We start from the raw sequence: 57671 nt of genomic DNA on the forward strand, positions 1-57671 counted from the left end.
AATTACCGTAGTCTTGTTCATGGTCTCCTCCTCATCCCGTGCAGATAGGATGTACATCTCTATCTTGGCGCATCGCGACGCCGTTGGAGAGGGGAGGAGACCATCTCATCGACCAAAAAGCGGCGGAATGAATTCCGCCCTACAAGGACAAGCAGCCCCCCTGTAGGGTCGAATTTATTCGACCAAAAAGCGGCGGAATGAATTCCGCCCTACAAGGACAGGCAGCCCCCCTGTAGGGTCGAATTCATTCGACCAAAAAAGCGGCGGAATGAATTCCGCCCTACAAGGACAGGCAGCCCCCCTGTAGGGTCGAATTTATTCGAACAAAAAAACGGCGGAATGAATTCCGCCCTACAAGGACAGGCAGCCCCCCTGTAGGGTCGAATTCATTCGACCAACCCCAGGCCGGACAATTGCACCCTCACCCACCGATTGGCACCCCGCGTTGATCCGGGGTAGGTCAGGTCTTTTTGGCCCGGCGCGCAGGGGTCGGTGCGAACTCCGCATCCACTTATTGGCAGCAAACCCGCAGCCCACTCGCCCGGACACCCCCCAAACAACCTCACCCAGCCATCAGTATCGCCCGGGTCGACCAACAGAGCCCCGAGGCAACGCCCCCCGCAAGAAGCAACAAGGCAGACGCACCGCATGCCCCGGAGCAGAGGGCCAAAAAGCACCTGGCCTGCGCCGGAGCGACGCAGCGGCCGCCAGGCCGCCTCCGAAATTCCACGCTCCCAAGCCCACTAGGCTTCTAGGTTCCAAGGTTCCAAGGTTCCAAAGCTCCAAAGCTCCAAAGCTCCAAGGCTTCAAGGCTTCAAGGCTCCGAGGCTCCGAGGCTCCAAGGCTCCAAGGCTCCGAGGCTCCGAGGCTCCGAGGCTCCGAGGCTCCGAGGCTCCGAGGCTCCAAGGTTCCAAGGTTCCAAGGTTCCAAGGTTCCAAGGTTCCAAGGCTCCGAGGTTCCGAGGCTCCGAGGTTCCAAGGTTCCAAGGTTCCAAACTTCCAGCCCTGCCCCAGCCCACATAGCTTCAACAACCCAGACAACCCCAGGCCCCGGAAAACCGCCCAAGCCCAAGCCCAAGCCCATAAGATGCAACCACCGCAAGCAAGACCGCCGCCCAACCACCGGGCCAGATACAAAAAGGCCGCCCCATCCAACAATGGGGCGGCCTGCACGGTCGTGAAAAGAACCTACTGGTAGGCCGGCGACATCCGCCCCGGCCGCGCCCGGGAGCCGCCATCGCGCCCCGAGAGTGCCGCCTTGGCCGCTTCCAGGGCTTCCAGGCGCGTGGCGAAAGCGTCATCCCCCGGCGTGCCGCCGTTCAGGCCGTGCAGCACATCCTTCACCTCCGCGCTCATGCCCGCCAGGTACAGCGCCTTGCCGCTCGCCCTCGCGTCCGTCGCAATGGTCTCGATCGCCAGCGCCGCCGACAGGTCCAGGAAAGGCACCCGGGTGAAATCCAGGATCAGGATCCGCGTACCCGGCTCACTGTACTCCCGCACATGGTGCCCCAGGTCCGCCGCCGCGCCGAAGCTCAGCGGGCCGCCGAAATCAAACAGCGACACCTTGTCCTGGGTGGCCTCCAGCAACGCCTTCTCCTCCGGCGAATCCAGGTGCTCCGGCAGGTTCTTCAGCGACTGCACCTGGGTGTTGGCCACCTGGCGCACAAAGGCCAGGGCCGCCAGCACCACGCCGGCCGCCACCGCCGTGATCAGGTCCACGAACACCGTCAGGCCCAGCACCAGCACCATCAACGCCAGGTCCCAGCGCGGTCCCTTGTGGGCGCGCTTCAGGTAGCTCCAGTCGATGATATCCAGGCCCACCTTCACCAGAATGCCCGCCAGCACCGCATGGGGAATATTCGCGGCCAGCGGCCCCAAACCCAGCACGATGGCCAGCAGCACCAGGGCGTGGGTCATGCCCGAAATGCGGCCGCGGCCGCCGGAACGGACATTGACCACCGTGCGCATGGTGGCGCCGGCGCCGGCGATACCGCCCAGCAGGCCGGCCAGGCCGTTGCCGATGCCCTGCCCCACCAGTTCGCGGTTGCTGTCGTGGCGGGTGCGGGTGATATTGTCCGCCACCAGCGACGTCAGCAGGCTGTCGATGGCCCCCAGAATGGCGAGGATCACCGCCGCCTCCGCCACCAGGAACAGGCTGTCGCGATCGAAGGTCGGCAGGTGCAGGCTCGGCAGGCCGCTCGGGATCGCCCCCAGCACCGGCACGTCGAAGGCGGCCAGCGCCAGCAGCGTGCCGAGGATCAGAGCCGCCAGCGGCGCCGGCAGGTAGCGTCCCCAGCTCGAGGGCCAGAGGTAGGTCACCGCCAGCGTGCCCAGGCCCAGGGCCAGGGCCGCGAAATTGATATCTGCCAGGGCCGTGGGCAGGTAGGTGATGGCGCCGATCGGCTCGCCGGGCGGGGCGTGGCCCAGCAGGCGTCCGAGCTGCAGGATGATAATGATCGCGCCGATACCCGACATGAAGCCGGAAATCACCGGGTAAGGCACCAGGCGGATGTATTCACCGATACCCAGCAGGCCAAAAACGATCTGCAGCACACCGGCCAGCATCACCGCGGTGAATACCAGCTCCACATCACCGGAAAGACTGGCGAACAGCCCCGCCAGCACCACCACCATGGGGCCGGTGGGACCGGAAATTTGCGAGGGCGTGCCGCCGGCCAGGGCGGCGAAGAAGCCGAGAACGATGGCGCCGTAGAGGCCGGCCATGGCGCCCAGGCCCGAGGCCACGCCGAGGGCGATGGCCAGCGGCAGGGCCACTACGCCGGCGGTGATACCGCCGGCGATATCCCCGCGCAGGTTGCTGGTATCAAGCTTGAGCACGGCTGCCCCCTTGGCTGCGACCCGAGGGGAGGTCCACTTCGGACAGGGGCACCATGGCGCGGCTCTCGGCGTCGTAACGCAGCACCTCGCCGGTGCCGATGTTGTACAGCCAGCCGTGAAGCGTCACCTTGCCGGCGGCCAGCTTGGCGGCCACTGTGGGGTGGGTGCGCAGATGCTGCATCTGCAGGGCGATATTTTCCATGGTCACGCAGTCCAGGTGCTCCGCCCCCAGCTCCCCGCGCTGCTCCCGCACCACCTCCACCGCGGCGCGGCAGTGGCCCAGCCATTCGCGCACGTGTGGCAGGGATTCCAGGGACTGCGGATTGAGCGCGCCCTTCATGGCGCCGCAATCGGTATGCCCGCAGACGATGATGTGCTCGACACCCAACACCGCCACGGCGTACTCGATGGAAGCGGTCATGCCGCCGGTCTGGTTGCTGTGGGGCGGCACCACGTTGCCGGCGTTGCGGCAGATGAACAATTCACCGGGTTCGGTCTGGGTGATGAGGTTGGGGTCGATGCGCGAATCCGCGCAGGTGATAAACAACACTTCCGGCTGCTGACCGGTGGCGAGCTCGCGAAAGCTGTCGGCCTTGTCGGGGAAAACTTCCCGCTGGAATTTGGCGACGCCTGATACAACGTGATCCATCGTAGCTCCTTGTCGTGAACAGTGAAATATGGACTGGCTTGCTTGGAAAATACGTTACCCTGATAATTTCATAGTTGTATCTGCTATTTCTTGATAAGTTTTAACTATCACAGCCCCGACGAGACAGTTCCCATGCGCGATCCCAACCCCCCGACAATCCGCCAGCTACAGTACTTCGACGCCGTCGCCAGACACCTGAATTACCGCAGCGCGGCGGAGGAACTCGCGATCAGTCAACCCGCCCTGACCGCGCAGATTTCCGCGCTAGAGAACGGTCTCAAGGTGGCCCTGCTTGAGCGCTCCCGCAGCGGCACCCACCTCACCCCGGAAGGCCGGGAATTACTGCCCCACGCGCGGGAAGTCATCGCCGCCATGCGCACCCTGCGCGAACACGCAGCGGTCGCCAGCGAGGGCCACCAGGCCACCTACCGACTGGGAGTGCCGCCCACCCTGGGCCCCTATCTGCTGCCCCATGTCATGCCCGAGTTGCACCAGCGCCACAGCGGCCTGAAACTTTACGTCCGCGAGCAACCGCACCAGATCCTGCTGCAGGAACTGCGCAGCGGCGCCCTGGACCTGGCCATCCTGCCCCTGCCCCTGGACGCGCGGGGCCTGGTCGTCCAGGCCATGTTCACCGAACCCCTGCGCTACGTGATTCCCGCCGACCACCCGCTGGCCGGGCGATCCGTGGTACGCCCCCGGCAACTGCGCGGCGAGAAAGTGCTGACCCTCGAGGCCCAGCACCACATCCACAGCCTGGTCAAGGAGGCCTGCGCCAACCTCGGCGCGGTCATCCAGCGCGACTACGAGGGCACCAGCCTGGACACCCTGCGGCAAATGGTGGTGATGGGCCTGGGCACGGCCTTCCTGCCGGCGCTGTACATCCACTCCGAGATGCACCGGCCGGAAGCCCTGCACGTGTGCGATCTGCAAGGCATGACACTGACGCGTGAACACGGCCTGGCCTGGCGCGCGGGAGCGCCCAGCCGCCACTTCTACCGCCGCCTGTCGTCGGACATCATCGACATCGTCGGCCTGCGGCTGGGCAAGGCGATCAGCCTGGCCGGCAAGTACAAATCCCGCGGCGCGCGCCGCTAAATTTTTGCGTTTTCGAACGGCCATGCCGGGGGATTCGCGGTAAACTACGCGTTTATCTACCGACAGGAGCACCAGGCATGACAGAGATTGTCATCAGCGGCACGGGGCTGTACACGCCGCCGCAATCGATCAGCAATGCCGAGCTGGTCGCCGCGTTCAACCAGTACGTCGACGACTTCAACCGCGACCATGCCGCCGCCATCGAGGCGGGTGAGGTGACGGCGCTGCAGCACTCCTCGGAGGAATTCATCGTCAAGGCCTCCGGCATCCGCTCGCGCTACGTAGTGGACAAATCCGGTATTCTCGACCCGCGGCGCATGGTGCCGCGCATCCCGGAACGCGGTAACGACGAGCCCTCGGTACAGTGCGAAATGGCCGTGGCCGCCGCCCGCGAGGCGATGGCGCAGGCGGGCAAAAGCGCGGCCGACATCGACGCCGTTATCGTCGCCGCCTCCAACATGCAGCGCCCCTACCCCGCCATGGCGGTCGAAATCCAGGCCGCGCTCGGCATCGAGGGCTTCGGCTTCGACATGAACGTGGCCTGCTCGTCCGCCACCTTCGGCATCCAGCAGGCGCGGGACGCGGTGGCCAACGGCAGTGCCCGATGCGTGCTGATGGTCAATCCGGAAATTTGCAGCGGCCACCTCAATTTCCGCGACCGCGACTCCCATTTCATCTTCGGCGACGTGTGCACGGCGGTCATCGTGGAGCGCGGCAACAGCGCCACCAGCGGCGACACCTATCGTATCCTGGATAGCAAGCTGCAAACCATCTATTCCAACAACATCCGCAACAATTTCGGCTTTCTCAACCGCGGTGACGAGAGCGGCATCGGCCAGCCCGACAAGCTGTTCGTACAAGAGGGGCGCAAGGTCTTCAAGGAAGTGTGCCCGACGGTGGCGCGGCAGATGTCGGCACAACTGGAATCCCTCGACATCGCGCCCACGCAGCTGCGCCGCATGTGGCTGCACCAGGCCAACCTGAGCATGAACCAGCTGATCGCCAGGAAAGTCCTGGGCCGCGAGGCCACCGCCGAAGAGGCGCCCACTATCCTCGACGAATACGCCAACACCAGCTCCGCCGGCTCGGTGATCGCCTTTCACAAGCACCGCGCCGACCTGGCCCCGGGCGATATCGGTGTGCTGTGCTCCTTCGGCGCCGGCTACAGCATCGGCAGCGTGGTGCTGGAGAAGCGCTAGAGCATGGCCTCCAGGGCTGCCAGCAACGCCTGGCAGTCCTCCCGCGTACCGATGCTGATCCGCAGGTGCTGGTCGATGCGCGGCTTGTTGAAATAGCGCACGATGATGCCCTGCTCCCGCAGCGCCGAAAACAAGGCTCCCGCCTCCCTCTCGGGGTGACTCGCGAACAGGAAGTTGGCCGCCGAGGGCAGAACCTCGAAACCCAGCTGTTCCAGCCCCTCGCGCAGGAATTCCCGGCTGTCGATCACCTGCGCGCAACAGTCGCGAAACCAGGCTTCGTCTTCCAGCGACGCCAGGGCGGCGCGCTGGGCCAGCACGTCCAGGGGGTAGGAATTGAAGGAGTTCTTGATCCGTCCCAAACCCTCGATCAGGGGCTCCTGACCAAGGGCATAGCCCACCCGCAGCCCGGCCAGGGCCCGCGACTTGGACAAGGTGTGCACCACCAGCAGGTTATCGAATTCCGGCACCAACGCCGCCGCGGATTCTCCACCGAAGTCCACATAGGCCTCGTCGATGACCACCACGCTGTCGCGGTTGCCCTCCAGCAGGCGGCGCACCTCGGCCAGGGCCAGTGGCACCCCGGTGGGCGCGTTGGGGTTGGGCAAAATAATGCCGCCGTTGTCGCGGCGGTAATCCGCAACGTCTACGCTGAAGTCAGCGCGCAGCGGCACGGTCTTGAATTCGACGCCGTAGAGTTGCGCCCAGACCGGGTAAAAACTGTAGGTGATGTCCGGAAACAGAATGGGCGCGGCGTGCTTTAACAGGCCCTGGAAAGCATGCGCCAGGACTTCGTCCGAGCCGTTGCCCACAAACACCTGCTCCGCCCGCAGATCAAAACGGTCCGCTATCGCCTCGCGCAGGGCGACGGATTCCGGGTCCGGATAGCGGCGCAACATGTCGCCGGTCGTCGTGGCGATGGCCCGCATTACCGCGGGCGAGGGATCGAAGGGCGACTCGTTGGTGTTGAGCTTCACCAGCCGCTGGTGGCGCGGCTGCTCACCGGGCACATAGGGTGTCAGTTGCTGCGTGATTGCGCTCCAGAAACGGCTCATATGTACTCCCCCGGCCCCAACAGAGTGGTGAAAAAGTTACGCACAGCTTGAATAACAAACACAAAAAAGCCCGGCATTGCCGGGCTTTTTTGTGTACCGCTCCCGGTGCGGGCGCGCGGTGCGAAGTGGCGTCCCCTAGGGGGTTCGAACCCCTGTTCCCGCCGTGAAAGGGCGGTGTCCTAGACCACTAGACGAAGGGGACGCAGTTCCCGATCACGCTGGATCGGAAGCGCGCTATTGTACTCAGCGCGCCGCGCATTGCAAGCGCGCAACGTACATTAATACTTGAAGCGCGCGTCCAGGATCACACGGTCGTAGGTCAGGGCGCGGGGCTGGCGATCGGCGCCAAATTCATTGTTGATAAACCAGGTCAAGCCGAGCTTCACGCCGCGCTCAAGCGCATACATGCCGTAGAGCTTGTGGCCCCTGCCATCGGTGCCGCCGGCGGCGAAATTGGAGTCGGTGACCAGGCCCAAAGCCGCATCGGCCTCGAGGTCTTCGTACTGGTAGCCCAGCTCCCAGGTGCCGCGCGCCCCGGCCTCACCCAGACGCAAGCCCACCAGCCAACCCCGGTCGAAGTCGTCCGCGGCCAGGTTCTGGACCGCATCGGCATACAGCACCGCCGGCAGCGAAAAGGCGCTGAAATCGAGTGCGGCAAACCACTCCAGCTCCTCGTAGTCATAGCGATAGCGGCACTGCTCGCGCACATCGGGGTCGACGCAACTGAAGGAGTTGCCAAAAAATACGTCCGGACCGCCGAAGAACGGGGCCTCCCCCGCCACCGGGATGTCAAAGTATCCCAGCCCGGTGGTGAGCCGGGCATCGCCCAGGGCGAGCTTGATCCCGCCCTGCAGGCCCGAGGTCGCCTGCTTGTTGTCGGCGACGCTGTCGCTTTCGAGCCAGCTGACCAGCCCGTGGACGAACCAGCGATCCCCCGCCCAACCGGCGCCAATGCCCTCGGGGTTGTAGTCATCGTCCCACAACATCCCGGTATCGCCGGGGCGGTAGAAAGGGTTTTTCATCTTGCCGGCGGTCAGGTAGGCGCCCTCCACCGGCCGCCAGCGCGCGTAGGCCAGGTTCAGGCCCAGGTCCTTGCGCGTGGCACCGCCACCCAGGGTCTGGTTGGCGGATAGCGGGTTGTCGCCGCCGGTGGCGATTTCCGTTGCGACCTCCACATTGCCGGGCAGGCGCGCGGTGATCCGGGCCCGGGCGCGTATGCGATTGCGATCGCGGGTGGCCAGGTCCTCCACGTCGATCTCTTCGTAGCGATAGCGGAAATCCCCGGATAGCTTTATACGCTCGCTCCAGTCCAAAGGCCGCTCACGCGCCGGAGCCACCACCACCGCGGCGCCCTCGACACCGCCCTCGTCCGCCACCAGCTCGCGAAGGTGGGCGTTTTCCCGTTCCAGAGCCTCGACCCGGTCGACAAGCGCCCCCATCTCGGCGCGCAATTGGGCGAAATCGCGCTCGCTGACCGCCGCGGTTGCGGGCGCCGCGGCCAGCGTGCCAGCGATGCACAAACCCATCAGCTGCTTCCTCATGGACCTTTCCCCGTGCTGAAATCATTGATGACGAATTTGCGACAATTTTATGTCATTTTTGTTAAAGCAATGTTACAGACAAATTATTTTTTCAACATGACCCCACACCGGGGCCAGTATCGACGGTGTCCGACAACAATCGGGGAAAAAAGAAGTGGGCGAAACGCCCGAAATAGCGGGAGTCGCGGGGCGCCCTAGGCGCCCCGCTCGGCTTCCTCGACCTGGGCCACCAGCTCGTCCGGCTCGATATGCCGCACATCGAGCCCGCGAACCAGGTAGACGACGTGTTCGGAAATATTGCTCGCGTGGTCCCCCACGCGCTCCAGGCTGCGCAGGGCCCACATCTCATTGAGTACCGGGCCGATGGTGCGCGGGTCCTCCATCATGAAGGTCACCAGGCTGCGCATGGCGCTGGCGTACTCGGTATCCACCGAACCGTCCTGCACGATGGTTTCGACCGCCATGTCGACATCCAGCCGCGCAAAGGCGTCCAGCGACTTGCGCAACATGGACGCCACATGGTTGCCGATGTGGCGGATCTCGACGAAATTGCTCGGCGAGACCCCCTCCTCCGACGCCCGCACCGCCTGCCGGGCGATCTTGGCGGCCTCGTCGCCGATGCGCTCCAGGTCGGTGGTCACCTTGGCGATGGCGAACACCAGGCGCAGGTCGCTGGCGGCGGGCTGGCGGCGGGCGAGGATGCGCGAGCACTCCTCGTCGATACTCACTTCCAGCTGGTTGACCTGCTGGTCGTCCTCGATGATCTGCTCGGCATCGCCGCTGTCGCGGGCCAGCAGGGCCTCCACCGCCCGGCCGATCTGTTGCTCGACCAGGCCACCCATTTCCAGCAGGTGGTTCTTGACCGCTTCCAGTTCGGCGTTGAACTGGGCTGAAATATGTTGCTTGTAGCTATCCTGTTGCAACATCCGGAACACTCCTCACAGGCTGCGTCGCGCAGGCTGCTGGCCGAAGCCTAACCGTAACGACCAGTGATGTAGTCCTCGGTTTGCTTCTGGGCCGGGTTGGTAAAAATGGCATCGGTGGAGTCGAACTCCACCAGCTTGCCCATGTACATAAAGGCCGTCATGTCCGACACACGCGCGGCCTGTTGCATGTTATGCGTAACAATAACAATAGTGTAGCGGGATTTCAGTTCGTAAATCAGCTCTTCGATCTTGAGCGTGGAAATCGGGTCCAGGGCCGAGGCCGGCTCGTCCAGCAGCAATACCTCCGGCTCCACGGCGATGGTGCGCGCGATCACCAGGCGCTGCTGCTGGCCGCCGGACATGCCCAGCGCACTCTCGTGCAGGCGATCCTTCACCTCTTCCCACAGCGCCGCGGCGCGCAGGGACTTCTCCACTACCTCGTCGAGGATGCGCTTCTTGTTGATGCCCTGGATACGCAGCCCGTAGGCGACGTTTTCGTAAACCGACTTGGGAAAGGGGTTGGGCTTCTGGAACACCATGCCGATGCGCCGGCGCAGGTTGGCGACATCGACGCGACGATCGTAAATGTCCTCGCCGTCGAGCAGGATCTGCCCCCGCACCCGGCAACCGTCCACCAGGTCATTCATGCGGTTGATGCAGCGCAGCAAACTGGACTTGCCGCAGCCGCTGGGGCCAATGAACGCGGTCACCCGCTGCTTGGGAATTTCCAGGTTGATATCGTACAGCGCCTGGGCGTCCTGGTTGTAGAACAGGCTGAGCTGGTTCACCGCCAGGCTGGTGACCGGCGGCGCCGCGTCCTCATCCTGCAGCGGGCCGCGACGCAGCGCCTGGATGTCGATGGCGTGGTTTTGCATCCTAGTGTCCTGTCCTAGTTTTCCAGTGATTTGTAGCGTTCGCGCAGGCGATTGCGCAGGTGGACCGCGGTAAAGTTCAGCAGCGCGATCAGAATCACCAACAGCAAGGCGGTAGCATAGACCAGTGGCCGCGCCGCCTCCACGTTGGGGCTTTGGAAACCCACATCGTAGATATGGAAGCCCAGGTGCATGAATTTCTGGTCCAGGTGCAGGTAGGGGTAGTTGCCGTCCAGCGGCAGGGTCGGCGCCAGTTTCACCACCCCGACCAGCATCAGCGGCGCCACTTCCCCGGCGGCCCGCGCCACCGCCAGGATCAGGCCGGTCATCATCGCCGGGCTGGCCATCGGCAACACCACCCGCCACAGGGTCTCGGCGCGCGTGGCCCCCAGGGCGAGGCTGCCCTCGCGAATGGACTTGGGAATACGCGCCAGGCCCTCCTCGGTGGCCACGATTACCACCGGCAGGGTCAGCAGCGCCAGGGTCAACGAGGCCCACATCAGGCCGGGCGTGCCGAAGGTCGGGCTCGGCAGCGCCTCGCGGAACAACAGCTGGTCGATCTCGCCGCCCACAAAATAGACGAAGAAACCCAGGCCAAATACCCCGTAAACAATGGAGGGCACCCCGGCCAGGTTGTTCACCGCCACCCGGATGGTGCGGGTGACGAAGCCCTGGCGGGCGTATTCGCGCAGGTACACCGCCGCCACTACCCCGAAGGGGGTCACCATGATCGACATCAGGATGACCATCAGTACCGTGCCGAACATGGCCGGGAACACCCCGCCCTCGGTATTGGCCTCGCGGGGTTCCGCGCTGAGGAACTCCCAGAGTTTCTTGAGGTACATCCAGGCCTTGTCGGCGGTATCCATGGCGTTGGGCCGGAACGCCCGCACCACCTTGGAGACCGGCAGTTCCACCTCGCGCCCGTCCGCCAGGCGGGCGCCGTAGGTAAAGCCGTCGACGCTGTCATAAAGGGCGTACAACGCTTCCTGCAGCGCCGCGTAGCGCACGTCCAGGGCCGCCCGCTCCGCCGCCAGCTCCGCCTGGGCCGCCGTGTCGAGCGCGCCCTCCAGCTCCAGGGAGCGTTCGCGCAGGCGCAGGCGCTCCATCTGGTAGTTGTTGGCGCCGATCTCGCCGCGCTCGATATCCCCGATCTGTTCACGTACCGCCAGGGTCTCGTCGATCAAGTCCTGGAATGCCCGCCACAGCGCCGCCGGCTCGCCGCTGGCGTCGGCGAGCAATTCGCCGTCGCGGCTGACCGAGATCAGGGTGCCGTAGAAGTTGCCCCACTCCAGGCGCTCTACCACCATGACATGAGCGGGGTAGCGACGCTCACCGAGCTGCTCGTCCAGCACCCACACGAAATCACTGGGGAAAAAATCGCGGTTGCCCTGCTTGATCAGCGAGCGGCCATAGAAGGGCCCCGCCCCCGCGAGTTCGAAGCCGGCTTCGCGCAACTGCTCGCCGGACACCTGGACTTGCTCGACCACCTCACCCAGCAGCACACGCTCCTGCCCCTGGTAGGTGGCGTTCACCAGCATCACGTCCCGCGGCCAGAAGTGGCTGAAGCCGCGCACCGCCAGCAAAAACAACAGGCCGAGCACGGCGACCACGCTGAGGCTCACCGCCGCGGCGTTGAGCCAGATCATGGGCTCGCCGCTCTTGATCCAGGGCAGCAGGCCCCGGCCGCCGCGCTCGTGAATATCCGCAATCGCCATTACAGGGAACCGTATTTGACCCGCAGCCGCTGGCGCACCAGCTCCGCGATGGTGTTGAACACGAAGGTAAACAGGAGCAGCACGAAGGCCGCCAGGAACAGCACCCGGTAGTGCGTGCTATCCACCTCGGCCTCGGGCACCTCCACCGCGATATTGGCCGACAGGGTGCGCATGCCCTCGAAAATATTCGCGTCCATGATCGGGGTGTTGCCGGTGGCCATCAGCACGATCATGGTTTCGCCGACCGCCCGCCCGAGCCCGATCATCAAACCGGAGAAAATGCCCGGACTGGCGGTGGGCAACACCACCCCGACCAGGGTCTGCCAGGGCGTCGCCCCCAGGGCCAGGCTGCCGTCGCTCAGGTGCCGGGGCACGGAGAAAATCGCGTCCTCGGCGATGGAGAAGATGGTGGGAATCACCGCCATGCCCATGGCGATACCCACCACCAACGAATTGCGCTGGTCGAAGGAGATACCCAGCTCCCGGGTGATCCACAGGCGCATGTCGCCGCCGAACAGGGCCAGCTCCAGGGGATCATTGGCGGCGAAACTCAGGTAGCCGATCAGCACCACCACCGGCAGCAAGATCGCCGCGTCCCAGCCCTCGGGCACGCGCCGGCGCAGCATTACCGGCAGGCGGGAGAAGGCGAAGGCGAACGACAATATGCCCAACGGCATGAATACCAGAAGGGCGAATACGCCGGTGAGCTTGTCCTCGATAAAGGGTGCCAGCCACAGGCCGGCGAGGAAGCCCAGGATAACGGTCGGCAGCGCCTCCATCAGCTCGATCATCGGCTTGATCTTGCGACGCAGCGCCGGCGCCATGAAATAGGCGGTGTAGATGGCGCCGCAGATCGCCAGCGGCGCCGCGATCAGCATGGTGTAGAACGCGGCCTTGAGCGTGCCGAAAGCCAGCGGGGCAAAACTGTACTTGGGCTCGAAGTCGTTGTTGGACGCCGAGGACTGCCAGATATGGGCCGGTTCGTCGTAACTCTCGTACCAGACCTCATCCCAAAGCGCCGACCAGGACACGTCCGGGTGCTCGTTGTCCACCGCCCAGTGGGCCAGTTGACCATCGCCGCCGATGTAAATCAGGGCGTCGCCCCGGGGGGCAATGGCCGCGGCGCCCTCCCGCCCGGGCGCGCCCACTTCCCGCGAATACAGGCGACGGTGGGCGGTGGTGTGATAGATCTGCAGCTCGCCGTCGCGGCCCAGGGCCAGGAAGCCCTTGCGCCGGTGCTCGGGAAGGATCCGCGCCACCACCACGCCGCGGGTATCGAAGTCGCGCACGCGGTGGAAGCGGTGCCCGGACTGCTCGTCGCGGACCATGAAGTACTGCACCAGTTCGCCGCGGTCGGAGGCCGCCAGCAGGGAGATGCCGCCCAGCAGCATGGCACTGGTCGACAGCCCCCCGCCGCCCTCGAACAGCTTGCCGGTGGCCGCGATCGCCAGGGCGCCGGCGGCGCCGCTGCGCTGCAGGTCGACCACGGTGAAATCCCCCGCGCTGTCGATGCGGTACAACCAGCGCTGCCCGGAACCGATGAAGAGCGCCGCGGTATCGCCGGCCAGCGTCGGCAGTACCAGGGCCTCCTCCTCCAGCGTGGTTTCACCGGTGAGAAAGCTCTCCTGACGCCGGAAACGGGTGCCGCGCAGGCCCTCGCCAGCCACCTCGCCGACCACGACCAGGGCATCCTCGGTATCGCTGACCGCCAGCGCGGTCACCGCGCCCCGCCCCAGCGACAGGGCCTGGTCGGCATAGGGCCGGGAGAGCTCCGGCGTGATTTCGCGCTCGCCCCCGGGATAGCTGAGCTTGTAATCGTGCCGCGCCAGACTGACCCCGCCATCGGCGTGGCCGAGGGCCAGCAGGCGACTCTGGGGGGCCTCCGCCGCGACCACGGTGACCGCCGCGCGGTCGCCGGCCAGGTCGAGGGTCTCGATCACCGCCCCGGAGGCAATGTCAAAAAAGCGGGCGGCGCCATCGGGAGCCACGGCGAAGCCCACCTCGCCCTGCTCTTCCACCGCGAGATAGGCCGGCACCGGACCGTTCCAGGGCGTGCGCTCCCCGGCCTCAATCCCGGCACCGCTAAACAGGGGCACCACCTCGTACAGCAAATAGAAAAAGATCAGCAGGATGGCCAGCAGTACGCCGGCGCCCCCCGCGGTAATGCCCGCCGTCGCCAGGCGATCCTTGGTGTGCCGCAACCGGGCCCGATGGGCCGGTGCGTATTCGCTGAGCTTGCTCATCTACTCTCTACATCCTGTAGACAATGAAAAAGGGCCGCTGCGGAAGCGGCCCCGCGCGCCGGCCCCGCTTCACAGGTCCAGTTGGGCCTTGACCCGATCCACCACGGCCGGGGGCAGCGGAATGTAGCCATCCTTCAGCACGACCTCCTGGCCCTGCCGCGAATAGACCATCCTGATGAACTCACTCAGCAGCGGCGACAAGGCCTGGTTCGGCGCCTTGTTGATATAAACATAGAGAAAGCGCGCCAGGGGGTAACTGCCATTGACCGCGTTTTCCGGCGTGGCCGCGACGGTGCCGCCGCCCGCCTTTCTGCTCAGGGGCACGGCGCGCACACTGGAAGTCTGGTAGCCGATGCCGGAATAGCCGATACCGTTGATGGAGGTGGATACCGACTGCACAACAGAGGCGGAACCGGGCTGCTCGTTGACGGTGTTTTTAAAATCGCCCTTGCACAGGGCCTCTTCCTTGAAATAACCGTAGGTACCGGATACCGAGTTGCGGCCGAAAAGCTGGATATCCCGCGCCGCCCAGGCGCCCTCCATGCCGAGATCGCCCCAGGTGCCGGCATCGCGCGGCGCCCCGCAGCGGCGGGTGGAGGAAAATACCGCGTCCACCTCGGGGATGGTCAGTCCGGCAATGGGGTTGTCCTTGTGTACATAGACCGCCAGCGCGTCGATCGCCACCGGCACCGCGGTGGGCTTGTAGCCATAGCGGGTTTCGAAGGCTTCGATTTCCTTGTCTTTCATCTTGCGGCTCATGGGCCCGATATTGGCGGTGCCCTCGGTGAGCGCGGGCGGCGCGGTGGACGAGCCGGCGGCCTGGATCTGGATATTGACGTTGGGATAGGCCCGCTTGAATTCCTCCGCCCACAGGGTCATGAGGTTGGCCAGGGTGTCCGAGCCGATGCTGGACAGGTTGCCGGATACCCCGCTGGCTACCCGGTAGTCGGGCAGCTCCCCTGCCCCACCAGCGGCCCAGCCAGCACTTGCGACAAACAGGCCGGCGGCGAGGAACGCCGATTTGACCTGGGCGGTAATTTTGCTCATAACGACTCCGTCCAGCGAAGTGGGTGGCGAGTGGCGCCTACATTAACCGCAATATATGACACTTTTGTGACATTTTTATGCAGAGCGCCGTGAATCGGGGCGGGATTCCATGCCGGAGGCCGGAAACGCCAGGGAAAAGGTACTCCCCACCCCCGGTTTGCTATCCACGCTGAGCTCCGCCCGGTGGGCCGCGGCGACGTGCTTGACGATCGCCAGCCCCAGCCCGGTACCGCCCGTTTGCGACGACCTGCTGTCATCCACCCGGTAAAATCGCTCGGTAATCCGGGGAATGTGGTTCTCGGCGATGCCGATGCCCCGATCCTGCACGCTCAGCAGGCAGTGCTCGCCCCGGCGACGCCACGAAACCGTCACCAAACTGTCATCGTCGCTGTATTTGAACGCGTTGAGGACCAGGTTGGAGATCGCGCTGTGCAGTTCCCGATAATCACCCTTGATGCGATCCCGGGTCTCCAGCTGGATTTCCAGGCGGCGCCCCGGATGGGAGGTCTGCAATTCGTCGGCGAGCTCCTCCAGCAGCGCCACCATATCCACCATTTCATACTTGTCCTGGCTGCGCACGCTCTCGATGCGGGACAGCCACAGCAGATCCTTGAGCAGGTTCTCCATGCGCCCGGCCTGCTGCTCCATCTGCTGGAGGGGGCGCACAAAGCGCCGGTCCAGCTGATCGCTGTTGGCCAGAATGGTATCCAGGTAGCCCTTGATCACCGTCAGCGGCGTCCGCAGTTCGTGGGACACATTGCCGACGAAGTCGCGACGCATCTGCTCCAGTCGCGCCATCTTGGTAATGTCGCGCACGAACACCAGGCGATCGCCGGCCCCGAAGGGTGTCACCTCACACTGCAACACCTGCTGCGTTTCGCCGCTCAGGCGCAACTGCAGGGGTTCCGCGTACTGCCCCGCGAGGAAATACTTGTGGAATTCGGGAATGCGCACCAGATTCAGCAGCGACTGCCCCCGGTCGCGCGGGTATTGCAGCCCCAGCAAGTGCTGGGCCGCGGCGTTGCTCCACTCAATGGCGCCACCCTCGTCCACCATGACCACGCCATCGCGCATGGCGGCGAAGGAGTCCTGCAGGTAATCCACCATGGACTGCAGCCGGGCGTAGCCCTCACGATTGCGCCGCTGCAGGTGGTAAATCTGGTCGTAGACCTCGCCCCAGATACCCAGGCCCTCGGGGGGGGACTGCTCCGGGTCCTCCAGCCAGCGGCGAATGCGCAGCAGCTGGTGGAGCCAGTGGGCAGCGTAGACCACCGTCACCAGGGCGACACCGACAAAGGGCCGGTCGAACAGCCAGCCGATAGCGGCGCCGGCCAGGATCAAGAGGCCGAGCCGCTGGACCTCCAGCAGCCAGCTTCCGGGCAATCTCACCGCGCCGGAACTCCCCTGCTCGAAAAGCGGTAGCCGGTACCGCGAACCGTCTGGATCAGGTTGCTGTAGTCGGCGGTGGCGGTTTGCAGGGCCTTGCGCAGGCGCCGGATATGCACGTCGACCGTGCGCTCCTCGACATAGACATTGGCGCCCCAGACCTGGTCCAGCAACTGGTTGCGGGTGTAGGCCCGCTCGGGGTGCGACATGAAGAACTGCAACAGATTGAACTCGGTGGGCCCCATGTCCACCGGCTCGTCGGCCAGGAAGATGCGGCGGCTCTCGCCGTCCAGCACCAGGTCGGCAACCTGGATACGGTCGGTCTGGTCGCCGCCGGACACCCGCCGCAGCAGCGCCTTGATGCGGGCAATCAACTCCCGCGGGGCGAAGGGCTTGGTGATGTAGTCATCGGCCCCCACGTCCAGACCCTGGATCACATTGTCCTCCGCGGTTTTGGCGGTGAGCATGACCACCGGGATATCGCGGGTGGTATCGTTGCGCTTGAGGCGGCGCAGCATCTCCAGGCCACTGCCCCCAGGCAGCATCCAGTCCAGCAGAATGATGTCGGGGCGCTCGTCCACTACCAGGGTAAAAGCCTCGTGGATATTCTCGGCCTCCAGACAGCGGAACTCGGCGATTTCCAGCGCCATCCGCAGCATGTCACGAATGGCGAATTCGTCGTCGACGATCAGCACCTTGCGTTCATTCATCGGTCATTCATCCCTAACGCTCCGTTGATAGTGCGCAGGCTGTTTCGCAACAGCCCGTCAGGGAGCCTATTAGATGATGAAATTATGACATTCTCGTGACAAACGCGAGATATTCCTGTTTCGGATTGCCGCAGCCCCCGCTACCGCAGGCTGTGATTGATATTCTGCAGCACCTTGTTGCCCGGGCAGAGATCCTCCTCCCCCAGGCCGTTCAGGGGCCGCCGGCTGGTATCGAGCACCTCGTGCAGGTCCCGCGAATCCTTGTCCATGTAGATCAGGCCGGTGAGGATGCTGCCCGCGGCGCGGTGACGCTCCAGCGCCAGCATGGCGGAGGCGCGATCGAAGGGGTCCAGGTCCTCGGCCAGCTTGTGCAGGTGCAGCACCGAACCGTCGTGCATGGTCACTTCCTGGCTGTGGCCGGGCTCGTAGCTGGTGGTGATCTCCTCGCGCATGGGCACGAAGTCCACGGTTCCGGTGGCCTCGGCGTGTTCGCGCACGAACTCGTAGCTCTTGGTGGAGGCGTCGTTGTTGTTGAAGGTCACGCAGGGCGACACCACGTCGATCAGGGCAAAGCCGCGGTGGGTCATGCCCGCCTTGATCAGCGGCACCAGCTGGCCCTTGTCGCCGGAGAAGCTGCGCGCCACGAAGGTGGCGCCAAGCTGCAGCGCCAGGCCGGGCAGGTCAATGGCGCCGAAGGGGTTGGGATCGCCCTTCTTGCTCGCCGAACCCTCGTCGGCGGTGGCCGAGTCCTGCCCCTTGGTCAGGCCGTAGCAGCCGTTGTTCATGACGATATAGACCATGTTCAGGTTGCGCCGGATGGCGTGGGTGAACTGGCCCATGCCGATGGAGGCCGTGTCGCCGTCGCCGGACACCCCGAGGTAGAGCAGGTCGCGATTGGCCATCGCCGCGCCGGTGGCCACCGAGGGCATGCGCCCGTGCACCGAGTTGAAGCCGTGGGACTTGCCCAGGAAATAGGTCGGCGCCTTGGAGGAACAACCGATCCCCGAGAGCTTGGCGATCTTGTGGGGCTCGATGGACAGCTCGTGGCAGGCGCGCACGATGGAGCCGGAAATGGAGTCGTGGCCACAGCCGGCGCAGAGGGTGGATATGGCCCCCTCGTAGTCCGCGCGGGTGTAGCCCAGCTCGTTGACCGGCAGCTCGGGATGGCGAAACTTCGGTACCTGGTAACTCATGCTCTGTTCTCCCCCTGCCCGGTGCCGCCCACGATGCGCTCGCGGCGCAGCGGGGTCACGTTGTGCCCCGGCATTTGCATCAGGATCTGTTTGCGGATGTTGCGCGCGCTGATCGGCGTGCCGTCGAAACACAGCACCGATTTCAGCTTGTCCGGCCCCAGTTCGAACTCGGCCATCAACAGGGTGCGCAACTGGGCGTCCCGGTTCTGCTCGATCACGAAAACCCGCTCGTGTTCGTGCAGGAAGGCTTCCACCTCGTCGCTGAAGGGGAAGGCGCGCACGCGCATGGCGTTGAGGTGGATACCCTCTTCGGCCAGGTAGTCCAGGGCCTCGCGCGAGGACTCCTCGCTGGTGCCGTAGTACAGCACCGCGGCGTCGGTGGCCTGTTCGCAGCGCACGGTCTCCGGCGCCGGCACGTGCTGCTTGATGGTCTCCCACTTGGCCATCAGGCGGTGCATGTTCTTCTCGTACTCCTCGCCGCGCTCGGTGTATATCGCATACTCGTCCCGTGACGTGCCGCGGGTGAAGAAGGCGCCCTTGTCCGGGTGGGTGCCGGGATAGGTGCGATAGCAGATGCCGTCGCCGTCCACGTCGAGGTAGCGGCCGAAGCGCTCGAGTTTGTCGAGATCCTCCGCGCCCAGCACCTTGCCGCGATCGTACTTGCGCTCGTCGTCCCACTCCAGGGGCTCGGACATGTTGTCGTTCATGCCCAGGTCGAGATCGGTCATCAGGATGATCGGTGTCTGCAGGCGCTCCGCCAGGTCGAAGGACAACGCGCCGAAATCGAAACACTCCCTTGGCGTGGCGGGAAACAGCAGCACCTGTTTGGTGTCGCCGTGGGAGGCATAGGCCGCCGACAACACGTCCGACTGCTGGGTGCGGGTGGGCATGCCGGTGGAGGGCCCCGCGCGCTGCACATCGTACAGCACGGTGGGAATCTCGGCGAAATAGGCCAGCCCCAGGAACTCGCTCATCAACGACAGGCCCGGACCGCTGGTCGCGGTGAAGGCCCGGGCGCCGTTCCAGCTGGCGCCGATCACCATGCCCATCGCGGCCAGTTCATCCTCCGCCTGCAGGATGGCGTAGTTTTTCTTGCCGGTGCCCGGGTCGATGCGCAGGCGCTTGGCATAGCGCTCATAGGCGTCCACCACCGAGGTGGAGGGCGTGATCGGGTACCAGGCCGCGACCGTGGCGCCGCCGTAGATGGCGCCGAGGCCGAGGGCGGTGTTGCCATCGAGCAGGATTTTGTCGCCCACCTGGTCGCTCTTGCGCACGCGAATGCCGATCGGGCACTCGAGGTTGGCCTTCACGTACTGGTGCCCGAGCTCCAGGGCATGGATGTTGGGCAGCACCAGCTTTTCCTTGCCCTTGAACTGGTCGCCGACCAGCTCGGTAATCACCGCAAAGTCCATGTCCAGCAGCGCCGCCAGGGCACCGACATAGATCACGTTCTTGAACAGCTGGCGCTGGCGCGGGTCCTTGTACTGCTCGTTGCAGATCCGGGTCAGCGGCAGGCCGATAATATTGACGTCATTGCGGATCAGGCGCAGGTCCAGGGGCTTGGTGTTGTCGTAGATGAAATAGCCGCCCGGCTCCACTTCCTTGATATCCTGGGGCATGCTCTGGGGATTCACCGAGAGCATGATGTCCACCCCGCCGCGGCGCCCCAGGTAGCCCTTCTCGCTGACCCGCACCTCGTACCAGGTGGGCAGGCCCTGGATGTTGGAGGGGAAGATGTTCTTGGGACTGACCGGCAGCCCCATGCGGAACAGCGCCTTGGCGAACAGGTTATTGGCACTGGCGGAGCCGGTGCCGTTCACATTGGCGAATTTGATGACGAATTCGTTGACCGCTTCCAGGGACTTCATGCTGACACTCCCCCTGCCTGCTGGGCTTGCCCCGCCTTGGTCACATTGTAGAGAAACTTCTGCATGTCCCAGGCGGTGGTGGGACAGCGCTCCGCGCACAGGCCGCAGTGCAGGCAGACGTTCTCGTCCTTGACCATCACCCGGGTGGTGGGCAGCACCTCGGAGACATAGAGATCCTGCGCCAGGTTGCCGGCGGGGGCGCTGAGCCGGGCGCGCAGTTCACTCTCCTCGGCGTTGTCGACGAAACTGATGCAATCGGTCGGGCAGATGTCCACGCAGGCGTCGCACTCGATGCAGCGCGACTCCTCGAACACAGTCTGCACGTCGCAGTTGAGGCAGCGCTCGGCTTCCTTGAAACCGGTATCCTGGTCAAAGCCCAGCTCCACTTCCACCCGGCGGTCGCCCAGGGCCTTGTCCAGCGGCGCCAGGGGCACGATATAGCGCTGGTCGGCCTCCACGGCGTTGTCGTAGCTCCACTCGTGAATGCCCATTTTCTGGCTCAGCAGGTTGGTGCGCGGCGGCGGCCGGTCGGCCACCGACTCGCCGCGGCAGAACAGGTCGATACTGATCGCGGCCTGGTGGCCGTGGGCCACCGCGGTAATGACGTTCTCCGGACCGAAGGCTGCGTCGCCACCGAAAAACACCTTGTCGTTGCTGGACTGGAAGGTAGTGGTATCGACCACCGGCATGTCCCACTTGTCGAACTCGATACCCAGGTCGCGCTCGATCCAGGGGAAGGCGTTCTCCTGGCCGATGGCCATCAGCACGTCATCCGCCTCCATGAACACCCAGTCCTCGCCGGTGGGCACCAGGCTGCGCTTGCCATTCTCGTCGTAACGGGCCTCGACCTTCTCGAAATACATGCCCTTGAGCACACCGTCCTCCACCACGAATTCCTTCGGGGTGTGGTTGTCGTAGATGGGAATGCCCTCGTGCATGGCGTCTTCTTTTTCCCAGGGGGAGGCCTTCATGTCGGCGAAGGGACTGCGCACCACCACCCGCACGTCGTCACCACCGAGCCGCTTGGAAGTCCGGCAGCAATCCATGGCGGTATTGCCCCCGCCCAGCACCAGCACTTTCCTGCCGACACTGTCGACGTGATCGAAGGCCACGTTGGCCAACCAGTCGATGCCAATGTGCACGGCGTCGCCGGCCTCCTCCAGGCCCGGCAGGTTGAGGCACTTGCCCCGGGGAGCGCCAGTGCCGACGAACACCGCGTCGTACTGCTTGTCGAGGATGTCGCGCAAGCTGGTGACCTCGAGGTCGAAGAACGTGGTCACTCCCATGTCGAGGATGTAGTTCACTTCCTCGTCGAGCACCTCGATGGGCAGGCGGAAGGACGGGATCTGGCTGCGCATCATGCCGCCGCCGGCCACCTGGTTGTCGTAGATATCGATGTCATAACCCAGCGGCATCAGGTCACGGGCCACGGTCAGCGACGCCGGACCGGCGCCGATACAGGCGATGCGCTTGCCGTTTTTCTCCGCCGGGACCTGGGGCAGGCGATCGGCGATGCTGCCCTTGTTGTCCGCCGCCACCCGCTTGAGGCGGCAAATCGCCACCGGCTCCTCTTCCACCCGGCCGCGGCGGCAGGCGGGCTCGCAGGGGCGGTCGCAGGTACGGCCGAGCACGCCGGGAAACACGTTGGATTCCCAGTTGACCATGTAGGCGTCGGTGTACCGCTGGGCGGCGATCAGGCGAATGTACTCTGGTACCGGCGTGTGGGCGGGACAGGCGAACTGGCAGTCCACCACCTTGTGAAAGTACTCGGGATTGGTGACGTCGGTTGGTTCCACGGCAGCGCTCTACTCCTGCGCGGTGACACTACCCCGCGCATCGTTATAGGCCCGTGACGGGCCGTTTTAAAAATATTCTGTTAACAAGTTTGTCATAGCTGCTTACGCATTTCACCCGCGAGTGGACGTAATTACTATGCAATACAACAGCTAAGGAGTATTTGTACCGCGGCGCGCGGCATATTAAACCGGGCCGCCGTGAAGCCGGGAAGCGAAAAGCGGGGGCTAGAACAAGCCGAAGAACCAACCGTCGTCCTGCAGCTCCTCCTCGCAGGCGGCGAGTTGGGTGGTGTAGCGCGACGCGCGCGTTTTGACCTTGCCGGCGACCTTGCGCAGCCAGGCCTTGCTGCGGTAGCTGCCACGGTTATAACCGCCGTGGCCCTCGTGGTAGGCGAGGTAAAGGTGGTAGGCGTCGTTGCGGGCAATGCCGCTGCGCTTCCATGACTGGTGGTTGTACCAGCCGATGAAATCGATGGCGTCGCCAAAGTCGTCGCGGTCCGCGCCGTAGCGCCCGGCGTCGCGCTTGTAGCCTTTCCAGGTGGATTTCAGGGCCTGGCTGTAGCCGTAGGAATCCGACGGGCGCGGCCCGGGAATGAATCCGAGGATTTTCTTGCGCGGCGGCTTGGCCTTGGCCACGAATCGCGACTCCTGGTGCATGATCGCCATCATCACCGGAATGGGACTGCCCCACTCGTCGCGGGCGTCGGCGGCCTCGTCGTACCAGTCGCCCTTTTCGAAGAAGATACTGCAGATGTTGTCGACATTGCGCGGCGTGGACGTGGTGCAACCTCCCAGAGCCACCAGCATCAGGATCAGGCAGAGTCTCACGGCACTATCCCGTGTTCGCGCAGCACCTCGAGCAGGGTCGCCTCGTCGATGACCTCGATGTCCAGCTCGCGCGCCTTGCCCAACTTGGAGCCGGCTCCCGGCCCCGCAACCACGCGGGTGGTCTTCGACGACACGCTGCCCGCCACTTTGGCGCCCAGGGCCTGCAGGTGGGCCTTGGCCTCGCTGCGCCCCAGGGCTTCGAGGCTGCCGGTCACCACCCAGGTCTGCCCCGCCAGGGGCAACTCCTGCTGGGGAACCACCTCGATGTCGCGCCAGTGCACGCCGCGCTCGCGCAGCTGCCCGACCACCGCCATCAGGTCGGCGTTGTCGAAAAACTGCCGCAGGTGATCGGCCACCACCGGGCCGACATCGGCCACTTCCAGCAACTTGTCCTCGGGCGCCGCCGCCAGCGCTTCCCAGCTGCCGAAGTGATGAGCCAGGTTGCGGGCGGTGGCCTCCCCCACCTCGCGAATGCCCAGGGCGTAGATAAAGCGCTCCAGCGTGGTCTCCTTACTCTGTTCCAGTGCCGCCAGCAGGTTGTCGGCGGACTTCTCCCCCATGCGCTCCAGCCCCACCAGGTCGTCCCGGCCCAGGGCGTAGAGACCCGCGGCGTTGTCCACCAGCCCCCGGTCCACCAGCTGCTCGATCAGCTTGTCGCCCAGGCCGTCGACGTCCATCGCCTTGCGCGAGGCGAAATGGCGGATCGCCGCTTTCTGCTGCGCCGCGCAGACCAGGCCGCCCATGCAGCGCAGCACCGCCTCGTCGGGCTCTCGCTCCACGGCGGATCCGCACACCGGACAGCGCTCCGGAAACGCCACCTCGGCGGCGCCCTCGGGACGTCTATCGGCCACCACCGACACGACTTGAGGGATGACGTCCCCCGCCCGGCGTACCACCACCGTGTCTCCCACCCTCACCCCGAGGCGTTCGATCTCGTCGGCGTTGTGCAGCGTGGCATTGCTCACCGTCACGCCGCCGACAAACACCGGTTCCAAACGCGCCACCGGGGTGATCGCACCGGTGCGACCCACCTGGAATTCCACCGCCAGCAGGCGCGTCATTTCCTCCTGGGCGGGGAATTTGCGGGCGATGGCCCAGCGCGGGGCCCGCGACACGAAGCCGAGCTTTTTCTGCAGGGCGAGGTCGTTGACCTTGTAGACGATGCCGTCGATATCGTAGGGCAGACCGTCGCGCTTTTGCGCCAGCTCGCTGTAGTAGGTGTCACAGGCCTCCACCCCGTTCACGACCCGGGACTCCGGGTTGATGCGCAGCCCCCAGCCGTGCAGCAAATCGAGGATGTCCGAGTGACGCTCCGGCAGCGTGCCGCCCTCGAACAAGCCCACGCTGTAACAGCACATCTGCAAGGGGCGCTGGGCGGTCAGGCGGGCGTCGAGCTGGCGCAAGGTCCCCGCGGCGGCGTTGCGCGGGTTGACGAAGCCTTTGTCGCCGCGCTCGCGGGCGCGCGCGTTCAGGGTCTCGAAACCCTGTTTGGTCATGTAGATTTCGCCGCGCACCTCGAGCAGCGGCGGATAGCCGCTGCCCCGCAGTCGCAGGGGCACGGACTGCACCGTGCGCACATTGTGGGTGATATCCTCGCCGGTGGTGCCGTCTCCGCGGGTGGCGCCGCGTTCCAGCACGCCGTCGCGGTACAGCAGGCTCACCGCGATGCCGTCCAGCTTGGGCTCGCAGGCAAACTCCAGCGCGGTATCCGGCTCCAGTTTCAGGCGCTCCAGCACCCGGCGATTAAAGTCACGCAACTCCTCTTCGCTGAACGCATTGTCCAGCGACAGCATGGGCAACTCGTGCCGGACCTGGGAGAACTGGGATAGCGGCTCGGCGCCGACCCGCTGGCTGGGGGAATCGGCACGCAGTAGTTCGGGGTGCGCGGTTTCCAGCTCCACCAGCCGCCGCATGCTGCGGTCGTACTCGGCGTCGGGCACGCTGGGGTCGTCCAGCACATAGTACCGGTAGTTCCAGTCTTCCAGACGCTCGCGCAGGGAGGCGAGTTCCCCCTCGATCTTGCTTGCCTTGCTCACTGCGGGCGGGTCAGCGGGTCTTGGCCAGGAGGCGGCGCTCCAGGTCCCGAATCTGCTGGCGATTGTGCTCCAGGGTCTGGCGGGTAAGCACGCTGCGGGTTTCGTCCAACACGTCGCCACCGAGATTGCGCGCCACCGCCTGGGCGGTTTCGAGCATGTAGTCGAAGGCTTTCATCATGTCCTCGGGACCGGGCAGGGTCACGAAGAACACCAGGCCAGGCGTACTGAAATCGGCCATGTTGTCGATATCAAACACCCCGGGCTGCATCATGTTGGCCACGCTGAACTGGATCGGCCCGCGACCGGCCTCCTGCTCGTGGCGGTGGAAGAAGTTCATATCGCCGAACCGCAAGTCACAGGCCAGCAGGATGTGCAGGATGTCCTCGCCACGGAAGCCGGCTGGATCGCGCGCCACCACGTTGAGCATGAACGCTTCCGGCTCGACGTCGCGGGGCAACTGCGCGCTGACCCGTGAAGACGGGGCCTGCTTGGCTTTTTTCTGCTCCGCCTCCAGCGCGTCGAGCCAGTCGAGGTTTTCCGGCTCGTCGGCACTGCTCATGCCGGTAAACAGTTCGACGTCGTCCTCGGGAGGCTGCCCGGGGGCGGGCCGGGACCTGGCGGGCCCCTTGTCGCGGGACTGGACCGCCCGGGTATCCGATGGCTGCGTGGCCGCCGGTCGCGACGCATCCACTTGCGACGCCGCTGTCCGCGACCCGGCGTCACGGCCGCCGCGCGCCGGTACCGCGGACTCCTCGCGGGCCACTCGCACGCTCTCAATCTCCCCGCCCCGGGCCTCGAGGGGCCCGCCTTCGAGGGGCTCGCCTTCGAGGGGCTCGCCTTCACGGGACCCGCCATCGAGGGACTCGCCATCGAGAGAAGCGCCTTCGAGTGCCGCGTCAATGCGCTCCTCAATGGCCTCCTCATCGTCCTCCTCGCCGCGCTCCACCACGCGGGCGCCGCCGTTGGGCAGTTCGCGCAGCCAGGCCAGTTCCGCCTCGCGGCTGCGGCCCTCGGTTTCTCCCTCGGCCTCGCCCTTGCCGTTGTCCACCAGTTTCATGCGCACCGCCGAGCGGCGCTCCCGGTAGACCCGTCGCCAGGCATCGAGCAGCACCGCCAGGATCAGCAACGCCCCGATGATGACCATCCAGTCCCGAATCGTTAAATCCGCCATAGCACTTGCGCCCGCTGTCGCTCCACTCCCGCTTCAGGCCATCCACATGGCCTGCGCACACTGTTTTTAATGGCCTAGCTGGCAGCCAGTTCGGCCGCCTCTTCCACGTCCACCGTCACCAGCCGCGATACGCCCGGCTCGTGCATGGTGACGCCCATGAGCTGGTCCGCCAGCTCCATCGAAATCTTGTTGTGGGTGATGTAAATGAACTGCACCTTGTCCGACATTTCCTTCACCATGCGCGCGTAACGACCCACGTTGGCGTCGTCCAGCGGCGCGTCCACCTCGTCCAGCATGCAAAACGGCGCCGGGTTGAGCTGGAAGATGGAAAATACCAGCGCGATCGCGGTGAGCGCCTTCTCGCCGCCCGAAAGCAGGTGAATAGTGCTGTTTTTCTTGCCCGGGGGGCGCGCCATGATGGAAATACCGGTATCGAGCAGATCCTCGCCGGTCATTTCCAGATAGGCGCTGCCTCCGCCGAATACCCGCGGGAACAGCTCCTGCAAGCCGCTGTTGACCTTGTCGAAAGTCTCGCGGAAACGGTTGCGGGTCTCCTTGTCGATCTTGCGGATCGCCGACTCCAGGGTTTCCAGGGCGGTCTCCAGATCCTCGTTTTGTGCGTCCAGGTAGTTCTTGCGCTCGGACTGCAGGCTGTACTCGTCGATCGCCGCCAGGTTGATCGGCCCCAGCCGGGCGATGCGGTTGGCCACACGCTCCAGCGCGCGCTGCCAATCGGGCTCGTTGGCCTCTTCGGGCATGTCCCGCAGCACCTGCTCCAGGTCGTGTTCACCCTCGCTGAGCTGGCGCTGGACGTTTTCCCGCTGTACCTGCAGGCCCTGGTGCTTGAGCCGCAACTGCTCCAGCTCCCCGCGCACGCCCTGGGCGCGCTGCTCGATGGTCCCGCGCTGTTGCTCGGCCTGGCGCAATTCGTGCTCCACCTCGGACACCGCCTGGCGGGCGGCGGTCAGCTCGCCCTCCGCCTCGAGGCGAAGCTCCAGCTGGGCCTCCAGCTCCTGTTGCAGGGCATCCAGCGGGTTGTCGTTTTCCGAAAGGCTCCCCTGCAGCGTCTCCCGGCGCTCCTGCAACTGCGCCACCTGGCCCTGGGTGCGCTCGATGGTCTGGCGCATGGAGGCGACCTGGGTGTCCAGGGACTGGTGGCGCATGGCCGCCTGGTGCGCCGCGTCCTTGTCGTGCCGCGCCTTTTGCCGCGCGCCGTCGAGCGTGCCGCGGGTCTCGTCGCGGGTGGACAGCAAGGCCTCTCGCTCCCGCGAGTCGACCTCCATTCGCTCGATGGCCCCGGACAGGATCTGCCGCGCCTCGGCAATGCCCTCCTGCTCCTGGGCGAACTGGGCCCGGGCCTCCTCGATATCCGCCTCCAGGCGATCGCGGCGGGCGATCAACTGCTCCGCCTTGGCGCGATGGGCGGACAACTGGGCGCTGTAGTCCGCATGCTGACGCGTCGCCGCCTGCAACTCACGCTGCCGCGATTGGCGCTGCTCCTCCAGCTGCCTGCCCCGCTCCTTGGCGAGCTGCAACTCGCGCTCGAGCTGCTCGATGCGCTCCCGCTCGTGTTCGACCTCGACGGTGAGAGTCTCCAACTCCTGCTGGCGCTGGATCACGCTGCCCTGCTGCTCCTGGGAGCGGCTCACCCGCAACCAGTTGCCGCCGAGCCAGATGCCCTCCGGGGTAATGACCGATTCCCCGGGGGCGAGTTCCCCGCGCAGCGCCAGGGCGGCGCCCAGGTCCGCCGCGGTGCGCACACCGGCCAGCAGGTTGCTCGCCAGGCCCTGGTCGCGCACTTTGGCCGACAGGTACTGGTCGCCTTCGACGTGCCCCTGCCCAGCCTGCACCAGCGCCAACTGGCCGCGCTCGAGCGCGGCCAGGCTGTCGCCGAGCCCGGCGATATCGTCCACGCAAACCGCCTGCAGGTAGTCCCCGAGTACCGTTTCCACCGCCAGCTGCCAGCCGTCGTCGACCGTCAGTTGCTCCAGCAGGCGGGGCCGGCTGTCCAGGCCCGCCCCCTGCAGCCACTCGCCCACCGCCTGGTCGCTGTCTTCCAGGGCGGCCTGTTGCAGGGCCTCCAGGGAGGCCAGGCGGCCGCGCTTTTGCTGCAGGGAGGAGCGCAGCTCGTCCAGCTGCGAGGCCAGGCCGTCGGCCTGCTCGCGGCTGGCGCGCAAGTCCTCCGCCAGCACCTCGGCCTGCTGCTCGTGCTCGGCCATCACCATCTCGGTCTCGGCCAACTGCTCGCCCAGGGCTTCGATTTCCTCGTCGGCGGGGCCCGAGGCCAGGCCCTGGCGCTCCTGTTCCAGCTGGTCGAGACGCTTTTGCTGACGCTGCAGCGCCTGCTCCAGGTGCTGGATGCGCGACTGCTGCACCTCGGCCTGCTGGCGCGGCTCGGCCGCGTGCTGGTTGAATTCGTCCCAGCGCTGCTGCCACTCGTGCATGGCCTCCTCGGCGCTGACCAGGGCCTCGGCGGACCCCTCTTCCACCGCCTGCATCATCTCCAGGTCCGGCGCCAGCGATTCCAGCTCCCGCTCCCAGGTTTCGAGCTTGCGGCGGTCTTCTCCCAGGTGGGATTCGGACTCCTGCAGGCTGGCCAGGGTCTGCTGCAGGTCCTCCTGCAACTGGCGGCCACGCTCCTGCTGGTGCTTGATGGTCTGCTCGATGCGCGCCACCTCGGAACCGAGGGCGTAGTAGTGGGCCTGCACCTTGTTGAAGTGGTCGTTGCGGTCGGTATGCTCGACCCGGTGGCGCTCGATGGCGGTGTCCACCTGCTGATGCTCGGCGTGAACCGACTCCAGTTTTACCTCGAGCTCGCCGATGGCCTGGCTCGCGGCGCGCAGCTCGGTGTCCAGCTCGCGCCACTGCAAGGCTTGAAGTTGAGCCTTAAGTGTCCGCTCTTCCTCTTTGAATTCGCTGTATTTTTCCGCCGACTGAGCCTGGCGTTGCAGGTGTTGGAGCTGGCGTTCCAGCTCGTCCCGCAGGTCGGTCAGGCGCTCCAGGTTCTCCAGCGTGCGGCGCATCCGGTTCTCGGTTTCCCGGCGCCGCTCCTTGTACTTGGAGATCCCCGCGGCCTCCTCGATGAACACCCGCAGCTCCTCGGGCTTGGACTCGATCAGGCGCGAAATCATGCCCTGCTCGATGATGGCGTAGCTGCGCGGGCCGAGGCCGGTGCCGAGGAAGATGTCGGTGATGTCGCGACGCCGGCACTTGGTGCCGTTGAGGAAGTACTCGGACTGCCCCTCTCGCGACACCAGGCGCTTGATCGAGATTTCGGCGTAACTGGCGTACTCGCCACCGACCCCGCCGTCGCTGTTGTCGAACACCAGTTCGATGGAGGCCTGGCCGATGGGTTGGCGATTGACCGAGCCGTTGAAGATCACATCGGTCATGGATTCGCCGCGCAGGTTCTTGGCGGAACTCTCGCCCATCACCCAGCGCACGGCGTCGATGACGTTGGATTTTCCGCAGCCGTTGGGGCCGACCACTGCGCACATGTTACTGGGGAAGCTCACCGTGGTCGGGTCGACAAAGGACTTGAACCCGGCCAACTTGATAGACTTTAGTCTCATAGTTCCTTAAGTAACATCAGCACCTTGTTGTTTTTTATCAACTTATCCCAATGGGATGCGGATAAGTCTTCGCCCCCCGAACACTACATCTAGTGTATCCAACTTAGGGAGACAACACTATGCCTGCGGTGGAAAAAGGCGGCTGAGCGCGCCGCCAGCAGCGCGCCGCCAGCCACTCGCCGGCCGACGGCACCGCGGCGGCCCGCTAGCGGGGCGCGAGGGTGATCTCGAGGGGGTCGCCACCGCTGCCCGGCAGCACCGGGCCGGAGCGCCCCAGCCAACTGGCGTTGGCCTCGCCGGGCTGGCCGGAGGGCGACACCTGCACCACCACCACCACCTCGCCGCTGGCGGAGAGTTTCTGCCCGGCCATGGAGTTGCTGTCGTCCAGGCGCAGGGTCAGGGGCAACTGGGCCGCCCGCAGGCGCTGCACCGCGATCGGCATGCGACTGTCGCCCGCGGCGTTGCGGGCCAGCACGTAGACCGTGTCGTCCGGCGACAAATTCGCCCCCTCGGGCAGGGCCACGCGGACGGTGAGGCCGGCTTCCGGGCCCGCCTCCGCGACCGGCCCGGTCGGACCCGCTTCCGGCGACGGCGCGCCCTCGCCCAGGCGCTCCCTGGCCTGGGCAATGACCCCGGCGATCATGCGATCGCTGTCGGAGCCGGCCTGTTCGGTGGCGCGCAGGCGCTCCCAGTACTCGATGGCGGCCCGGTAGCGCTCCTGCTCGAAGGACACCATGCCCAGCAGGCCGAGGGCGGTGCGCTGGTGGGGGTTGATCGCCAGGGCCTGCTCCGCCAGGTGCTGGGATTCACTATCCAGCACCCGGCCCGCGGCCAGGTAGCGGGCCTGAGCGGCGTAGGCCAGGGCGTGGGCGTCGCCGGGCGCGGCCTCCGCCAGCGCGGTGTAGGTCGAGGCCGCCCGCGAATACTCCTCCTGCCCCATGTAGTAGCGCCCCAGCAGGGCCCGGTAGTGCAGATTGTCCGGGCGCTGGCTCGAGCGCCGCTCGATCGCGGACATCAGGGCGTAGACCTCGGTGGCGCCGGCGCTTTCATCCAGTTGCTGCAGCCGCTGGCTCAGCAACACGTCGGGGGCGGCACCGAGTTTGTGGTACAGCAAGCCCGCGCCCAGCGCCACCACCGGCAACAGGAGCCAGGCCGGAAAACGGCCGCTCGCCGGGGGCGGTTCCGGCGCGCCGGACGGCCCCGCCTGGCGGTCCTCCAGCAGCCGCAGCTGGGCGTCGCGCTCGAGGTCCTCGCCCGCCTCCCGCGCCAGCTCCCGCCGGCGCAGGCGATACCACTCCAGATTGGCGTGCTCCAGGTCGGCGTCGCTGCCGCGGCGGCGCGAGGGGAAGAGATAGAACAGCCCGCTCAGCAGGACGAGTCCCGCGCAGGCGAGAAGAAAAGTGATCAAGCGTCCGACTCCCGCTCCAGTAACTCCGCGAGTTGCTTGCGCTCCGCCTCGCTCAGTTGCTCGCCAGCGCCGCGGCGCGTCCGCAACACGACGACGGCGATAGCGACACCCACCAGCAACAGCAGCACCGGCGCCGCCCACAGAATGAGGGTGGGCCCGGCCATCTGCGGCCGATAGCGCACAAACTCACCGTAGCGCGCCACCATGTACTCCAGAATCTCCTCGTCGGAAGCGCCCGCCTCCAGCTGCTGGTACAGCTGCCGGCGCAGGTCCTGGGATATCGGCGCGTTGGAGTCGGCGATGTTCTGGTTCTGGCACTTGGGGCAGCGCAATTCCTGACTCAGCGCGTGATAGCGCGCCTCCAGTGCCGGCGAGCTGAACTCGTAGGTCTCGATCACCGCCGCCGCCCAGGCGCTGCACAGCAGCAGCGCCAGTGAGATGAGCGCCCTCACGGCCCGCCTCCCGGCGCCGCGCCCCACTCGGAGGCCGCCGCCGTACCGCCGACCTCGCGGTACAGCGGCGCCAGCGTGCGTGTCCACACCCGCTCGTCCACCACGCCCACGTGGCGGTAGCGGATCACGCCCTCGGCATCCACCAGGTAGGTCTCCGGCGCGCCGTACACGCCGAGGTCCACCCCCAGGTTGCCGGCGCCGTCGACGATATTGGCGCGATAGGGATCGCCCAGCTCCGCCAGCCAGCGGCGGGCGGCCTCGGGGTCATCCTTGTAATTGACGCCGATAATGCGCACACCGGCGTCGGCCAGTTTCTGCAGGTAGGGGTGCTCCACCCGGCAGGAAATACACCAGGTGGCCCACACGTTGACCAGCGAGACCTCGCCGCTGAACAGGTCGCGGTCGAGATCCTCGCCCCCGGCCAGCGACGGCAGCGAGAAGGCCGGAAAAGGCTTGTCGACCAGCGCCGAGGGCAGCTCCTGCGGGTCCAGCGATAGCCCCCGGAACAACAGCAGCGCCAGCGCCGCGAACAGGATCAGCGGCAGGAACAGTTTAAGCCGAGGCGCCATGGGCCACCTCCGCGCCATCGCTATCCGGGGCCAGCACGCGCTGGCGGCGGTAGCGCTTGTCCGCCACGGTGACAAAGCCGCCCACCGCGACCAGAATGGCGCCCAGCCACATCCAGCGCACCATGGGTTTGTAGTGCAGGCGAATGGCCCAGGCGCCGTTCTCGCCCACCGGCTCGCCCATGGCCACGTACAGGTCGCGGAACAGGCCTGCGTCGATCGCGGCCTCGGTCATGATCGAGCCCTGGGCCAGATAGCGGCGCTTCTGCGGCGCCAGCCGGGCGATTTCCTCGCCGTCGCGGGTAACGGTGAAACGCGCCTCGTCCGCCAGGTAGTTGGGGCCGCGCACGTTCGCCAGCTCGAGAAACTCAAAGCGGTACCCGGCCAGGGTCTGCGCATCGCCCGGGGACATTTTCAGGTCGCGCTCGATACTGTACTGACTGGTGCAGACCACGCCGACCACACAGGCGGCAAAACCGACATGGGCGACAAACATGCCCCAATAGCTGGCGGGTGTCCGCCGCAGGCCGCGCAGCAGGTCCGGCGCCGCGCGCAGGCGCCGCCAGGCGTCACGCAGCATGCCCAGCACCAGCCAGCCGGCGAGCACCAGCGCCAGGGCCACCCAGGCGTTGTAATCACCGCCCTGCAGCAGCGGCAGGGTCAGCCCGCACAACAGCGCGGCAATCGCCGGCAGCAGCAACTCCGCCTTCCAGCGGCTGGCGCTGTCGCGTTTCCAGCGCGCCACCGGCCCCAGGCCCATGACGGGGATGAGCAGCGCCATCAGCGGCACGAACACGGCGTTGAAATACGGCGGCCCCACCGAGTATTTGCCCTGCCCCATGGCGTCCATCAGCAGCGGAAACAGGGTGCCGAAGAGTACGGTGAGGGTGGCGACCAAAAACACCACGTTGTTGACCAGCAGCAGGGTCTCGCGGGACAGCCACTCGAAGCGCAGGCGGCTGTTCACCGCCGGCGCGCGCAGCGCGTACAGGGTCAGCGAACCGCCCACCACCAGGGCCAGGAAGACCAGCACGAACAGGCCCCGCTCCGGGTCGGTGGCGAAGGCATGCACCGAGGTCAGCACCCCGGAGCGCACCAGGAAGGTCCCCAGCAGGCTCAGCGAAAAGGTGAAAATCGCCAGCAGCACGGTCCAGCTCTTGAACAGGCCGCGCTTCTCGGTCACCGCCAGGGAGTGCAGCAGCGCGGTGCCCGCCAGCCAGGGCATGAAGGAGGCGTTTTCCACCGGGTCCCAGAACCACCAGCCGCCCCAGCCCAGTTCGTAGTAGGCCCACCAGCTGCCGAGCATGATGCCCAGGGTGAGGAAGGCCCAGGCGACGTTGGTCCAGGGCCGGGACCAGCGCGCCCAGGCCGCGTCCAGACGCCCGCCCAGCAGGGCGGCGATGGCGAAGGCGAAGGCGACGGAAAAGCCCACGTAGCCCATGTACAGCAGCGGCGGGTGGATGATCAGGCCCGGATCCTGCAGCAGCGGGTTGAGGTCCTGCCCGTCCACCGGCGTTCCCGGCAGCAGGCGGGCGAAGGGATTGGAGGTAAACAGGGAAAACGACAGGAAGCCCACCGCCACGAAGCCCATCACCGCCAACACCCGGGACAGCATCAGCAGCGGCAGTTGGCGGCTGAAGGTCGCTACCGCCGCGGTCCACAAGGCCAGGGTCAGCGCCCACAGCAACAGCGAGCCCTCATGATTGCCCCACACCGCGGAAAACTTGTAGTAGACGGGGAGCAGGCTATTGCTGTTGTTGGCCACCACCTCCACGGAGAAATCGTCCTGCAGGAAGGCGATGGTCAGGCAGGCGAAGCTGATGCCGGTGAACACCAACAGGCCCACGGCCAGCCCGGGGGCCAGGGCCATGGCCGCGGTATTGCGACGCCAGGCGCCCCACAGCGGCACCACGCTCAGCAGCACCGCCAGGCACAGCCCGACAATCAGCGCAAAGTGGCCAAACTCCGGAATCATTCGCCCTGCCCCTTCATGCCCTTGGCTTTCGAGGCCTCCAGCGCCTCGGCTACTTCCGGCGGCATGTAATTTTCGTCGTGCTTGGCCAGGACCTCGGTGGCACGCAGCACACCCTGCTCGTCCAGCACCCCGGACGCCACCGCGCCCTGCCCCTCGTCGAACAGGTCGGGGAGAATCCCCTCGTACACCACCGGCACGGTGGCCTGGTAGTCGGTGACCTCGAAGCGCACCGCGAGGCTGTCGGCGCTGCGCTGCACACTGCCCTCGACCACCATGCCCCCCACGCGGATGGGCTGGCCCAGCGGCGCCTTGCCCGCGGCCACCTCGGCGGGAGGGAAGAACAGATTGATGTTGCCGCGCAGGGCGTAGGCCATCAGGCCCACGGCGGCGCTGGAAAACAGCACCACGCAGAGCACGATAATCAGTCGCTGTTTACGTACCGGATGCATTGCCTACCTCGTTGGCGCCGCCGCCGCGGCCCGCATTGCGTTTGAAATTGCCGGCGAGCTCCCGCCGCAGGCGCCGCGCGCGTCGCGCGGGGGCGGTGAGCATGGCGGCGAGCACCGCCAGCGTGATGACATAGGCCGCCCACACAAAGGGGCCGTGCCCCTCCATCGCCAGCGCGGCGTGCACACTGTCGAAGTACATCAGGCCCCCACCAGCTTGCGCACCCAGTTGGTCCGCGCCTCGCGGCGCAATATCTCGACGCGCATGTTCAACAGCAGGCAGCAGGTGAACAGGGCGTAGAAACTGGCGATCATCAACATCAGGGGGTACAGCATGCTCGGATCGATGGTGGAACCGCCGGTGAACTTAATCGAGGCGGGCTGGTGCAGACTGTACCACCAGTCCACCGACTTGTAGATGATGGGTATGTTCACCGTGCCCACCAGGCTCAGCACGGCGCAGGCCTTGGCCGCCGCCGCCTTGTTGTCGTAGGCCTCGTAGAGGGCGATCACCCCCAGGTAAAGGAACAGCAGGATCAACATGGAGGTGATGCGCGCGTCCCATACCCACCAGGTGCCCCAGGTCGGCTTGCCCCAGATGGCGCCGGTGACCAGGGCGATAAAAGTCAGCGCGGCGCCCACCGGCGCACAGGCCTTCATCGCCACGTCGGCCATTTTCATTTTCCAGATCAGGCTGACCGCCCCCGCCAGGGCCATCACGTAGTAGCCGGCCAGGGCCACCACCGCCGCGGGCACGTGGATGTAGATGATGCGGTAGCTGTTGCCCTGGCGGAAGTCCGGCGGCGTGAACAGCAAGCCCCAGGACGCGCCCGCAATCAACGCCAGCAGGGTTAGCGGCAACAACCAGCGCAGGATGCTGCCGGCGATGCCGTACAGCCAGGGGGGAGAACCCAATTTATGAAAGAAAGACCACATAGCGGCGGCAATTATACTCCGACGGGTTGGACCGACAACCGAAGGGCGATCGGCGGTGAAAACTGCGCCTCAGGCATCGACGCTGATCCGCAGGGCGGCACCGATGGCGAGCGGCGCCAGGGCCAGCGCCAGGCACAGCATGGCGCCCAGTATCGCCAGGTGCGCGCCGGCCGGCGCGCCGATCACCGCCGCCTGCACCGCGGCGCTGCCAAAAATCAGCACCGGCATATAGAACGGCAGGATCAACAGCGCGACCAGCATGCCGCCGCGCCGCAAGCCCACGGTGAGCGCGGCGCCGATGCCACCCACCAGGCTGAGCACGCCACTGCCCAGCAGCAGGCTGCACACCAGCGTGGGGATGGCCCCCGGGGCCAGGTTCAGCATCAGCGCGAACAGCGGCGACAGCAGGGCCAGCAGGGCCCCGGTCACCAGCCACTGGGACAGTACATAGGCCAGCACCGAGGTATATAGAGGCTGGGGCGAGAGCAGCAGCTGTTCCAGGCTGCCGTCGTCGAAGTCGCCGCGGAACAGGTTGTCGGCGGTGAGCAGATTGGCCAGCAGGGCGACAATCCACAGGATACCCGGGGCGAAGGTGGCCAGGGTGCCCGGCGCCGGACCCAGGCCGAGGGGAAACAGGGCCACCACCATGGCGAAGAACAGCAGCGGGTTGCCGATATCCACCGGCCGGCGCAGGGCCAGCACCAACTGCCGGCGCAGCAGCCGGGCGCAAAAAGCCAGGGTGCCGGGCGCCTCCGGGAAAATCGCGACCGGGGCGCTCATGGGCACAACCCTTCGAGCAGGTTCAGGCGATGCAGGGTATAGCTCACGGCCAGCGGCTGATGGGAGGTCAACACCACCGCGTTACCCGCCTCCACGTGGCGCACCATCAGGGCCTCGAGCTCCACCACCCCGTCGCGATCGATGGCGGTGAAGGGTTCGTCCAGCAGCCACAGCGGAGCCCGGGACAGGTACAGACGCGCCAGGTTGACGCGGCGGTGCTGCCCCGCCGAGAGGGCGTGACTGGGCACATCCTCGTAGCCGTGGAGCCCCACCCGGTCGAGGGCATCCTCGATGGCCGCGTCGTCATAGGCGCCCTCCCCGGCGATGTGCCAGGCCAGGTTTTCCCGGGGGGTGAGCAGGCCCTTGACCGCGCTCTGGTGGCCCAGGAAGAGCAGTGGCGCCCGGTGCGTAACGGCGCCGGCGTAACCGTAGCGCGACAGGCCGGCGAGGATGCGCAGCAGGCTGGTCTTGCCGGCGCCGTTGGCGCCCTCGACCTGCACCAGCTGGCCGCGGCGCACACTGAACGACAGGCCCTCGAACAGGACCCGCCCGCCGCGCTCGAGACCCAGGGCCTCGGCTTCCAGCAGGGCGCCGTCGGGAGCGGGCGCCGGCACTAGAGGTTGACGACCCGGATGCCCGGCAGGTGCAGGTCTCGATCGACCTCGGCGCGCAGGTTGCTAAAGTCAAACAGCCCGGTGTCCGCCAGCTGCGAGGGCGCCACGTTCTTGATCGCGCGAAAGATGGTCTCGGTGCGCCCCGGGTACTGCCGCTCCCAGTCGGCGAGCATCTGCTTGACCTGCTGGCGCTGCAGGTTCTCCTGGGAACCGCAGAGGTTGCAGGGGATGATGGGGAAGGCATGGTAGTCGGCGAAGGCCGCCAGGTCCTTTTCCTTGCAATAGGCCAGGGGGCGGATCACCACGTTGTTGCCGTCGTCGCTGAGCAGCTTGGGCGGCATGGCCTTGAGGCTGCCCTGGAAGAACATGTTCAGGAACAGGGTCTCGACGATGTCGTCCCGGTGGTGGCCCAGGGCGATCTTGGTGGCGCCGATATCCCGGGCGAAGCCGTAGAGGCTGCCCCGGCGCAGCCGCGAGCACAGGCCGCAGGTGGTCTTGCCCTCGGGCACCACCTCGCGCACGATGCTGTAGGTGTCCTTCTCGAGGATATAGTAGGGAATGTCGAGCTGCTCGAGGTAGTTGGGCAGTACCTCCTCGGGGAAGCCGGGCTGCTTCTGGTCCAGGTTCACCGCCACCAGCTCGAAGTCCACCGGCGCGCTCTGGCGCAGGTTCATCAGCACCTCGAGCATGCCGTAGGAGTCCTTGCCGCCGGACAGGCACACCATTACCCGGTCGCCGTGCTCGATCATGTTGTAATCGGCGATCGCGTTGCCCACGTTGCGGCGCAGGCGTTTTTGCAGCTTGTTGAACTCGGTTTTTTCCTTGCGGGACAGCTCGCGCATGGTGGCCTGTGTCATGTCATTGATTCGCGGCGCATTTTACAGGGGCCTGCTTGTTTTTTCATCCATTTCCCCGGACAATGTGCGGCCCGATTTCGCCACCCACCTGATTGAGGACACCCCATGAAAGCACCTGTACGAGTGACTGTCACCGGCGCCGCGGGCCAGATCGGCTACGCGCTGCTGTTCCGTATCGCCTCCGGCGCCATGCTCGGCGACGACCAGCCCGTGATCCTGCAGCTGCTGGACATCACCCCCGCCATGGAAGCCCTCGAGGGTGTGCGCATGGAACTGGACGACTGCGCCTTCCCGCTGCTGGCCGGCATCACCTGCTCCGACGACCCGAACGTGGCCTTCAAGGACACCGACTACGCCCTGCTGGTCGGCGCCCGCCCCCGCGGCCCCGGCATGGAGCGCAAGGACCTGCTGGAAGCCAACGCCGCCATCTTCTCGGTGCAGGGCAAGGCCATCAACGACAACGCCAGCAAGAACATCAAGGTGCTGGTAGTGGGCAACCCGGCCAACACCAACGCGCTGATCACCCAGCGCAACGCGCCGGACATCGACCCGCGCAATTTCACCGCCATGACCCGGCTGGACCACAACCGCGCCATGACCCAGATTGCCCAGAAAACCGGCAAGACCGTCAACGACGTCAAGCACATGACCATCTGGGGCAACCACTCCGCCACCCAGTACCCCGACCTGTTCAACGCCGAGGTCGATGGCAAGAAGGCCATCGAGCTGGTGGACCAGGCCTGGTACGAGAGTGACTTCATCCCCACCGTGCAGCAGCGCGGCGCGGCCATCATCAAGGCCCGGGGCGCCTCTTCTGCGGCCTCCGCCGCCAATGCCGCCATCGACCACATGCGCAGCTGGGCGCTGGGCACCGAGGGCGACGACTGGGTCTCCATGGGCGTGTACTCCGACGGTTCCTACGGCATCGCCGAGGGCCTGATCTACTCCTTTCCCTGCCGCTGCAACAACGGCGACTGGGAAATCGTCCAGGGTGTCGAGGTCGGCGAGTTCAGCCAGGCCAAGATGAAGGCCACCGAGGAAGAGCTGGCCGGAGAGCGCGACGCGGTCCAGCACCTGCTGCCGTAAGCCAGCAGCCATGACCGAGGGCGCGGAACAACGCGGCTATCACCACGGCAACCTGCGGGCCGAACTGCTCGACACCGCCGTGGCGCAGCTGCGCGAACAGGGCGCGGAGGCACTGAGCCTGCGCGCCCTGGCCCGCGCCGTCGGCGTGTCCCAGACCGCCCCCTACCGCCACTTCGCCGACAAGGGCGAGCTGTTCGCGGCGATGGCGGCGCGGGGCTACCGCGGCCTGCTCACCGCGCTGAAACAGGCGGGCGAGGCCGCCGGCGACGGTCCCGAGGCGCGACTCATCGCCTTCGCCCACGCCTATGTGGCCTACGCCGCCGACAACCCGCAACTGTTCAAGCTGATGTTCGGCCCGGCCACCCAGCCCGCCGGGCAGTACCCCGAGCTGCGCGAGGCCAGCCGCGCCACCTTCGCGCTGGTGCAGACCATCCTGCGGCACGGCATGGAACGCGGCATTTTCAAGGACCAGGACCTGGCCTACCTGGCCAACGCCGGCTGGGCCGGCATCCACGGCCTGGCCACCCTGCGGGTGGACAATCCCGATTTGTTCGAGCGCCACATCGACCTGCAGCGCCAGGTGGAGTTGAGCGTGAATACCTTTATCGCCGGCATCCGGCGCGAGCCGCCTACAGACTGACCACTCGCGCCGTCACGGCCTGCGGCGGCGTCACCAGCAACAGGTAGCGCCAGTACACCAGCCCCGACACCCGCCCTTCCGTGGCCAGCCAATTGGCATGGCCGGGATCCTCGTGGGCGACATACAGCCGGAAACTGCCGTCGTCTTCGTACTGCAACTGGTTGCGGTTGAAGGACACCTGGCGGCGGGTGTAATCGAAGGTCTGCATGAAGCGGTTCCACAGCACCACGTTGGCGAAGCGGCAGTCCGGAAAGCGGCCGCGGATCTCCAGGGCCTCCCCGGGGCGCAGCACATAGGGCGCCATGGCGTACCAGGCGCTGAGGTTGCCGTAGCCCGATTCGCTGCGCCACTGCCCGGGGGCGGCAAAGCGGTTGGGCGTGGTGGACACCCAGGGAATATCCGGCCGGCTGGCCGGGTCCGGCACCGCCAGGGCCAGATGCTCGCGGACGAAATTCGCCACCCGCCCCAGGCGGCTGGCGATACCCGCGTCACCGCCCCACGGCGCAAGCGGCGGCGGATCGACGGCCTCGATGTCGAGCTCCTGCCCCGCATGCGGGTCCGCCGCGATACAGGCGGGCGTTTCGTAGTAGTGGCGGGTGGTGACCTGCCCCGCCTCCGGCGCCAGCGGCATCCAGTTGCCGGTGGCGGGCCTGTCGCCTCCCAGCAGGATCTCGAAACTGCCGTCCGCGGCCACCTCCAGCCGACTGTCGTCCAGCTCAGCCACCGAGGCGGTGGCGGCACCGCCCTCCCCGCTGCCGGCCTCCACGGTGAAGGAGGTAAAAGTGGCGCCCCCCAGCCGGCCGCGAATGCGGTAGCGCCGGTCGCCGCGAATCGGGGCGAAATAGTACAGGGCGTCGGGATTGTCCCCCAGCAGCTTGCGCTGGGGGGTCACATAGGGGGTGAAGCGTGGCCGCGCCGGGTCGGCCTCCAGGAAAAACTGCAACCCGGTATGCAGCAGGTGGGCCAGCATGCGCTCGCCCTCGGCGATATCCGCCGGGCGCGAAATGCCGTAGCGCGGAGTGAGATACGTATCCTGCAGCTCGCGCAGGGTATCCAGCAGGCCGAGCATGGCGTCGCGGCTCGCGACCCCCGTGCCTTCCCCGGAACCGGACGGCTCCCCCGCCAGGCTCGCGGCGCCCGGCAGCAAGCCCAGCGAACCCAGGGCGCCCGCACCGCGCACAAAATCGCGTCGATCCATTCTCGCCGCCTCCCTTATTGTTGTCGGCGGCCATCAGTCTGGCGGATTCGCGCGTCGGGCGCCTCCTACGGTGTCGCGATAATTGAACCAAAACCCGCCGCGGAGCCCGATCCGGACCACGCCACGCGACGGCATGGACGCTGTCGCCGGATCACACGGCGCATTTCCCGCCGCCGCCCATCGCCATCTGGGGCACGAACCTGTCCGAGTCGCCGCGGTAGGGCTCAAGATGCCTCAGGTGGCGCAGGGTCGAACTCACGATGGCGCCGATCCATTCCGGCATTGCGGGGTTCTTGCGGTAATAGGTCCACCGGGCGTCTCGCCGGTCCGCCAGGATACCCGCCTGCTTCAGGGCGGACAGGGCTTTGGACACGGTCGGCTGGGATATACCCAGCGTGTCGACGAGTTCGCACACGCAGATCTCGTCGTACCGCAGTACCAGATTGAGGCAGCGCAAGCGCGTCTCGTTCGCCAACACCGAAAATACCTGATGAGCATCCATTGCCCTGTGTCTCCACCAATGCCTTCGCGCATTCTACACGCTTCGATCCACCCCCGTGCGACCGGCGTCTCAACGCGACTTTGACGGGGGCCGATCCAATGGCGGCTTACATATATTCCAATATAGGAATACAATAGCCGGAAGTGAATCCAGTCCCCGCGCAAAACGGGAATGCCGCCCCATGAAAATTCTCTTTGTCTGTACCCACAACCGCTGCCGCAGCATTTTGTGCGAAGCCATTGCCAATCATTTCAGTGCCGGTATTCTCGACGCCAGGAGCGCCGGCAGCCAGCCCGCCGGCGCCGTTCATCCACTGACCCTGAGCCACCTGCAACAGGCCGGCATCGCCGTCGACGGGCTGGCCAGCCAGTCCTGGGACGAGCTGGCCGCATTTGAAGCGGAAGTCGTGATCACGGTGTGCAACAATGCCGCGGGCGAGGCCTGCCCGGCCTGGCTTGGCCCGGCGCTGAAGAGCCACTGGGATCTCGCCGATCCAACGGCCCTCGACGCTTCGCGGGAAGACATTGACGAGGCCTTTCGCACGACCATTGAATTGATCACCGCGCGCATCCATGAATTGAAACGGATAGCCACGCTACCGCGAGATCACTGGCCCGAAGCGCTGAACACACTGGAAGACTGACATGCCACTGTCCGACACAAGCCTGCCCAATATCGACCGCGAACACTTCCGGGTTCCCGACACCCGTCACATGGCGCGGATTCACTCCACCCACAAACCGCGCATTCTCCTGCTGTACGGTTCTCTGCGCCAGCGCTCCTTCAGCCGCCTGGTGTGCGAGGAGAGCGCGCGCCTGCTGATGGCGATGGGCGCCGAGGTCCGCATGTTCGACCCACGCGGCCTGCCGCTGCCGGACAGCGAGGAGGACTCGCACCCCAAGGTGCAGGAACTGCGGAATTTGGTGAGCTGGTCCGAGGGCCAGGTGTGGTGCTCCCCCGAGCGCCACGGCAGCATGACGGGCATTATGAAGGCCCAGATCGACTGGATCCCCCTGTCCATTGGCGCGACGCGCCCCACCCAGGGCAAGACCCTGGCGGTGATGCAGGTTTGCGGTGGCTCGCAGTCCTTCAACGCGGTCAACCAGATGCGCGTGCTCGGGCGCTGGATGCGCATGCTGACCATCCCCAACCAATCCTCCGTCGCCAAGGCCTTCAATGAATTCGACGAGGCCGGCCGCATGCGCCCCTCGGGCTACTACAACCGCATTGTCGACGTGCTGGAGGAGCTGATGAAATTCACCCTGCTGACCCGCGACAACAGCGACTACCTGGTCGAGCGCTACTCCGAGCGCGTCGAAAGCGCCGAGGCGCTCATGCGGCGGGTCAACCAGGATAAAATCTAGGGTACATACACATGGGATTTTTCGAACGCTACCTCTCCGCCTGGGTGGGCCTTGCCATCATCGCGGGCGTTGTGCTGGGCAACCTGCTGCCCGGCGCCTTCCGGGCCGTTGCCGCACTGGAGTACGCCCACGTCAACCTGGTGGTCGCGGTACTGATCTGGCTGATGATCTACCCGATGATGGTACAGGTGGACTTTTCAGCGCTGAAGGACGTAGGCAAAAGACCCCGGGGCCTGGTGCTCACCCTCACTATCAACTGGCTCATCAAGCCCTTCACCATGGCGGCCCTGGGCTGGCTGTTCTTCCGCGTGCTGTTCGCCGACTTCGTCGATCCGCAGTCGGCGGGCGAATACATCGCCGGCATGATCCTGCTCGGCGTGGCTCCCTGCACCGCCATGGTGTTCGTGTGGAGCCAGCTCACCAAGGGCGACCCCAACTACACCCTGGTGCAGGTGTCGATCAACGACATCATCATGATCTTCGCCTTTGCACCGCTGACGGCTTTCCTGCTAGGGATCAGCGATGTCACCGTGCCCTGGGAAACACTGCTGTTGTCGGTGGTGCTGTATGTGTTGCTGCCGCTGGTGGCCGGCGCCCTCACCCGCTACCGGCTCAACCACGACAGCGACCCGGCCAGCCTGGACCGCTTCCTGCACCGCCTCAAGCCCTGGTCCATCGTCGGCCTGCTGGCCACCGTGGTGCTGCTGTTCGGCTTTCAGGCCGGCACCATTCTCGACAAGCCCCTGGTCATCGCCCTCATCGCCATCCCCCTGCTGCTGCAGACCTACGGCATTTTCGCCCTCGCCTATGCTGGCGCCAAACTGCTGCGGTTGCCGCACAACGTGGCGGCCCCCGCCTGCATGATCGGCACCTCCAACTTTTTCGAGCTGGCGGTGGCGGTGGCGATATCGCTGTTCGGCCTGCACTCCGGCGCGGCCCTGGCGACGGTGGTCGGGGTCCTGGTGGAAGTGCCGGTCATGCTGTCGCTGGTGGCCATCGCCAACCGCACCCGTCACTGGTTCGACGACACCCCCGCGGCACGGTCCACCGGGAAGCGCCGGGCGCTGGAGCCCTCGTAGCGGCTGACCCGGGGCGCTACAGCTCCCGCAGCACCGCCAGCGGCGGGCTGGCGACCACCTTGCGGCAGCTGTAGACCCCGAGCCCGGCAATCAGTACCACGCCCAGGACGATGCCGGTGGGCCACAGCCAGGGCGAGGGCACGTAGCGCATATCCATCACCCACACCTGCAACACGTAGACCGAGAACTCCGCGGCGACGGTCGCCAGCAGGCCGGCGAACAGCCCCAGGGCGGCGAACTCGATGGCCAGGCCGCCCAGGATCAGGTTGCGCCGCGCGCCCAGCGCGCGGAGGATGGAGCTCTCGTGCATGCGCGCGTCGACGCTGGCCTGCACCCCCGCCACCAACACCAGGGACCCCGCCGCCAGGATCACCGCCAGCACCAGCTCGATGGCCGCGGACACCTGGTCGACAATCGCCCGCACCTGTTCCACCACCACGTCCATCTCGATCACGGTAATGGTGGGAAAACGGCGTATAAATTCGTTGAGAAAGGGCTTTTCCGTCGGGTCGAGGTGGAAACTGGTCATGAAGGTGGCCTGGAAGTCCGCCAGTACCCTGGGCGGGAACACCATGAAGAAGTTGGGCTGGAAGGACTGCCAGTCGAGCTTGCGCACACTCGCCACGGTCACCTCCAGCGGCCGGGCACCGACCAACAGCCCGAGCCGGTCTCCGACCGTCGCACCCAGGCGTTCGGCGAACTCCTCCTCCAGCGACACCAGCGCCTCCCCGGTACCTGCGGACCACCACTGGCCGGCAACGAGCTTGTTGCCGGCGGGCACGGTATCGGACCAGGTGAAGTTGGCGCCGCGCTGGCGCGGGCCCTCCTCCCCCGCGTCCTCCCGGGTGGGCAAATCCACGCCATTCACCGACATCACCCGCCCGCGAATCATCGGGTAGATGGCCTCGCTGGGCACGCTGTTGGCGCGCAGCATCTGCTCCACGTCCTGCACCTCTTGCGGCGCGATGTTGAGCATGAAGTGATTGGGCGTGTCCGCCGGCAATTGCGCCTGCCACTCGCGGATCAGGGAGGTGCGCACCAGCACCAGCACCAGCAGCAACATGATGGCCATGGCGAAGATCACCACCTGCAGGGCGTTGGCCGCGCCCCGGCGCTGCAGGCCGGCCAGGGCCAGGCGCCAGATGCTGCCCGCGCTCATGCCCACCAGGCGCCCGCCCCGCAGCAGGGTCAGCGCCAGGCCCATGCCCAGCACGATGGTGATCGCCAGGCCCAGCAGCACCGCGCCGGTAAGGCGCCAGTCGCCGCTGTACCACCACATCAGGGCGGTGACCGCGACCAGGCCCAGCAGGTAGTCCCCCAGGGTGCGCCGGCTTTCGCGGGGCATGTCCCGGCGCAGCACCCGCAGGGGGCTGGCCTGGCCCAGGCGCCGCAGGGGCGGCCAGGCGAAGCACAGCAGGCAGGTGAAAGCGGTGGCGAAACCGACGGCATAGGGCCGCGGCCCCGCCGGCCCCGGGGTGACCGGCAACTGGTCGCCAAACAGGCTAAAAAACACACTCTGGATACCCCAGCCGGCGACACAGCCCAGCCCCGTGGCCACCAGCCCCAAGATCAACAAGCTCTTGCCGTACAGGCGATTGATCGCCCCCGAGCTGGCGCCAAGGCTCTTCATGATCGCCACGTAGTCGGTGTGGCGCTCGCTGAAGCGACGCGCCGCCAGGGCAATGGCCACGCCCGCGAGCACCACCGCCAGGCTGCCCGCCAGCAGCAGGAAGCGCTCGGCCCGATCCAGCGCGCCGCCGATCCCCGGCTGCCCCTGCTCCACGTCCAGCAAGCGCTGGCCGCTCTCGAGGCGCGGTTTCAGCCAGGCCTCGAATGCCTCCCGGGCGGCGGGCTCACCGGCGTACAACTGGCGGTACTCCACCCGGCTGCCGGGCTGTACCACACCGGTGGCGGGGATATCGTCGTAGTGCATCAACACCCGCGGCCCCATGCTGTAGAAGCCCGCCGCCTGGTCCGGCTCGGTGCGCGCGGCGGCCACCACCTCGAACGTCGCCTCGCCGATACCCACCCGGTCGCCGATGGCAACATCCAGCAGGGCGAACAGGCGCGAGTCCAGCCACACGGTGCCCGGGGCCGGCCCCCCGGCCGCCGGCCGCGCCGGACCAAAGGGCTGCTCGCTGAAGGTGAGTTCGCCACGCAGGGGATAACCCCCGCTCACCGCCTTCACCGAGGCCAGCACCATGGCCTCGTCACCGGCGTACACCATGGACGGAAAGCTCAGTGTGCGGGCCGTGGACAACGACAGGCTTTCGGCGCGGCCCGCCCACTGGGCGGGGATGTCGCGGCCGCTGCGCACCACCAGGTCGGCGGCCAGGAAGCGGTGGCTCTCCTGCTCGAGGGCGGATTGCAGGCGGGTGGTAAAGGCGCTGATACCGGTGACCACCGCCACCGCCAGTACCAGCGCCGCCACCAGGATGCCCAGTTCGCCGCCGCGCCAGTCGCGGGCCAGCATGCGTGTCGCGGTCATCGACATGATCGGCACCCCCTACTGCGCCACCAGGGCCCCGCCCTCCAGCTGCAGCCGGCGTTCACAGCGGTCGGCGAGCTTGAGGTCGTGGGTCACCAGCACCAGGGTGGTGCCGTGCTCCCGGTTCAGTTCGAACAGCAGGTCGATCACGTGGGCACCGGTACTGGCGTCCAGATTGCCGGTGGGCTCGTCGGCGAACAGGATCTCCGGTCGCGAGGCGAAGGCCCGGGCGATGGCCACCCGCTGCTGCTCGCCCCCGGACATCTGCCGGGGGTAGTGGTCCAGCCGCGAGCCCAGCCCCACGCGCTCGAGAAAGTATCCGGCCTGGGCCCGGGCGTCCTGCTGGCCCTTGAGTTCCAGCGGCAGCATCACGTTCTCCAGCGCGGTGAGCGCCGGCAGCAACTGGAAGGACTGGAACACGAAACCCACGTTCTCCGCGCGAAAGGCGGCGCGTCCGTCCTCGTCGAGCTGGCCAAGTTCGGTGCCGCCGATGATCACGCGCCCGCCGGAGGCCTCGTCGAGCCCCGCCAGCAGGCCCAGCAGGGTGGATTTGCCGGAGCCCGAGGCCCCGACCACCGCCACCGACTCCCCCGACTTGATTTCGAGGTTGATCCCTTTCAGTATCTCCAGCTCGCGCCCCGCCATCGGCACCCGCTTGTGGAGATTTTCTGCCTTGATCATGCAACATCCCTATTTCGTTCGCTTGCTACGCGGGCCCCTCGCCCTCGGATTGCTGGCCCTGCTGCTGGCGCTGCCGGCGCGGGCCGCGCAGCACAGCCTGCTGGTGCTTGGGGATAGTATCAGCGCCGCCTACGGCATGTCTCTGCAACAGGGCTGGGTGAGCCAATTAGCCGACGAACTGCGGGACAGCCACCCGCACTATCGGGTGGTCAACGCCAGCATTAGCGGCGAAACCACCGCCGGCGGCCTGCGCCGGTTGCCCGACCTGCTGGCCGAGCACCAGCCCGAGCTGGTGATCATCGAGCTGGGCGGCAACGACGGCCTGCGCGGCTACCCGGTCGGGCGTCTGCGCGACAATCTCGAGCAGATGGCCCGCATGGCCCGGGACGCAGGTGCCCGGGTACTCATATTGCCGATGGAGATTCCCCCCAACTACGGGGCGCGCTACACGCGCCTGTTCCGGGAAGCCTTCGGCGCCGCCGCGGAAGCCGCCGACAGCACGCTGGGCCCCTTCCTGCTGGACGGCGTGGCCACCGACAGCGAGTTGATGCAGGACGATGGAATACACCCCACCGCCGCCGCCCAGCCGCTGCTACTGAACAACCTGCGCGCCGCCATCATGGCGCTACTGTGAAACGACCCCGGAGTTAATGTGAAGACTGCCGCCAAACGCGACTGGAGCTGGAACCGCCTGCGCGAAGCCGACCGCGCCACCCTCTGGCACCCCTACGCCTCCGCCACCGACGCCCCCGAGGTATTCCCGGTGGTGGGCGCCCGCGGCGTGCGCCTGACCCTGGCGGACGGCTGCGAACTGATCGACGGCATGGCCTCCTGGTGGTGCGCCATCCACGGCTACAACCACCCGGTGATGAACCGCGCCCTGAGCGAGCAGCTCGAGCGCATGTCCCACGTGATGTTCGGCGGCCTGACCCATCCCCCGGCGGTGAAACTGGCCAGCATTCTCACCGACCTGACGCCGGCCAGCCTCAACCGCGTTTTCTTCAGCGACTCCGGGTCGGTGGCGGTGGAGGTGGCGCTGAAAATGGCGCTGCAGTACTGGTACTCGGTGGGCCAGCCGGCAAAGCAGAAACTGGTCGCCTTGCGCAACGGCTATCACGGCGACACCTTCGGCGCGATGTCGGTGTGCGACCCCGTCACCGGCATGCACCACCTGTTCGGCGACGTGCTGCCGCGACATTTTTTCGCCCCGGCGCCGGACTGCCCCGTCGACGGTTCCTGCAGCGACACCGATATCAAGCCGATGGCGGACCTGCTGGCCGAGCACCACCACGAGATCGCCGCGGTGATCGTCGAGCCCGTGGTGCAGGGTGCGGGCGGGATGCGCTTCTATTCCCCGGATTACCTGGTCAAGCTGCGCGCCCTGTGCGACGCCTTCGACGTATTGCTGATCTTCGACGAGATCGCCACCGGATTCGGCCGCACCGGCAAGCTGTTCGCCCTGGAGCACGCCGGCATCGACCCCGACATCCTGTGCCTGGGCAAGTCCCTCACCGGCGGTTACATGACCCTGGCCGCTACACTGTGCAATTCGCGCATCTCCCGTGGCATCAGCGAGGGCGAGGCCGGCGCCTTCATGCACGGCCCCACTTTCATGGGCAACCCCCTGGCCTGCACCGCGGCCATTGCCAGCACCGAGCTGCTGCTGTCCCAGCCCTGGCAACGCAGCGTCCAGCGCATCAACCGCGCCCTGGACAGCGGCCTGGCCCCGGCCCGCGAGCTTCCCGGCGTCGCCGACGTGCGCACCCTCGGAGCGATAGGCGTGATCGAACTGGAACGGCCGGTCGATATGAAAACCGTACAGCCGATGTTCGTGGAGCGCGGCGTGTGGGTGCGCCCCTTCGGCCGCCTGGTGTACGTAATGCCGCCCTTCATCATGAACGACGAGGACCTGGCCACGCTGACCGGGGCGATGGTGGATGTTGTCAGCCAGCTGGGTTAAATTAATTGCCAAGTGGCACTGCCCTGCCTTTGCAACGCCAAGGATAGCCCTCAATGACCAGTCGTACCCACGGTTCCTGCCTCTGCGGCAATGTACGCTTCGCGGTGGAAGGTGAGTTCGAGCATTTCTTTCTGTGCCACTGCGGGCACTGCCGCAAGGACACCGGCTCGGCGCACGGCGCCAACCTGTTTTCGAGCGGCGCCACCCTGACCTGGCTGTCCGGGGAAGAGCAGGTCAGGTCCTACACCCTGCCATCGACACGGCATGCGAGGAGCTTTTGCTCAAACTGCGGCTCCGCCCTGCCCAATGTGCAGATGGACGGCAAGCTGCTGGTGGTGCCCGCCGGAAGCCTCGACGAGGCACTCCCGGTCACGCCCGATGCACACATTTTCTGCGCGAATCGCGCGGACTGGGATCGGGACCTGCAGAATATTCCCTCGCTGGATGGCCCGCCCGGATAATCGGGAGCACTTGCGATTACTGCGCCCCTGCTGTCGAATCGGTTGACAGGCCCTGTTTCCGCGCCACCAAAAACACCGCTTCCGCCCTGCTCGGCCGCCATCGGTGCTCAATGCCAAAACCCGCCTGCTGCATGACCTCAACCAGCTCCCCCTCTGACAACACCTGCACCGATGGCAGCAGGGGCAAGGCCCGCATCAGCGGCGCGATCACGCGAAATGCCGTGGGGCCCTCCGCCAGGCAGGCCGTGCTGGACACAAATACCCCGCCCGGCTTGAGCAAGGCGCAGGCCCGGTCGATCGCGCCGCGCCAGTCGTCAAGCAGGTGCAGTATATTGAGGCCGAGAACCATGTCGAAGGCGCGGCCGCCGAGATCGAAATCGGCGATATCCCCGACCTGGAAGTCGACCGTGTCCAGGCTGGCGCCGGCGGCCTTCCCGCGGGCGATATCGATCATCTCGGGCGCGGCGTCGATGGCCAGTATCCGTCCCGCGTAGGGGGCGTGGGCAATCGCGGTGGAGCCGGTGCCGCAGCCGAATTCAAACACCTCGGCGGCGTCCGCGAGATACTCGCGCGTGGTGGCCAGTTTTTGCTGGTAGGCCGCTTCGTTGGCGATGGCTGTCCGGGCGTAGCGTGCCGACATCCTGCCCCAGAACCAGGCTGCGTTTCCCATTGCGTTCTCCCCGAGGTCCAGGCGGTAAAAGGCGGCCGCCTCTCCGCGACGAGCAAGGTAGCACAGGCTGGCGGATTGACCACCCCGATACCGCTCCAGGGGCCGACAAATGCCCCTGAAGGTTCATTTACCGACCCGCGTGTCCTATATTGGTGACCATGAACCAACGCCCTCCCGCCATGGAACCGATATGACCGCGCGCAGCATCACCCCCCTGCAGAAAAAATTCTACGAGGTGATCTTCGGCACCGAGACCCCGGCGGGCAAATGGTTCGACATCTGCCTGATTATGGTGATTCTCAGCAGTGTCACCATTGTCATGCTGGATTCCATATGGGACCTGCACGCCACCTACGGCGAACTGTTCTGGCGCATCGAGTGGGTGTTCACCATCCTGTTCACCATCGAGTACGCGGTGCGAATCTGGTGCTCCCCCAACCGCAAGGCCTATGTGCTGAGCATCTACGGCGTGGTCGACCTGCTCGCCATCCTCCCCACCTACATCGCCCTGGCCTTTCCCCAGGCCGCCTCGTTGCTGATCGTGCGCCTGCTGCGCATCCTGCGCATCTTCCGCGTGCTGCGCCTGGTGGCCTTCCTCAACGAGGCCAACCTGCTGGCGGGGGCCCTGCGCCGCTCGGCGCGCAAGATATTCGTGTTCTTTTCCATGATGATGATCATCACCATGATTTTCGGCTGCCTGCTCTACGTGGTGGAAGGCCCCGAGAGCGGGTTCGACAACATCCCGATCAGCATCTACTGGGCCATCGTCACCATCACCACGGTGGGCTACGGCGACGTGGTTCCGGTCACCGCCCTGGGCCGCGCCATCTCCGCCACCGGCATGTTGGTCGGCTACGCCATCATCGCCGTGCCCACCGGCATCATCACCGCCGAGCTGGCCTCGGGCCTGCGCGGCAGCCACCGCACCAGCCGCAATTGCAGCCAGTGCTCCCGCGCCGGCCACGACCTCGACGCCCGCTATTGCAAGTACTGCGGCTCGGACCTGCCGCCCCTGGGCAGGGAGGGCGACTGAGGGTGCAAGCACCCTGGCCGTGGGGTATGCTTGCCACCGATTATCCCCTAGAATGTTGACAGGCGTCACAAGCGTTCAGAGTATTCCAATAACGTTGTACAAGGCCATCCCAATGAGACATTTTAAACGTCACACCCTGGTGGGTGCTGTCCTGGCCGCGGCCGCCTCGGCCCAGGCCCAACCCATGCTGGAAGAAGTTATCGTCACCGCGCAGAAGCGGGCGGAAAACGTCATGGACGTGCCGATTTCCATGAGTGTCTTCAACGAGAGCACGGTGGAGAAACTGTCCGCCCGCAACCTCACCGACCTCGGCCGCTTCACCCCCGGGGTGGAGATGAACAACGACAACGCCCTGCAGCCGACCTACACCATCCGCGGGGTGCAGACCAACGACTGGACCGTGGGTTCGGACCCCGCGGTGGCGGTGTACGTGGACGGCGTGTACGCCGCCCGCGGCGCCGGCGCCGAGGCGGCGCTGGCCGATATCGCCCGGGTAGAAGTGCTCAAGGGGCCCCAGGGCACCCTGTTCGGCCGCAACGCCACCGGCGGCGCGATCCATATCATCAGCCAGCCGCCCGTGTTCGAGCGCGAGGGCCGGGCCAAGGTCACCGTGGGCGACTACGGCCGACTGGACGGCGAATTCATGGTCAATGCGCCGCTGAGCGAGTCGGTGGCCGTGCGCCTGCTGGCGGTCAGCCGCAACCGCGACGGCTACCTGGACAACCTCACCGGCCCGGACCAGAGCGAACAGAATTCCGACGGGCTGCGCGCCAGTCTGTTGTGGGACGCCTCGGCCAATACCGAAGTCCTGTGGCGGGTGGAGTACAGCGAGCTGGACCAGAACGGCGGCGCCCAGTTCACCATGATCGACAGCGTGTTCGAGAATGCCAACCCGGGCCTGAACCACGACCCCTTTGGCGATATCGCCAACGACTTCGAGAGCCGTGAAGAGCGCGAAATGTTCGCCACCTCGCTGGAGATCAACCACGAGTTCAGCGGCGCCACCCTGACCTCCATCACCGGCTGGCGCCAGTTCGAGACCGAGTTGCTGGAGGACCTGGACGGCTCCAACAATCCGGACTACTACTTCGCCTCCTCCAACCCCGACGACAACGAGTACTTCTCCCAGGAGTTCCGCCTCACCGGCGCCAGCGAGCGGCTCAAGTGGACCACAGGGGTGGCCTACTCGCGGGAGACGGTCGAGCACCTGACCACCGCGGAATTCAACTTCAGCACCCTGGAAACCTTTGCCTGGGCGGAGATCCTGCGCAACTCCACCTCCGCTACCTCCCAGACCTTCCTCTCGGCGCTGGCCGGCCTGCCCCAGGAGCAGATAGACGCCCTGGATGGCCTGAGCAACTCAGAGGTGGGCCAGGTACTGCCGGCCTATCGGCAGCAGCTCAAGGACCGGAATCTGGACGGCATGGCCATGTCCGCCTTTATCTGGAGCTTCCTCAACGACGAGGGCACGCTCGGCAATTTCGGTATTTCCGACAATCCCGTGACGGGCCTGTTCCAGATCCTGGGCGACGTGGCGCCGCGTATCGGCGCCTACGAGAGCTGGGTGGAGGCCGTGGAGACCAGCGGCACCTACGAGAGCTACGCCGTGTACGGCGACGCCACCTGGAGCCTCGACGAGCGCTGGAACCTGACCGGCGGCCTGCGCTACACCTATGACGACAAGTCTTTCGACCTGTTCACCCAGTACCAGAACCAGATCGCCGGCGCCGACTTCGGCCTCGCCTTCTACAACAACGGCCAGCCAATGCTGGACACCTCCCAGAGCGATACCTGGGACGCGATTTCCGGCCGCCTGGTGCTGGATTACCACGTCACCGACGATGTGATGGGTTACGCCAGCGTCGCCACCGGCTTCAAGTCCGGCGGCTTCAACAGCCTGAACTTCGGCCCGGACATCGACAGCTCCTATGACGAAGAGGAAGTGATCAACTACGAGCTGGGCACCAAGGGCGCCTACCTCGACGGCCGCCTGCGGTTCAATGCCGCGGCCTTCTTCTACGAGTACACCAACCTCCAGGAACTCAAGCTGCTGGGCGCGCCGATTCCCAGCTACAACCTGCGCAACGCCGACGCCGAGGGCTACGGCGTGGAGCTGGAGGGCTTCTGGCTGCTCACCGAGAACCTGACTGTCAGCGGCAACTACAGCTGGCTCAAGACCGAGTACACCGACTTCGATATCATCGAGGCCGCCGGCGAGACCGCCGAGGACGACCTCACCGGCGAGCCGCGCGTCGGCACGCCGGAGAACAAGGTCAACCTGGCGCTGGAGTACAACCTGCCGGTGGGCGAGTTCGGCGAGGTGGTCACCCGCTTCGACTACACCTGGAGCGACGAGCGGGTGGAGAGCCTGACCGACCCCACCCGCATGGTGGACGCCTACGACCTGGCCAACCTGCGGGTGACCCTGCTACCGGCCGGCAACCGCTGGGAAGTGAGCGCCTGGAGCACCAACCTCTTCGACGAGGAGGCGGTCACCGTATTCGGCGACAACGGCGACGCCATCGGCTCCCTCACCGGCTGGCGCATCCCCCCGCGCATGGTCGGCATGGATTTCCTGTTCCACTTCTAAGATAAGGGGTCAGAGCCCTTTTCCCAAAAAGGGCTCTGACCCGAATGACACTTACTGAACCGTTGTAGGGCCGAATTTATTCGGCCATTGATGCCGTGAACTCCTCTTTTGGTCGAATAAATTCGACCCTACAGAGAACGAACACCCTGTTTTTGACTTAAGTGAGTGCCATTTGGCTCTGACCCCAATTTTTCGATCGGGGAAAGCCGCGGCGATTTTGTGTATACTCCTGCCCCGTTTTTTGATCCCGCGCCTATCGCGCCACGTCCCCATGTCGACACCGACGCCGCTGTACGCCTACCGCAAATACTGGGCCGAGTGCTTTGGTCCCGCCCCCGAGCTGCCCACCTCCCGGGAGGAGATGGACGCCCTTGGCTGGGACAGCTGCGACGTGATCGTGGTTACCGGCGACGCCTACGTGGACCACCCCAGCTTCGGCATGGCGGTGATCGGCCGGGTGCTGGAAGCGCAGGGTTTCCGGGTGGGGATCATCAGCCAGCCCGACTGGACCAGCGCCGAGTCCTTCAAGGCACTGGGGCGGCCCAACCTGTTTTTCGGCGTGGCCGCGGGCAACATGGACTCCATGATCAACCGCTACACCGCGGACCGTAAACGCCGCAACGACGACGCCTACACCCCGGACAACGAAGGCGGCAAGCGCCCCGACCGGGCGGTGATCGTGTACAGCCAGCGGGTGCGCGAGGCCTACCGCGACGTGCCGCTGGTGATCGGCAGCATCGAGGCCAGCCTGCGCCGCATCGCCCACTACGACTACTGGAGCGACAAGGTGCGCCGCAGCGTGCTGCTGGACAGCCGCGCCGACCTGCTGCTCTACGGCAACGCCGAGCGCGCCATTGTCGAGGTGGCCCACCGCCTGGCCGAGGGCCAGTCGATCCGCGACATCCGCGACCTGCGCGGCACCGCCTTCGTGCGCAAGCGCATCCCCGAGGGCTGGCGGGAAATCGACTCCACCTCGATCGACGTGGTGGGCCCGGTGGAAAAGCCGCTCAACCCCTACGCCGACACCCGCACCGAGAGCTGCGCCAGCCAGGCCGGCCCCGAGGGCGAGGCAAGCGCGACCGTGCAGCACGCCGAACCGGTCACCCTGCTGGACCGGCGCGACGCGCGTCCCGCGGTGATCCGCATTCCGGCCTACGAGCAGGTGAAGGACGACAGCGCGCTCTACGCCCACGCCTCCCGCATCCTGCACAAGGAGACCAACCCGCACAACGCGCGCCCCCTGGTGCAGGCCCACGGCGACCGCGACGTGTGGTTGAACCCACCGCCCATCCCGCTGGAAACCGACGAGCTGGACTGGGTCTTTGAGCTGCCCTACACCCGCCTGCCCCACTCGCGCTACGGTGCGGCGCGCATCCCCGCCTACGAGATGATCCGCCACTCGGTGAACATCATGCGCGGCTGCTTCGGCGGCTGCACCTTCTGCTCGATCACCGAGCACGAGGGGCGCATCATCCAGAACCGCTCGGAGGATTCGATCATCCGCGAGGTGGAGAAGATCCGCGACACCTCCACCGCCTTCACCGGGGTGATTTCCGACCTCGGCGGCCCCACCGCCAATATGTGGCGCCTGGCCTGCAAGAGCAAGGAAATCGAGGCCAGCTGCCGCAAACTGAGCTGCGTGTTCCCGGGTATCTGCAAGAACCTGCACACCGACCAGACCCCGCTGATCGGCCTGTACCGCCGCGCGCGCAATGTCGAGGGCGTGAAAAAGGTCCTGATCGCCTCGGGCCTGCGCTACGACCTGGCGGTGGAGACCCCGGAGTATGTAGAGGAGCTGGTGACCCATCACGTGGGCGGCTACCTGAAGATCGCCCCGGAGCACACCGAGGACGCGCCGCTGACGAAGATGATGAAGCCGGGCATCGGCACCTACGACCGCTTCAAGGCCATGTTCGAGAAGTACTCAAAAGCGGCGGGCAAGGAACAGTTCCTGATCCCCTACTTCATCGCCGCCCATCCCGGCACCCGGGACGAGGACATGATGAACCTGGCCCTGTGGCTCAAGCGCAACAAGTTCCGCGCCGACCAGGTGCAGACCTTCTACCCCTCCCCCATGGCCACCGCCACCGCCATGTACCACAGCGGCAAGAACCCCCTGAAACGGGTAACCCGCGGCTCGGACACCATGCCCACCGTCAGGAAGCTGTCCCAGCGGCGCCTGCACAAGGCCTTCTTGCGCTACCACGACCCGGACAACTGGCCCACCCTGCGCAAGGCCCTGAAGAAAATGGGCCGGGCCGACCTGATCGGCAACGGCAAGGTACACCTGGTGCCGCCGCGCCAGCCGCCAAAGCGGCACCAGCGCGTGCCCGCCGCGGCCTCGCGACCTTTCGCCACCCAGCACAACGGCCTGCCGCGCACACCGACCGTGAAAAAACGGCGCCGCTGAGCCCGCTATCGCCGGCGCCGGTCAGCCGTTCATGGCCAACCCCGGCCCGGCTGCGTCGTCCGCCGGCTCGAGCCCCCGCCGGAAGGCCTGTTTCTGGGCGTACATGCGCTGATCCGCCAGGCGCACCAGGCCGTCGAAGGTGTCGGCGCCCGGCTCCCCGCTGGCGGCGCTGCCCACGCTGAAACTAACCCCCTGCTCCAGCGGGCTATTCGCCGCCCGTGCGCGGGCGGTTTCACGCAGTCGGCGCACCACGCGCCGCGACTCGTGGAGATCACCGCGAATCACCGCGACAAACTCGTCCCCTCCCAGCCGCGCTAGGATATCGTTGGCCCGCAAACCCAATTTCATCACCGACACCATCTCGCAAAGCAGGCGGTCGCCGGCATCGTGCCCCAATTCGTCGTTCACCCGCTTGAGGTGATTCAAATCGAAGTAGAGCACGCTCAGGGTCGACCGGGCACGCCTGGCATCGCGCAGGGACTGCTCGCCCAGCAGGTAGCAGCCGCGGCGATTGAACAAACCCGTGAGTTCGTCCTTCAACGACAGATCGCGCAGGTCGTTTTCCAGCTCGTTGATGCGCCGCGCCATGAGCACCACCAGCAGGAAGAACACCAGCGAGGTCAGGGTCGTCGACAGCGCCAGCGCGTAGGGTGACGCCATCAAGCCGCGCGCCGCGCCGTGGGCGGCGATATAGGCCAGCAGAAATGGCAGCAGCAGCGCCACCGGGGCCAGCATCCGGGCCATCTTGCTGCCCAGTCCAAGCGCCACGATAACGGAAAAATACCCGTACTCGCTGCGCCGGGCCACGGCCACGAAGGCGAGTATCAGCATGCACGCCAGGGTGTGGGGGGAAGTTCTCACCTCGGCCTCCTGCCCGAACAGCCTGGCGGCGCCAAAGACGTAACCCGCCAAAACCACCAGGCAGGTCGTTAGCAGAACACCGGTCAAGGCATCGGCCAGGGAGGAAAAGCGGCTCTTGCGCTGCCGAATCAACAGCGCCACCACCGCGGCCAGCAGCAGGTAGGACGCGGTCTGCAACGACATCAGGCCCGGCCGCGACGATTCCGCATCGCCGGCGAACAGGGTCTCCAGCCCCAGGCCGCCCCCCCACGCGTGCATGCCAAGCGCCGACAGCGCCAGCATCACTGTCAGCAGCGCCGCCAAGGCGGCGCCCCGCATCCGGCGCCGGCCGCCGCGGCCCGATAAGTGCAGGCTCAGGGAACACAAGGCCATGCCCAGCGCGGTATTGAACTTCATCAACTGCCACCCGTCCGGCAGAGCCCGGCCCAGCGCCGGAAACCACCAGGCGAACATGACGACGGCCGCGACCAGGCCAACCAGGGACAACAACAGGGGTTGAATCGCGCGCAAGCGGTTCAGGATGGCGATATCAGGCTGCAGCGAAATCGCCGGCGCTCCGGTGTGGGACATGTGCTGGGTACGGCATTTTGAGTGACCCGGCAGCCTAAAGCATTCATCGACGGAGTCAAATCGAACATCCCGAGCGGGGCCGCCACTTGCCCGTGCCGGCCGTGTCTGCTACGTTCAGCAACATACTCAAAGTTCTAATCATAAAAATAGGAGTATGTGCCATGACCCGACGTTCAGTCGTCACCCCCTGCGCCTGCGCCCTGTTGCTCGGCCCCAGCCTGGCACTCGCCCAGTCGGGCATGCTCGAGGAGATCATCGTCACCGCCGAAAAGCGGGCCACCACCGTCCAGGACACCCCCATC

Annotated in this window: 48 protein-coding genes and 1 tRNA gene (1 of these 49 running past the window's edge); 14 read left to right on the forward strand and 35 right to left on the reverse strand. The window is 66.1% G+C overall.

What is annotated here, in order from left to right:
* Positions 1-1187: 1187 nt before the first annotated feature.
* Positions 1188-2837: a SulP family inorganic anion transporter gene (locus JYP50_RS20310; protein WP_206562402.1), complete on the reverse strand. Its 1650-nt coding sequence runs from the start codon at positions 2835-2837 to the stop codon at positions 1188-1190.
* On the reverse strand, positions 2824-3486 hold the full coding sequence (locus tag JYP50_RS20315) for a carbonic anhydrase (RefSeq protein WP_206562403.1): 663 nt from the start codon (positions 3484-3486) through the stop codon (positions 2824-2826). Before JYP50_RS20315 ends, JYP50_RS20310 begins: the two co-directional genes overlap by 14 nt.
* Before the next feature lie 132 nt (positions 3487-3618).
* On the opposite strand from JYP50_RS20315, the gene JYP50_RS20320 reads away from it, so the two are divergent.
* Both JYP50_RS20320 and JYP50_RS20325 read left to right on the forward strand, forming a co-directional pair.
* Positions 3619-4584: a hydrogen peroxide-inducible genes activator gene (locus JYP50_RS20320; protein ID WP_206562404.1), complete on the forward strand. Its 966-nt coding sequence runs from the start codon at positions 3619-3621 to the stop codon at positions 4582-4584.
* 77 nt (positions 4585-4661) lie between these two features.
* The gene (locus JYP50_RS20325) at positions 4662-5783 is read left to right on the forward strand and encodes a beta-ketoacyl-ACP synthase III (RefSeq protein ID WP_206562405.1); all 1122 of its coding nucleotides are present in this window, start codon (positions 4662-4664) and stop codon (positions 5781-5783) included.
* Here the strand turns inward: JYP50_RS20325 and hisC are convergent.
* The 27 genes from hisC to ttcA form a co-directional block, all read right to left on the reverse strand.
* Positions 5780-6835 (reverse strand): histidinol-phosphate transaminase, encoded by a 1056-nt coding sequence (gene hisC, locus JYP50_RS20330; protein WP_206562406.1) that lies wholly within the window; start codon positions 6833-6835, stop codon positions 5780-5782. The two genes, JYP50_RS20325 and hisC, sit on opposite strands and share 4 nt — an antisense overlap.
* A 126-nt stretch (positions 6836-6961) precedes the next feature.
* Positions 6962-7037, reverse strand: a tRNA-Glu gene (locus tag JYP50_RS20335).
* Between the two features lie 76 nt (positions 7038-7113).
* Complete coding sequence (locus JYP50_RS20340) at positions 7114-8376, reverse strand: putative porin (protein WP_206562407.1); 1263 nt, start codon at positions 8374-8376, stop codon at positions 7114-7116.
* A 194-nt stretch (positions 8377-8570) separates the two neighbouring features.
* On the reverse strand, positions 8571-9302 hold the full coding sequence (gene phoU, locus JYP50_RS20345) for a phosphate signaling complex protein PhoU (RefSeq protein WP_206562408.1): 732 nt from the start codon (positions 9300-9302) through the stop codon (positions 8571-8573).
* A 47-nt stretch (positions 9303-9349) separates the two neighbouring features.
* The gene (gene pstB, locus JYP50_RS20350; RefSeq protein ID WP_206562409.1) at positions 9350-10177 is read right to left on the reverse strand and encodes a phosphate ABC transporter ATP-binding protein PstB; all 828 of its coding nucleotides are present in this window, start codon (positions 10175-10177) and stop codon (positions 9350-9352) included.
* Between the two features lie 14 nt (positions 10178-10191).
* The gene (gene pstA, locus JYP50_RS20355; protein WP_206562410.1) at positions 10192-11892 is read right to left on the reverse strand and encodes a phosphate ABC transporter permease PstA; all 1701 of its coding nucleotides are present in this window, start codon (positions 11890-11892) and stop codon (positions 10192-10194) included.
* A complete protein-coding gene (locus JYP50_RS20360; protein ID WP_206562411.1) occupies positions 11892-14135 on the reverse strand; it encodes an ABC transporter permease subunit in 2244 nt (747 codons plus the stop codon). Before JYP50_RS20360 ends, pstA begins: the two co-directional genes overlap by 1 nt.
* 69 nt (positions 14136-14204) lie before the next feature.
* Positions 14205-15182 (reverse strand): PstS family phosphate ABC transporter substrate-binding protein, encoded by a 978-nt coding sequence (locus JYP50_RS20365; RefSeq protein ID WP_206562412.1) that lies wholly within the window; start codon positions 15180-15182, stop codon positions 14205-14207.
* 75 nt (positions 15183-15257) lie between these two features.
* The gene (gene phoR, locus JYP50_RS20370; RefSeq protein ID WP_206562413.1) at positions 15258-16571 is read right to left on the reverse strand and encodes a phosphate regulon sensor histidine kinase PhoR; all 1314 of its coding nucleotides are present in this window, start codon (positions 16569-16571) and stop codon (positions 15258-15260) included.
* Positions 16568-17278: a phosphate regulon transcriptional regulator PhoB gene (gene phoB, locus JYP50_RS20375; RefSeq protein ID WP_206562414.1), complete on the reverse strand. Its 711-nt coding sequence runs from the start codon at positions 17276-17278 to the stop codon at positions 16568-16570. The genes phoR and phoB overlap by 4 nt, the downstream gene beginning before the upstream one ends.
* Positions 17279-17418: 140 nt before the next feature.
* Positions 17419-18471, reverse strand: a complete 1053-nt coding sequence (locus tag JYP50_RS20380; RefSeq protein ID WP_206562415.1) for a 2-oxoacid:ferredoxin oxidoreductase subunit beta — start codon at positions 18469-18471, stop codon at positions 17419-17421.
* The gene (locus tag JYP50_RS20385; protein WP_206562416.1) at positions 18468-20339 is read right to left on the reverse strand and encodes a 2-oxoacid:acceptor oxidoreductase subunit alpha; all 1872 of its coding nucleotides are present in this window, start codon (positions 20337-20339) and stop codon (positions 18468-18470) included. Before JYP50_RS20385 ends, JYP50_RS20380 begins: the two co-directional genes overlap by 4 nt.
* Entirely contained in the window at positions 20336-22135 is a 1800-nt protein-coding gene (locus JYP50_RS22215; protein WP_206562417.1) for an FAD-dependent oxidoreductase, read from the reverse strand. Before JYP50_RS22215 ends, JYP50_RS20385 begins: the two co-directional genes overlap by 4 nt.
* A 225-nt stretch (positions 22136-22360) precedes the next feature.
* Positions 22361-22942 (reverse strand): transglycosylase SLT domain-containing protein, encoded by a 582-nt coding sequence (locus JYP50_RS20395; protein WP_206562449.1) that lies wholly within the window; start codon positions 22940-22942, stop codon positions 22361-22363.
* Positions 22943-22959: 17 nt separating this feature from the next.
* Positions 22960-24999: an NAD-dependent DNA ligase LigA gene (ligA, locus tag JYP50_RS20400; RefSeq protein WP_206562418.1), complete on the reverse strand. Its 2040-nt coding sequence runs from the start codon at positions 24997-24999 to the stop codon at positions 22960-22962.
* A gap of 10 nt (positions 25000-25009) precedes the next feature.
* Positions 25010-26170 carry a cell division protein ZipA gene (zipA, locus tag JYP50_RS20405; protein ID WP_241263385.1) on the reverse strand — a complete coding sequence of 387 codons (1161 nt, stop codon included), beginning with the start codon at positions 26168-26170 and terminating at the stop codon, positions 25010-25012.
* A 74-nt stretch (positions 26171-26244) separates the two neighbouring features.
* Positions 26245-29742 carry a chromosome segregation protein SMC gene (smc, locus tag JYP50_RS20410; protein ID WP_206562419.1) on the reverse strand — a complete coding sequence of 1166 codons (3498 nt, stop codon included), beginning with the start codon at positions 29740-29742 and terminating at the stop codon, positions 26245-26247.
* A gap of 205 nt (positions 29743-29947) precedes the next feature.
* Positions 29948-31150: a c-type cytochrome biogenesis protein CcmI gene (gene ccmI, locus JYP50_RS20415; protein ID WP_206562420.1), complete on the reverse strand. Its 1203-nt coding sequence runs from the start codon at positions 31148-31150 to the stop codon at positions 29948-29950.
* Positions 31147-31602 (reverse strand): cytochrome c-type biogenesis protein, encoded by a 456-nt coding sequence (locus JYP50_RS20420; RefSeq protein WP_347136883.1) that lies wholly within the window; start codon positions 31600-31602, stop codon positions 31147-31149. Before JYP50_RS20420 ends, ccmI begins: the two co-directional genes overlap by 4 nt.
* On the reverse strand, positions 31599-32171 hold the full coding sequence (locus JYP50_RS20425; RefSeq protein WP_206562421.1) for a DsbE family thiol:disulfide interchange protein: 573 nt from the start codon (positions 32169-32171) through the stop codon (positions 31599-31601). The genes JYP50_RS20420 and JYP50_RS20425 overlap by 4 nt, the downstream gene beginning before the upstream one ends.
* Positions 32155-34143, reverse strand: coding sequence for a heme lyase CcmF/NrfE family subunit (locus JYP50_RS20430; protein WP_206562422.1), 1989 nt, complete (start codon positions 34141-34143; stop codon positions 32155-32157). Before JYP50_RS20430 ends, JYP50_RS20425 begins: the two co-directional genes overlap by 17 nt.
* Entirely contained in the window at positions 34140-34592 is a 453-nt protein-coding gene (ccmE, locus tag JYP50_RS20435; protein ID WP_206562423.1) for a cytochrome c maturation protein CcmE, read from the reverse strand. Before ccmE ends, JYP50_RS20430 begins: the two co-directional genes overlap by 4 nt.
* On the reverse strand, positions 34576-34791 hold the full coding sequence (ccmD, locus tag JYP50_RS20440; protein WP_206562424.1) for a heme exporter protein CcmD: 216 nt from the start codon (positions 34789-34791) through the stop codon (positions 34576-34578). The genes ccmE and ccmD overlap by 17 nt, the downstream gene beginning before the upstream one ends.
* Positions 34791-35525 (reverse strand): heme ABC transporter permease, encoded by a 735-nt coding sequence (locus JYP50_RS20445; RefSeq protein WP_206562425.1) that lies wholly within the window; start codon positions 35523-35525, stop codon positions 34791-34793. Before JYP50_RS20445 ends, ccmD begins: the two co-directional genes overlap by 1 nt.
* A 69-nt stretch (positions 35526-35594) precedes the next feature.
* Positions 35595-36305 carry a heme exporter protein CcmB gene (gene ccmB, locus JYP50_RS20450; RefSeq protein ID WP_431311309.1) on the reverse strand — a complete coding sequence of 237 codons (711 nt, stop codon included), beginning with the start codon at positions 36303-36305 and terminating at the stop codon, positions 35595-35597.
* Complete coding sequence (gene ccmA / locus JYP50_RS20455; RefSeq protein ID WP_347136884.1) at positions 36302-36919, reverse strand: cytochrome c biogenesis heme-transporting ATPase CcmA; 618 nt, start codon at positions 36917-36919, stop codon at positions 36302-36304. The genes ccmB and ccmA overlap by 4 nt, the downstream gene beginning before the upstream one ends.
* Positions 36919-37761 carry a tRNA 2-thiocytidine(32) synthetase TtcA gene (gene ttcA / locus JYP50_RS20460; RefSeq protein WP_206562454.1) on the reverse strand — a complete coding sequence of 281 codons (843 nt, stop codon included), beginning with the start codon at positions 37759-37761 and terminating at the stop codon, positions 36919-36921. Before ttcA ends, ccmA begins: the two co-directional genes overlap by 1 nt.
* A 120-nt stretch (positions 37762-37881) precedes the next feature.
* Between ttcA and JYP50_RS20465 the strand changes: the two genes are divergently transcribed.
* Positions 37882-38862, forward strand: a complete 981-nt coding sequence (locus tag JYP50_RS20465) for a malate dehydrogenase (protein WP_206562426.1) — start codon at positions 37882-37884, stop codon at positions 38860-38862.
* Between the two features lie 10 nt (positions 38863-38872).
* The gene (locus tag JYP50_RS20470) at positions 38873-39502 is read left to right on the forward strand and encodes a TetR/AcrR family transcriptional regulator (protein ID WP_206562427.1); all 630 of its coding nucleotides are present in this window, start codon (positions 38873-38875) and stop codon (positions 39500-39502) included.
* On the opposite strand, the gene JYP50_RS20475 is transcribed toward JYP50_RS20470, so the two are convergent.
* Both JYP50_RS20475 and JYP50_RS20480 read right to left on the reverse strand, forming a co-directional pair.
* Entirely contained in the window at positions 39492-40700 is a 1209-nt protein-coding gene (locus JYP50_RS20475; RefSeq protein WP_206562428.1) for a DUF1214 domain-containing protein, read from the reverse strand. The two genes, JYP50_RS20470 and JYP50_RS20475, sit on opposite strands and share 11 nt — an antisense overlap.
* Before the next feature lie 151 nt (positions 40701-40851).
* Positions 40852-41202: an ArsR/SmtB family transcription factor gene (locus JYP50_RS20480; RefSeq protein ID WP_206562429.1), complete on the reverse strand. Its 351-nt coding sequence runs from the start codon at positions 41200-41202 to the stop codon at positions 40852-40854.
* Positions 41203-41383: 181 nt separating this feature from the next.
* On the opposite strand from JYP50_RS20480, the gene JYP50_RS20485 reads away from it, so the two are divergent.
* Genes JYP50_RS20485 through arsB form a run of 3 tightly spaced genes read left to right on the forward strand, consistent with a single transcriptional unit; the run spans position 41384 to position 43645 of the window.
* The gene (locus tag JYP50_RS20485) at positions 41384-41845 is read left to right on the forward strand and encodes an arsenate reductase ArsC (RefSeq protein ID WP_206562430.1); all 462 of its coding nucleotides are present in this window, start codon (positions 41384-41386) and stop codon (positions 41843-41845) included.
* 1 nt (position 41846) lies between these two features.
* Positions 41847-42566, forward strand: coding sequence for an arsenical resistance protein ArsH (gene arsH, locus JYP50_RS20490; protein WP_206562431.1), 720 nt, complete (start codon positions 41847-41849; stop codon positions 42564-42566).
* Between the two features lie 11 nt (positions 42567-42577).
* Positions 42578-43645 carry an ACR3 family arsenite efflux transporter gene (arsB, locus tag JYP50_RS20495; protein WP_206562432.1) on the forward strand — a complete coding sequence of 356 codons (1068 nt, stop codon included), beginning with the start codon at positions 42578-42580 and terminating at the stop codon, positions 43643-43645.
* A gap of 16 nt (positions 43646-43661) precedes the next feature.
* On the opposite strand, the gene JYP50_RS20500 is transcribed toward arsB, so the two are convergent.
* A complete protein-coding gene (locus tag JYP50_RS20500) occupies positions 43662-46139 on the reverse strand; it encodes an ABC transporter permease (RefSeq protein WP_241263386.1) in 2478 nt (825 codons plus the stop codon).
* 12 nt (positions 46140-46151) lie between these two features.
* The gene (locus JYP50_RS20505; protein ID WP_206562433.1) at positions 46152-46814 is read right to left on the reverse strand and encodes an ABC transporter ATP-binding protein; all 663 of its coding nucleotides are present in this window, start codon (positions 46812-46814) and stop codon (positions 46152-46154) included.
* Here JYP50_RS20505 and JYP50_RS20510 point away from each other — a divergent pair.
* From JYP50_RS20510 to JYP50_RS20520, 3 genes are read left to right on the forward strand one after another with little or no spacing between them, the layout of a single operon-like run.
* Positions 46813-47448 (forward strand): arylesterase, encoded by a 636-nt coding sequence (locus tag JYP50_RS20510; RefSeq protein WP_206562456.1) that lies wholly within the window; start codon positions 46813-46815, stop codon positions 47446-47448. The two genes, JYP50_RS20505 and JYP50_RS20510, sit on opposite strands and share 2 nt — an antisense overlap.
* A gap of 18 nt (positions 47449-47466) precedes the next feature.
* Entirely contained in the window at positions 47467-48774 is a 1308-nt protein-coding gene (bioA, locus tag JYP50_RS20515) for an adenosylmethionine--8-amino-7-oxononanoate transaminase (RefSeq protein WP_347136885.1), read from the forward strand.
* A 53-nt stretch (positions 48775-48827) separates the two neighbouring features.
* Complete coding sequence (locus JYP50_RS20520) at positions 48828-49235, forward strand: GFA family protein (protein ID WP_206562434.1); 408 nt, start codon at positions 48828-48830, stop codon at positions 49233-49235.
* Positions 49236-49251: 16 nt separating this feature from the next.
* Here the strand turns inward: JYP50_RS20520 and JYP50_RS20525 are convergent, their stop codons facing one another.
* The gene (locus JYP50_RS20525) at positions 49252-49905 is read right to left on the reverse strand and encodes a class I SAM-dependent methyltransferase (RefSeq protein ID WP_206562435.1); all 654 of its coding nucleotides are present in this window, start codon (positions 49903-49905) and stop codon (positions 49252-49254) included.
* Between the two features lie 190 nt (positions 49906-50095).
* On the opposite strand from JYP50_RS20525, the gene JYP50_RS20530 reads away from it, so the two are divergent.
* The 3 genes from JYP50_RS20530 to JYP50_RS20540 all read left to right on the forward strand — a co-directional run bounded on the left by JYP50_RS20530 (position 50096) and on the right by JYP50_RS20540 (position 55938).
* Positions 50096-50938: an ion transporter gene (locus tag JYP50_RS20530; RefSeq protein ID WP_206562436.1), complete on the forward strand. Its 843-nt coding sequence runs from the start codon at positions 50096-50098 to the stop codon at positions 50936-50938.
* Positions 50939-51050: 112 nt separating this feature from the next.
* Positions 51051-53528, forward strand: coding sequence for a TonB-dependent receptor (locus JYP50_RS20535; protein WP_206562437.1), 2478 nt, complete (start codon positions 51051-51053; stop codon positions 53526-53528).
* A 271-nt stretch (positions 53529-53799) separates the two neighbouring features.
* On the forward strand, positions 53800-55938 hold the full coding sequence (locus JYP50_RS20540) for a YgiQ family radical SAM protein (protein ID WP_206562438.1): 2139 nt from the start codon (positions 53800-53802) through the stop codon (positions 55936-55938).
* A gap of 21 nt (positions 55939-55959) precedes the next feature.
* On the opposite strand, the gene JYP50_RS20545 is transcribed toward JYP50_RS20540, so the two are convergent.
* Positions 55960-57369, reverse strand: coding sequence for a GGDEF domain-containing protein (locus JYP50_RS20545; RefSeq protein WP_206562439.1), 1410 nt, complete (start codon positions 57367-57369; stop codon positions 55960-55962).
* A gap of 161 nt (positions 57370-57530) precedes the next feature.
* Here JYP50_RS20545 and JYP50_RS20550 point away from each other — a divergent pair, with 161 nt between their 5' ends.
* Positions 57531-57671 carry the 5' portion of a TonB-dependent receptor gene (locus JYP50_RS20550; RefSeq protein ID WP_206562440.1) on the forward strand. It continues 2331 nt past the right edge of the window, so the window shows 141 of its 2472 coding nt (coding positions 1-141); its start codon is at positions 57531-57533; its stop codon lies beyond the right edge, outside the window.

Origin of the sequence: Parahaliea mediterranea, assembly GCF_017255185.1 — a bacterium.
In the GTDB taxonomy this organism is placed as follows: domain Bacteria; phylum Pseudomonadota; class Gammaproteobacteria; order Pseudomonadales; family Halieaceae; genus JAFKCZ01.

Coding starts and splice junctions, on each gene's coding strand:
- JYP50_RS20315 (WP_206562403.1), bottom strand. CDS start 3,486: ATGGATCACGTTGTATCAGGCGTCGCCAAATTCCAGCGGGAAGTTTTC.
- JYP50_RS20320 (WP_206562404.1), top strand. CDS start 3,619: ATGCGCGATCCCAACCCCCCGACAATCCGCCAGCTACAGTACTTCGAC.
- JYP50_RS20325 (WP_206562405.1), top strand. CDS start 4,662: ATGACAGAGATTGTCATCAGCGGCACGGGGCTGTACACGCCGCCGCAA.
- hisC (WP_206562406.1), bottom strand. CDS start 6,835: ATGAGCCGTTTCTGGAGCGCAATCACGCAGCAACTGACACCCTATGTG.
- JYP50_RS20340 (WP_206562407.1), bottom strand. CDS start 8,376: ATGAGGAAGCAGCTGATGGGTTTGTGCATCGCTGGCACGCTGGCCGCG.
- phoU (WP_206562408.1), bottom strand. CDS start 9,302: ATGTTGCAACAGGATAGCTACAAGCAACATATTTCAGCCCAGTTCAAC.
- pstB (WP_206562409.1), bottom strand. CDS start 10,177: ATGCAAAACCACGCCATCGACATCCAGGCGCTGCGTCGCGGCCCGCTG.
- pstA (WP_206562410.1), bottom strand. CDS start 11,892: ATGGCGATTGCGGATATTCACGAGCGCGGCGGCCGGGGCCTGCTGCCC.
- JYP50_RS20360 (WP_206562411.1), bottom strand. CDS start 14,135: ATGAGCAAGCTCAGCGAATACGCACCGGCCCATCGGGCCCGGTTGCGG.
- JYP50_RS20365 (WP_206562412.1), bottom strand. CDS start 15,182: ATGAGCAAAATTACCGCCCAGGTCAAATCGGCGTTCCTCGCCGCCGGC.
- phoB (WP_206562414.1), bottom strand. CDS start 17,278: ATGAATGAACGCAAGGTGCTGATCGTCGACGACGAATTCGCCATTCGT.
- JYP50_RS20380 (WP_206562415.1), bottom strand. CDS start 18,471: ATGAGTTACCAGGTACCGAAGTTTCGCCATCCCGAGCTGCCGGTCAAC.
- JYP50_RS20385 (WP_206562416.1), bottom strand. CDS start 20,339: ATGAAGTCCCTGGAAGCGGTCAACGAATTCGTCATCAAATTCGCCAAT.
- JYP50_RS20395 (WP_206562449.1), bottom strand. CDS start 22,942: ATGCTGGTGGCTCTGGGAGGTTGCACCACGTCCACGCCGCGCAATGTC.
- zipA (WP_241263385.1), bottom strand. CDS start 26,170: ATGGCGGATTTAACGATTCGGGACTGGATGGTCATCATCGGGGCGTTG.
- smc (WP_206562419.1), bottom strand. CDS start 29,742: ATGAGACTAAAGTCTATCAAGTTGGCCGGGTTCAAGTCCTTTGTCGAC.
- JYP50_RS20425 (WP_206562421.1), bottom strand. CDS start 32,171: ATGGCGCCTCGGCTTAAACTGTTCCTGCCGCTGATCCTGTTCGCGGCG.
- JYP50_RS20430 (WP_206562422.1), bottom strand. CDS start 34,143: ATGATTCCGGAGTTTGGCCACTTTGCGCTGATTGTCGGGCTGTGCCTG.
- ccmE (WP_206562423.1), bottom strand. CDS start 34,592: ATGCATCCGGTACGTAAACAGCGACTGATTATCGTGCTCTGCGTGGTG.
- ccmD (WP_206562424.1), bottom strand. CDS start 34,791: ATGTACTTCGACAGTGTGCACGCCGCGCTGGCGATGGAGGGGCACGGC.
- JYP50_RS20445 (WP_206562425.1), bottom strand. CDS start 35,525: ATGTGGTCTTTCTTTCATAAATTGGGTTCTCCCCCCTGGCTGTACGGC.
- ccmB (WP_431311309.1), bottom strand. CDS start 36,305: ATGAGCGCCCCGGTCGCGATTTTCCCGGAGGCGCCCGGCACCCTGGCT.
- ttcA (WP_206562454.1), bottom strand. CDS start 37,761: ATGCGCGAGCTGTCCCGCAAGGAAAAAACCGAGTTCAACAAGCTGCAA.
- JYP50_RS20465 (WP_206562426.1), top strand. CDS start 37,882: ATGAAAGCACCTGTACGAGTGACTGTCACCGGCGCCGCGGGCCAGATC.
- JYP50_RS20470 (WP_206562427.1), top strand. CDS start 38,873: ATGACCGAGGGCGCGGAACAACGCGGCTATCACCACGGCAACCTGCGG.
- JYP50_RS20475 (WP_206562428.1), bottom strand. CDS start 40,700: ATGGATCGACGCGATTTTGTGCGCGGTGCGGGCGCCCTGGGTTCGCTG.
- JYP50_RS20480 (WP_206562429.1), bottom strand. CDS start 41,202: ATGGATGCTCATCAGGTATTTTCGGTGTTGGCGAACGAGACGCGCTTG.
- JYP50_RS20485 (WP_206562430.1), top strand. CDS start 41,384: ATGAAAATTCTCTTTGTCTGTACCCACAACCGCTGCCGCAGCATTTTG.
- arsH (WP_206562431.1), top strand. CDS start 41,847: ATGCCACTGTCCGACACAAGCCTGCCCAATATCGACCGCGAACACTTC.
- arsB (WP_206562432.1), top strand. CDS start 42,578: ATGGGATTTTTCGAACGCTACCTCTCCGCCTGGGTGGGCCTTGCCATC.
- JYP50_RS20500 (WP_241263386.1), bottom strand. CDS start 46,139: ATGTCGATGACCGCGACACGCATGCTGGCCCGCGACTGGCGCGGCGGC.
- JYP50_RS20510 (WP_206562456.1), top strand. CDS start 46,813: ATGCAACATCCCTATTTCGTTCGCTTGCTACGCGGGCCCCTCGCCCTC.
- JYP50_RS20505 (WP_206562433.1), bottom strand. CDS start 46,814: ATGATCAAGGCAGAAAATCTCCACAAGCGGGTGCCGATGGCGGGGCGC.
- JYP50_RS20520 (WP_206562434.1), top strand. CDS start 48,828: ATGACCAGTCGTACCCACGGTTCCTGCCTCTGCGGCAATGTACGCTTC.
- JYP50_RS20525 (WP_206562435.1), bottom strand. CDS start 49,905: ATGGGAAACGCAGCCTGGTTCTGGGGCAGGATGTCGGCACGCTACGCC.
- JYP50_RS20530 (WP_206562436.1), top strand. CDS start 50,096: ATGACCGCGCGCAGCATCACCCCCCTGCAGAAAAAATTCTACGAGGTG.
- JYP50_RS20535 (WP_206562437.1), top strand. CDS start 51,051: ATGAGACATTTTAAACGTCACACCCTGGTGGGTGCTGTCCTGGCCGCG.
- JYP50_RS20540 (WP_206562438.1), top strand. CDS start 53,800: ATGTCGACACCGACGCCGCTGTACGCCTACCGCAAATACTGGGCCGAG.
- JYP50_RS20545 (WP_206562439.1), bottom strand. CDS start 57,369: ATGTCCCACACCGGAGCGCCGGCGATTTCGCTGCAGCCTGATATCGCC.